At 28.5% G+C, this 57,671-nt stretch carries 50 protein-coding genes (1 of these 50 running past the window's edge); 11 read left to right on the forward strand and 39 right to left on the reverse strand.

Annotated elements, in window-relative coordinates; genetic code table 11:
• The 7 genes from AVBRAN12647_RS00990 to AVBRAN12647_RS01020 form a co-directional block, all read right to left on the reverse strand.
• Nucleotides 1-384: AAA family ATPase (locus AVBRAN12647_RS00990; RefSeq protein WP_336614551.1), on the reverse strand; the 384-nt coding region annotated here is incomplete at its 3' end.
• Nucleotides 385-386: 2 nt separating this feature from the next.
• Nucleotides 387-923, reverse strand: a complete 537-nt coding sequence (gene hslV / locus AVBRAN12647_RS00995) for an ATP-dependent protease subunit HslV (protein WP_214115754.1) — start codon at nucleotides 921-923, stop codon at nucleotides 387-389.
• The gene (rplI, locus tag AVBRAN12647_RS01000; RefSeq protein WP_214120108.1) at nucleotides 923-1,366 is read right to left on the reverse strand and encodes a 50S ribosomal protein L9; all 444 of its coding nucleotides are present in this window, start codon (nucleotides 1,364-1,366) and stop codon (nucleotides 923-925) included. The genes hslV and rplI overlap by 1 nt, the downstream gene beginning before the upstream one ends.
• Nucleotides 1,367-1,465: 99 nt before the next feature.
• Nucleotides 1,466-2,182: a tetratricopeptide repeat protein gene (locus AVBRAN12647_RS01005; protein WP_336614552.1), complete on the reverse strand. Its 717-nt coding sequence runs from the start codon at nucleotides 2,180-2,182 to the stop codon at nucleotides 1,466-1,468.
• 2 nt (nucleotides 2,183-2,184) lie between these two features.
• The gene (locus AVBRAN12647_RS01010) at nucleotides 2,185-2,667 is read right to left on the reverse strand and encodes a DUF3972 domain-containing protein (RefSeq protein WP_214115757.1); all 483 of its coding nucleotides are present in this window, start codon (nucleotides 2,665-2,667) and stop codon (nucleotides 2,185-2,187) included.
• Nucleotides 2,668-2,675: 8 nt separating this feature from the next.
• Nucleotides 2,676-3,923, reverse strand: a complete 1,248-nt coding sequence (locus AVBRAN12647_RS01015) for a peptidase U32 family protein (protein ID WP_267525142.1) — start codon at nucleotides 3,921-3,923, stop codon at nucleotides 2,676-2,678.
• Nucleotides 3,923-4,639, reverse strand: a complete 717-nt coding sequence (locus tag AVBRAN12647_RS01020; RefSeq protein ID WP_214115759.1) for a chemotaxis protein — start codon at nucleotides 4,637-4,639, stop codon at nucleotides 3,923-3,925. Before AVBRAN12647_RS01020 ends, AVBRAN12647_RS01015 begins: the two co-directional genes overlap by 1 nt.
• Before the next feature lie 83 nt (nucleotides 4,640-4,722).
• On the opposite strand from AVBRAN12647_RS01020, the gene glnA reads away from it, so the two are divergent.
• Complete coding sequence (gene glnA, locus AVBRAN12647_RS01025) at nucleotides 4,723-6,153, forward strand: type I glutamate--ammonia ligase (protein ID WP_214115760.1); 1,431 nt, start codon at nucleotides 4,723-4,725, stop codon at nucleotides 6,151-6,153.
• A 30-nt stretch (nucleotides 6,154-6,183) separates the two neighbouring features.
• Here glnA and AVBRAN12647_RS01030 read toward each other — a convergent pair whose 3' ends face one another.
• The 8 genes from AVBRAN12647_RS01030 to AVBRAN12647_RS01065 form a co-directional block, all read right to left on the reverse strand.
• Entirely contained in the window at nucleotides 6,184-6,531 is a 348-nt protein-coding gene (locus AVBRAN12647_RS01030; protein ID WP_336609575.1) for a cupin domain-containing protein, read from the reverse strand.
• Between the two features lie 61 nt (nucleotides 6,532-6,592).
• On the reverse strand, nucleotides 6,593-7,474 hold the full coding sequence (locus AVBRAN12647_RS01035; RefSeq protein WP_336614553.1) for a glycosyltransferase family 9 protein: 882 nt from the start codon (nucleotides 7,472-7,474) through the stop codon (nucleotides 6,593-6,595).
• A complete protein-coding gene (locus tag AVBRAN12647_RS01040; RefSeq protein ID WP_336614554.1) occupies nucleotides 7,471-8,346 on the reverse strand; it encodes a lipid A biosynthesis lauroyl acyltransferase in 876 nt (291 codons plus the stop codon). Before AVBRAN12647_RS01040 ends, AVBRAN12647_RS01035 begins: the two co-directional genes overlap by 4 nt.
• Complete coding sequence (locus AVBRAN12647_RS01045; RefSeq protein WP_336614555.1) at nucleotides 8,343-9,290, reverse strand: glycosyltransferase family 9 protein; 948 nt, start codon at nucleotides 9,288-9,290, stop codon at nucleotides 8,343-8,345. Before AVBRAN12647_RS01045 ends, AVBRAN12647_RS01040 begins: the two co-directional genes overlap by 4 nt.
• Entirely contained in the window at nucleotides 9,271-10,260 is a 990-nt protein-coding gene (locus AVBRAN12647_RS01050; protein WP_214120115.1) for an OmpA family protein, read from the reverse strand. The genes AVBRAN12647_RS01045 and AVBRAN12647_RS01050 overlap by 20 nt, the downstream gene beginning before the upstream one ends.
• Nucleotides 10,253-11,332 (reverse strand): MotA/TolQ/ExbB proton channel family protein, encoded by a 1,080-nt coding sequence (locus AVBRAN12647_RS01055; RefSeq protein WP_214115766.1) that lies wholly within the window; start codon nucleotides 11,330-11,332, stop codon nucleotides 10,253-10,255. Before AVBRAN12647_RS01055 ends, AVBRAN12647_RS01050 begins: the two co-directional genes overlap by 8 nt.
• Nucleotides 11,333-11,334: 2 nt before the next feature.
• Nucleotides 11,335-12,384: a class II fructose-bisphosphate aldolase gene (gene fbaA / locus AVBRAN12647_RS01060; protein WP_336614556.1), complete on the reverse strand. Its 1,050-nt coding sequence runs from the start codon at nucleotides 12,382-12,384 to the stop codon at nucleotides 11,335-11,337.
• Nucleotides 12,385-12,393: 9 nt separating this feature from the next.
• Nucleotides 12,394-13,203 (reverse strand): peptidylprolyl isomerase, encoded by an 810-nt coding sequence (locus tag AVBRAN12647_RS01065; RefSeq protein ID WP_214120118.1) that lies wholly within the window; start codon nucleotides 13,201-13,203, stop codon nucleotides 12,394-12,396.
• Between the two features lie 74 nt (nucleotides 13,204-13,277).
• Here AVBRAN12647_RS01065 and nth point away from each other — a divergent pair, with 74 nt between their 5' ends.
• Nucleotides 13,278-13,919, forward strand: a complete 642-nt coding sequence (nth, locus tag AVBRAN12647_RS01070) for an endonuclease III (RefSeq protein ID WP_214115769.1) — start codon at nucleotides 13,278-13,280, stop codon at nucleotides 13,917-13,919.
• Entirely contained in the window at nucleotides 13,882-15,120 is a 1,239-nt protein-coding gene (locus AVBRAN12647_RS01075; protein WP_336614557.1) for a ComEC/Rec2 family competence protein, read from the forward strand. The genes nth and AVBRAN12647_RS01075 overlap by 38 nt, the downstream gene beginning before the upstream one ends.
• A gap of 33 nt (nucleotides 15,121-15,153) precedes the next feature.
• Here the strand turns inward: AVBRAN12647_RS01075 and AVBRAN12647_RS01080 are convergent, their stop codons facing one another.
• The gene (locus AVBRAN12647_RS01080; protein WP_336614558.1) at nucleotides 15,154-16,197 is read right to left on the reverse strand and encodes a hypothetical protein; all 1,044 of its coding nucleotides are present in this window, start codon (nucleotides 16,195-16,197) and stop codon (nucleotides 15,154-15,156) included.
• 198 nt (nucleotides 16,198-16,395) lie between these two features.
• On the opposite strand from AVBRAN12647_RS01080, the gene AVBRAN12647_RS01085 reads away from it, so the two are divergent.
• The 3 genes from AVBRAN12647_RS01085 to AVBRAN12647_RS01095 all read left to right on the forward strand — a co-directional run bounded on the left by AVBRAN12647_RS01085 (nucleotide 16,396) and on the right by AVBRAN12647_RS01095 (nucleotide 19,116).
• Entirely contained in the window at nucleotides 16,396-17,196 is an 801-nt protein-coding gene (locus AVBRAN12647_RS01085; protein ID WP_214120121.1) for a YihY family inner membrane protein, read from the forward strand.
• A gap of 212 nt (nucleotides 17,197-17,408) precedes the next feature.
• Nucleotides 17,409-17,597: a hypothetical protein gene (locus tag AVBRAN12647_RS01090; protein WP_214115772.1), complete on the forward strand. Its 189-nt coding sequence runs from the start codon at nucleotides 17,409-17,411 to the stop codon at nucleotides 17,595-17,597.
• A 178-nt stretch (nucleotides 17,598-17,775) separates the two neighbouring features.
• Nucleotides 17,776-19,116, forward strand: a complete 1,341-nt coding sequence (locus AVBRAN12647_RS01095) for a sodium/glutamate symporter (protein ID WP_336614559.1) — start codon at nucleotides 17,776-17,778, stop codon at nucleotides 19,114-19,116.
• Nucleotides 19,117-19,128: 12 nt separating this feature from the next.
• Here the strand turns inward: AVBRAN12647_RS01095 and AVBRAN12647_RS01100 are convergent, their stop codons facing one another.
• From AVBRAN12647_RS01100 to AVBRAN12647_RS01120, 5 genes are all read right to left on the reverse strand, one after another.
• Complete coding sequence (locus AVBRAN12647_RS01100; protein WP_214115774.1) at nucleotides 19,129-19,434, reverse strand: ArsR/SmtB family transcription factor; 306 nt, start codon at nucleotides 19,432-19,434, stop codon at nucleotides 19,129-19,131.
• Between the two features lie 8 nt (nucleotides 19,435-19,442).
• Nucleotides 19,443-20,318: a permease gene (locus AVBRAN12647_RS01105; protein ID WP_267524669.1), complete on the reverse strand. Its 876-nt coding sequence runs from the start codon at nucleotides 20,316-20,318 to the stop codon at nucleotides 19,443-19,445.
• Between the two features lie 156 nt (nucleotides 20,319-20,474).
• Nucleotides 20,475-20,741, reverse strand: a complete 267-nt coding sequence (locus AVBRAN12647_RS01110) for a competence protein TfoX (protein ID WP_336614560.1) — start codon at nucleotides 20,739-20,741, stop codon at nucleotides 20,475-20,477.
• A 475-nt stretch (nucleotides 20,742-21,216) separates the two neighbouring features.
• Nucleotides 21,217-22,764, reverse strand: a complete 1,548-nt coding sequence (locus tag AVBRAN12647_RS01115) for a flagellar hook-basal body complex protein (protein ID WP_336614561.1) — start codon at nucleotides 22,762-22,764, stop codon at nucleotides 21,217-21,219.
• Nucleotides 22,761-23,576, reverse strand: coding sequence for a flagellar hook capping FlgD N-terminal domain-containing protein (locus AVBRAN12647_RS01120; RefSeq protein WP_336614562.1), 816 nt, complete (start codon nucleotides 23,574-23,576; stop codon nucleotides 22,761-22,763). Before AVBRAN12647_RS01120 ends, AVBRAN12647_RS01115 begins: the two co-directional genes overlap by 4 nt.
• Before the next feature lie 94 nt (nucleotides 23,577-23,670).
• Between AVBRAN12647_RS01120 and ciaB the strand changes: the two genes are divergently transcribed.
• Both ciaB and topA read left to right on the forward strand, forming a co-directional pair.
• Complete coding sequence (ciaB, locus tag AVBRAN12647_RS01125) at nucleotides 23,671-25,413, forward strand: invasion protein CiaB (RefSeq protein WP_214149754.1); 1,743 nt, start codon at nucleotides 23,671-23,673, stop codon at nucleotides 25,411-25,413.
• Nucleotides 25,410-27,497 carry a type I DNA topoisomerase gene (topA, locus tag AVBRAN12647_RS01130; RefSeq protein WP_214115779.1) on the forward strand — a complete coding sequence of 696 codons (2,088 nt, stop codon included), beginning with the start codon at nucleotides 25,410-25,412 and terminating at the stop codon, nucleotides 27,495-27,497. Before ciaB ends, topA begins: the two co-directional genes overlap by 4 nt.
• Before the next feature lie 44 nt (nucleotides 27,498-27,541).
• Here the strand turns inward: topA and AVBRAN12647_RS01135 are convergent, their stop codons facing one another.
• Together AVBRAN12647_RS01135 and AVBRAN12647_RS01140 are read right to left on the reverse strand one after the other, a co-directional pair.
• The gene (locus tag AVBRAN12647_RS01135) at nucleotides 27,542-28,123 is read right to left on the reverse strand and encodes a hypothetical protein (RefSeq protein ID WP_336612187.1); all 582 of its coding nucleotides are present in this window, start codon (nucleotides 28,121-28,123) and stop codon (nucleotides 27,542-27,544) included.
• Nucleotide 28,124: 1 nt separating this feature from the next.
• Nucleotides 28,125-30,518: a molybdopterin-dependent oxidoreductase gene (locus AVBRAN12647_RS01140; protein ID WP_336614563.1), complete on the reverse strand. Its 2,394-nt coding sequence runs from the start codon at nucleotides 30,516-30,518 to the stop codon at nucleotides 28,125-28,127.
• Between the two features lie 436 nt (nucleotides 30,519-30,954).
• Here AVBRAN12647_RS01140 and AVBRAN12647_RS01145 point away from each other — a divergent pair, with 436 nt between their 5' ends.
• Entirely contained in the window at nucleotides 30,955-39,093 is an 8,139-nt protein-coding gene (locus AVBRAN12647_RS01145; protein ID WP_336614564.1) for a hypothetical protein, read from the forward strand.
• Nucleotides 39,094-39,375: 282 nt separating this feature from the next.
• Here the strand turns inward: AVBRAN12647_RS01145 and ychF are convergent, their stop codons facing one another.
• Genes ychF through AVBRAN12647_RS01185 form a run of 8 tightly spaced genes read right to left on the reverse strand, consistent with a single transcriptional unit; the run spans nucleotide 39,376 to nucleotide 45,224 of the window.
• Nucleotides 39,376-40,479 (reverse strand): redox-regulated ATPase YchF, encoded by a 1,104-nt coding sequence (gene ychF / locus AVBRAN12647_RS01150; RefSeq protein ID WP_214119875.1) that lies wholly within the window; start codon nucleotides 40,477-40,479, stop codon nucleotides 39,376-39,378.
• On the reverse strand, nucleotides 40,476-41,888 hold the full coding sequence (locus tag AVBRAN12647_RS01155) for a leucyl aminopeptidase (RefSeq protein WP_336614565.1): 1,413 nt from the start codon (nucleotides 41,886-41,888) through the stop codon (nucleotides 40,476-40,478). Before AVBRAN12647_RS01155 ends, ychF begins: the two co-directional genes overlap by 4 nt.
• On the reverse strand, nucleotides 41,872-42,522 hold the full coding sequence (locus tag AVBRAN12647_RS01160; RefSeq protein ID WP_250325095.1) for a DedA family protein: 651 nt from the start codon (nucleotides 42,520-42,522) through the stop codon (nucleotides 41,872-41,874). Before AVBRAN12647_RS01160 ends, AVBRAN12647_RS01155 begins: the two co-directional genes overlap by 17 nt.
• Before the next feature lie 2 nt (nucleotides 42,523-42,524).
• Complete coding sequence (gene apt, locus AVBRAN12647_RS01165; RefSeq protein WP_336606797.1) at nucleotides 42,525-43,058, reverse strand: adenine phosphoribosyltransferase; 534 nt, start codon at nucleotides 43,056-43,058, stop codon at nucleotides 42,525-42,527.
• An 8-nt stretch (nucleotides 43,059-43,066) separates the two neighbouring features.
• A complete protein-coding gene (locus AVBRAN12647_RS01170) occupies nucleotides 43,067-43,399 on the reverse strand; it encodes a hypothetical protein (RefSeq protein ID WP_214115786.1) in 333 nt (110 codons plus the stop codon).
• Nucleotides 43,400-43,840 carry an RpiB/LacA/LacB family sugar-phosphate isomerase gene (locus AVBRAN12647_RS01175; protein WP_336614595.1) on the reverse strand — a complete coding sequence of 147 codons (441 nt, stop codon included), beginning with the start codon at nucleotides 43,838-43,840 and terminating at the stop codon, nucleotides 43,400-43,402. It abuts the gene before it with no gap.
• A gap of 32 nt (nucleotides 43,841-43,872) precedes the next feature.
• The gene (smpB, locus tag AVBRAN12647_RS01180) at nucleotides 43,873-44,310 is read right to left on the reverse strand and encodes an SsrA-binding protein SmpB (protein WP_336614566.1); all 438 of its coding nucleotides are present in this window, start codon (nucleotides 44,308-44,310) and stop codon (nucleotides 43,873-43,875) included.
• Between the two features lie 8 nt (nucleotides 44,311-44,318).
• Nucleotides 44,319-45,224, reverse strand: coding sequence for a lipoprotein N-acyltransferase Lnb domain-containing protein (locus AVBRAN12647_RS01185; RefSeq protein WP_214149759.1), 906 nt, complete (start codon nucleotides 45,222-45,224; stop codon nucleotides 44,319-44,321).
• Between the two features lie 51 nt (nucleotides 45,225-45,275).
• On the opposite strand from AVBRAN12647_RS01185, the gene AVBRAN12647_RS01190 reads away from it, so the two are divergent.
• Complete coding sequence (locus AVBRAN12647_RS01190; RefSeq protein WP_336614567.1) at nucleotides 45,276-46,355, forward strand: Mrp/NBP35 family ATP-binding protein; 1,080 nt, start codon at nucleotides 45,276-45,278, stop codon at nucleotides 46,353-46,355.
• Nucleotides 46,356-46,387: 32 nt separating this feature from the next.
• On the opposite strand, the gene AVBRAN12647_RS01195 is transcribed toward AVBRAN12647_RS01190, so the two are convergent.
• Nucleotides 46,388-50,506: a hypothetical protein gene (locus tag AVBRAN12647_RS01195; protein ID WP_336614568.1), complete on the reverse strand. Its 4,119-nt coding sequence runs from the start codon at nucleotides 50,504-50,506 to the stop codon at nucleotides 46,388-46,390.
• A gap of 95 nt (nucleotides 50,507-50,601) precedes the next feature.
• On the opposite strand from AVBRAN12647_RS01195, the gene AVBRAN12647_RS01200 reads away from it, so the two are divergent.
• Nucleotides 50,602-51,372 carry a DUF5718 family protein gene (locus AVBRAN12647_RS01200; protein WP_336614569.1) on the forward strand — a complete coding sequence of 257 codons (771 nt, stop codon included), beginning with the start codon at nucleotides 50,602-50,604 and terminating at the stop codon, nucleotides 51,370-51,372.
• Nucleotides 51,373-51,376: 4 nt separating this feature from the next.
• On the opposite strand, the gene AVBRAN12647_RS01205 is transcribed toward AVBRAN12647_RS01200, so the two are convergent.
• The 7 genes in view from AVBRAN12647_RS01205 to fliG are tightly spaced (each overlapping or abutting the next) and all read right to left on the reverse strand, a layout consistent with a single transcriptional unit that may run on beyond the window.
• On the reverse strand, nucleotides 51,377-51,751 hold the full coding sequence (locus AVBRAN12647_RS01205; protein WP_214115792.1) for a hypothetical protein: 375 nt from the start codon (nucleotides 51,749-51,751) through the stop codon (nucleotides 51,377-51,379).
• Entirely contained in the window at nucleotides 51,751-52,608 is an 858-nt protein-coding gene (locus tag AVBRAN12647_RS01210) for a helix-turn-helix transcriptional regulator (RefSeq protein ID WP_214115793.1), read from the reverse strand. The genes AVBRAN12647_RS01205 and AVBRAN12647_RS01210 overlap by 1 nt, the downstream gene beginning before the upstream one ends.
• Entirely contained in the window at nucleotides 52,589-53,653 is a 1,065-nt protein-coding gene (gene rlmN / locus AVBRAN12647_RS01215) for a 23S rRNA (adenine(2503)-C(2))-methyltransferase RlmN (protein WP_214115794.1), read from the reverse strand. The genes AVBRAN12647_RS01210 and rlmN overlap by 20 nt, the downstream gene beginning before the upstream one ends.
• Nucleotides 53,650-54,159 (reverse strand): phosphorylase family protein, encoded by a 510-nt coding sequence (locus AVBRAN12647_RS01220; protein ID WP_214119880.1) that lies wholly within the window; start codon nucleotides 54,157-54,159, stop codon nucleotides 53,650-53,652. Before AVBRAN12647_RS01220 ends, rlmN begins: the two co-directional genes overlap by 4 nt.
• Complete coding sequence (gene dxs / locus AVBRAN12647_RS01225) at nucleotides 54,156-55,961, reverse strand: 1-deoxy-D-xylulose-5-phosphate synthase (protein ID WP_214115796.1); 1,806 nt, start codon at nucleotides 55,959-55,961, stop codon at nucleotides 54,156-54,158. The genes AVBRAN12647_RS01220 and dxs overlap by 4 nt, the downstream gene beginning before the upstream one ends.
• Complete coding sequence (locus AVBRAN12647_RS01230) at nucleotides 55,951-56,736, reverse strand: FliH/SctL family protein (protein WP_336614570.1); 786 nt, start codon at nucleotides 56,734-56,736, stop codon at nucleotides 55,951-55,953. The genes dxs and AVBRAN12647_RS01230 overlap by 11 nt, the downstream gene beginning before the upstream one ends.
• On the reverse strand, nucleotides 56,733-57,671 hold the 3' portion of the coding sequence (gene fliG, locus AVBRAN12647_RS01235; RefSeq protein WP_214115798.1) for a flagellar motor switch protein FliG. Its footprint extends 90 nt past the window's final position; the window shows 939 of its 1,029 coding nt (coding positions 91-1,029); the start codon falls outside the window, past its right edge; its stop codon occupies nucleotides 56,733-56,735. The genes AVBRAN12647_RS01230 and fliG overlap by 4 nt, the downstream gene beginning before the upstream one ends.

The following is a 57,671-nucleotide window of genomic DNA, read 5'->3' on the forward strand; positions in this document are numbered from 1 at the left end:
ATTTTCTATTAGTTCGGCTAATCTTGATTTGTTTTTTTCTAAATGTTCATTTTTTACTAAAGTTAAAGCCGCATTTGCTAAATCTCTTACCATACTTTCTACATCACGACCAACAAAACCAACTTCAGTATATTTACTAGCTTCTACTTTAATAAAAGGCAAGCCCATTAATTTAGCAATTCTTCTTGCAATTTCTGTTTTACCCACACCTGTGCTTCCTATCATTAAAATATTTTTAGGAACAACATCATCTTGCATACTTTCTTCAAGCTTTAATCTTCTATATCTATTTCTTAAAGCAATAGCAATTACCTTTTTAGCTTTTTCTTGACCTATTACATATTCATCTAAAAATTCAACAATTTCTTTAGGTAACATCTGCATTCTTAATCCCTTAATTCATAAGTAGTTATATTTGTGTTTGTATAAATACAAATCTCTCCTGCAATTTTAAGACTTTCTTTAACTAAAGTTAATTCATCTAAATTCGCATGATTATGCAATGCTCTTGCAGCACTAAGTGCGTATGCTCCACCACTTCCAATAGCACAAATGCACTCATCTTGTGGCACAACTACATCGCCTGTCCCGCTTAATAAAAAGATTTGTTTTCTATTTAAAACTATCATCATAGCTTCAAGTTTTCTTAAGTATTTATCTTTTCTCCACTCTTTTGAAAACTCAATAACAGCTCTTTCTAAATCTCCTTTTTTACTCTCAAGCATTTTTTCAAACATATCAAATAAAGTAAAAGCATCAGCAGTGCTTCCTGCAAAACCTGCTAATACTTTTCCTTCATAAAGCTTTCTAAGTTTTACTGCATTACCCTTTAAAACCGTATTTCCAAAAGTAACTTGCCCGTCACCACCAATTACTGAAGCGTCTTTTCCTTTATAAGCTAAAATCGTAGTAGCGTGAAACATTAAGCACCTTTTACCACTACTACAAATTCAGCAACAATGCCATGACCTAATTTTGCACTCACTTTATACTCACCTTCTGCTTTAATAGCATAATCTTGAATACTTTTTTTATCAAGTTCAAGGTTAAATTGCTCTTTAATAGCGTGTGAAATTTCATCTTTTGTAACTCCACCAAATAATGCTCCATTAGCACCTAATTGTTTTTTAATAATAACTTTTTTATCAGCTAAACTATCTTTTAATTTATTCATTAATTCAAGCTCATATCTGTCTTGCTCTTCTTTTTTCTTTAAATCACTTGCGTGTTTTCTAAGCACTTCTGTGCTAGCAACTTTTGCAAAACCTTTACCGATTAAGAAATTTTGACCATAACCATCTTTTACTTCCTTAACTTCTCCGGCTTTACCTAAGCCTTTTACATCTTTAATTAATAAAACTTTCATAATTTCTCCTTTTTGTAATATTATTGATTGTAATAAAAAAAAGTATATTTTACGCAAATTATTATGTGGAATTTAAATCTATAATGAATGATTTAAATTCTAATACTTTATTTGATTAAGTATGTCGTAATTATAACAACCCATCTGCTCGCCTAAATCACAAGCTTTTTTACTTAATTTAAGCGCTTTATTATAGTCTTCTTTTACACCTTCGCCATTAAAATAAGCAAGAGCTAAATTATTGCAAGCCATAGGATATTCTCCATCGCAAGCTTTTTCATATAATTTAATTGCTTTATTGTAATCTTGTTCTACGCCTTTTCCTTCGCTATACGAAACGCCAGCATTATAACAAGCATTAAAAACTTCTCCATCACAAGCTTTTTCATACAACTTGATTGATTTACTATAATCTTGCTTTACACCTTGTCCAATATAATAAGAATTACCTAAATTATAACACGCTTCAAAAACATCTGCATTACAAGCTTTTTCATATAAGTTATTTGCTTTTTTGTCATCTTGTTTTATACTTTTTCCATTTTTATATATCCAACCTAAACCAAAACAAGCACCAAACTCATTTGCATCACAAGCTTTTTTAAATAGCTTAATTACTTTTGAATAATCTTGCTTTACATATTTTTCTTGACTATAAATATAACCTAAAAAACTGCAAGACTTAAAATTATCTTTAGCACATTCTTTTTCCCAAATTTTAGCAGCTTTTTCGTATTCTTTATTTTTATAATACTCTAAACCTTGATTAGCAAAACAAAACACGCTAATAAATACAAATAATAAGATTTTTCTCATTTTTATTCTTTAATATCTTTTTGATAATTTTCTACAGCTTTATTCCACATTAGTTTATATTTGCGTTTAAGATATTCAATTTCTTCTCTAGCTAATTCTAATTCTTTATTTAGAGTATCTATTACTTTTCTATCTTCATCATAAAGCTCTTGCATAGAATAAAGTGCTTCTTTTAAAAAGGCATTTTCACCCCTTAAAACTTCTAAAGTTTCATCTTTTGCATCTAAGACTTTCTCGTGAAGATTAAGAATAGTTCCTATTGTCTTTTCTATAAAATTACCTGCAGGGGTATTTGCAATATCTTGAACTTCTATGTTTTTATCTTTTACAGGAACGATTGCAAAAGTCCCTGCATTTGCTTCTATTAAAAGCTTTTCATTTTCATATTTGTGTTTTAATGAACCACTTTTAATCATAGCCATTACAACTTCTTCATTCAAATGAACTAATTTGCAAAATTCACTAAGTTCAAGATATGTTTGCATAAAAACTCCTATGCTCTTAAAAAGCTAAATTCTGGCAATAAAGATGGGCTTAAAATCTCATTTATATTGCCACTATGTAATTCGCCAAATTCTTTGTTATTCTCATTTATAAGCTTTTTAAATTTGCAAAAATATTTATCATCACGCTTATAAATTTCGCCTATTTCATTATTCACTAATTCAATATTTGCATTTAATGGAGCAAATATTTCGTATTCATAATCTTTTTTAATAATTCCCTTACTAGCTATGCTTTTACCATTTTCACTAAACCCATGCACTTGCATTGTGCCTTGCATTATTGAAGTTTCGTGATTTTGAGTATCATCTTTTTCATAAGGTCTAGCCATTAAATACCCATCAGTAAATCCACGAGATTTTAAAGTATTTAACTCATCATCATATTTTTTCGCATCAAATTGATTGTTTAAAGTATCAATTACAGCTTGTTTGTAAGTTCTAGTTGCACAAGCTACATAATATTCACTCTTAGTTCTTCCTTCTATTTTAAAGGCATTTATGGCATTTTTTTCCATAATTTTGTCTATATAATTAGCAAGCTTTAAATCTTTAGAATTAAAAATATGTGTTCCTAAATCATCTTCCACTATTCTAAATAAAGCATTATTTTCTGGATTTTTCGCATATAATTCATAAGGAAATCTACAATCATTAGCACATGCACCAAGATTTGAGCGTCTTCCACTCTGAACTGCTGATATTAAACACCTTCCACTATAAGCAAAACACATTGAGCCATGCACAAATGCTTCTATTTCAATATCTGCATTTTTTGCTATATCACAAGCATCTTTTAAGCCTAATTCTCTAGCAATTACAACTCTTTTTGCACCTAAATCCTTATAAACTAAAGCATCTTCATAATTTAAAATATTTGCTTGAGTGCTAACATGGATAGGAATATTAGGAGCTATTTGTTTTGCTAATCTCATAGCACCTATACTAGCGATTATTAACGCATCAGGTTTTAGCTCGGCAAGTAAGGCTAAATGTCTTTTAAGACCTTCTAGTTGAGCACTCACATGAAAACCATTAACCGTTGCATAAACTTGCACACCTTTGCTATGAGCATATTTTATACCTTCTGCAAAGCTAGTTTCATCAAATTCTTTAGCAGCACGAGAGCGTAAAGAAAACGATGAAAGTCCTGCATAAACAGCATCAGCACCATAATTTACAGCAATTTTTAATTTTTTTAAATTACCTGCTGGAGCAATTATTTGTGGAGTTAGCATTATTTTTTACCTAATGACGCAATTAATGCTTCAATATCATCATTTGTAACCAAATCAGCTGTGCTATCTCCTTCAATATGAACAGCACTACTAACTCTTTTTTCATCATCAATTCTGCCTTCAAACAAGCTATTCATATACTTAGATAATGCTCTCATTACATTAATTACACGCTCAATTTTTTGTCTATGAATATCTTGATATTGCATAGCATCCATTGCCATCATAGCTTCATCTTGTCCCATAGCTAGATTATCTAATGCTTCATCAATTTTTGCTAATTGTTCTTTGCATTCAGCTAAACATTCACTAAATTTATTAACATTAGGAAATTTCTCATTTAAAGTTGTAAATAACTCAACTTGATTTTGAACTGATTTTTTAAAGGTTTTTATAATCTTTTCAGCAGTTGCAAAATAATCCATCATTGTTTCAATTTTTTCAAGTAATTCAGTAGCTTTAACTTCACTATCACGAGTTACATCATCTAATTGATTTACAACTTTATGATCTTCTGTTGGTGGTGGTGGTGGCCAAGATTTCCTTGAATCTGGTCTATATGATTTATATTCTTCTTCTAAACTCAATTCTTCATCTTCTAAATCTTCAATTGCTTCACTAGGCTCTACAACTTCTTCTTTTATATCATTAACAATTTCATCTTCAAAATCATCAAGCCCACCAGCCATTAAAGCATCTAATTCTTCTTGCGTCATTATTTTTCTTCCTTAAAATAATACTTAATTAAAAAATATTAGCTAAAATCATAGCTAATCAAATCTAACTTAAGGTTAAAAAAATGGCTAAATTTGTAAATAATGTTACCGAATTCTTTGATTTTTGCATAAGCAATGAAATAAAGTTTGTAGATTTTAGATTTACTTCTCTTGATGGCACTTGGAATCATCATACATACACTATGAAAAGTGTAACAAAAGATACACTTACTAATGGAATTCCTTTTGATGCAAGCTCATATAAGGGCTGGCAACCAATTGAAAAAAGTGATATGATATTAATCCCTGATGTTACAACAACTTTTATTGACCCATTTACAAGCGACAATACCGTTATTGTAATCTGTGATATTTTTGATGTTTATAAAAATGATTTTTATGAAAAATGCCCAAGAACAATAGCAAAAAGAACTCTTAAAATGCTAGAAAGTAGTGATATTGCTGATACTGCGTATTTTGGTGCTGAAAATGAATTTTTCATCTTTGATGATATTAAAATCGTAGATACAATGAATTATGCTATGTATCAAATAGACACAGAAGAAGGTGAATGGAATGATGGTAAGCATTATGAAGACGCTTATAACACCGGTCATCGCCCAAGAAGAAAAGGTGGTTATACTCCAGTTCCTCCTGTTGATAGTATGCAAGATTTAAGAGCTGAAATGGTTCAAGTTTTAGAGCGTGTTGGTATTGAATGCTTTGTTCATCACCACGAAAACGCACAAGGTCAAGGAGAAATCGGGGTTAAGTTTAATACTTTAGTAGAAGCTGCTGATAATGTTCAAATATATAAATATGTAGTAAAAATGGTAGCTCATCTAAATGGTAAAACTGCTACATTTATGCCAAAACCACTTCATCTTGATAATGGTAGCGGAATGCACGTTCATATGAGCTTATTTAAAAATGGTAAAAACCTATTCTATGATAAAAGTGGCTATGCAGGACTTAGCAAGACTGCAATTCATTATATAGGTGGGGTTTTAAGACACGCAAGAAGTGTAACAGCATTTACAAATCCAACTACTAATTCTTATAAAAGATTAATCCCAGGGTTTGAAGCTCCATCAATTCTAACTTACTCTTGTCAAAATCGTTCGGCTAGTTGTAGAGTGCCTTATGGAATTAACGAAAAAAGTGCTAGAGTTGAAATGCGTTTTCCTGATAGTTCTAGTAATGTGTATTTGGCATTTTCATCTATGCTTTTAGCAGGACTTGATGGAATTAAAAATGAGCTTACTGCAGCTGGACCTATGGATGAGAATTTATTTAAATTAAGCCTTGATGAAATTAGAGAAAAAGGAATAGAACAATTACCACATACTCTAAGGGGTGCTTTAGAGAGCTTAATCCGTGATAATGCTTATTTAAAACCTGCATTTACTGATGTTTGCATACAAGATTATCAACATATGAAGTTTAAAAATCAAGTTTGGCCAGTAGAACAACGCCCAACTGCATACGAATTTAAAACTACATATTCTTGCTAATTATTTAGAGGTTGAAAAACCTCTAAAGTATTAATCAATTTGAACGCTTTTTACCCTACTAAAATTATCATTTTTTGCAAGACTTAGTCTAATTATACTATCTTCATTAGCAATTAAACTATGATTAATATTAGCAGCTACTTTTATACTCATCAAATCTTTTAGATTTATACTTTTATTATCAATTATAAACTCAATATCCCCTTTTAAAACTTGAACTACAATCACTCCTGGAGCTTTATGCTCTTGCATAATTTTACCTTTTGGTAAAATAATTTGGATTTCTTTGTTTGCTTCATCATCATAAATTGGAGTTATTTTTAACTCACTTGAATTACCTTGCCATTCTTTTACTTCATAAATTACATTAAATTTCATAAAATCTCCTTTGAATAATTTTAGGAGTATTTTACTCTTTAAAGAAATAAAAAGACTTGATTTATCTCATTTGTTCTAATACAAATTCAGGTGTCATTTGTTTCATACAATTGTGATGCTTTAAAGGGCATACTTTTTTAGCACAAGGAGAACAAGACAAAAACAATGAAAATAACTTACCATTATTACAAAAAGGATATGTTTGTTTTGTATTCGTAGGTCCGAAAAATGCTAGAACTTTTATATTAAAACTAGCACCTAAATGCATAATTCCACTATCATTTGCCAATAAATAATCAAGACTAGAAACTGCTAAAGCCAATCTTTTAATATTAGTTCTACCGCACAAATTAATGGCTTTTATATCGTATTTTTTAAGCTCATCTTCAATAAAATTACAAATTCCAGCTTCATTCTTAGTCCCAAAAAGTATTATTTTATGCTCTTTAAAAGTGCTAGCAATTTTTGCAAAATAACTAGGCTCATAGCATTTAGCAGCACCATAATTAGCACCAGCTGCTATTCCTATTAGTTTTCTTGTTTTAAGCTTTTTAAAAGGTAAAGCTGTGTTTAATTGCTCGTCTAATCCAAGTGGCTTTATTAGATTAAAATATTTTAAAACTTGATGAGTATTATCACTTTTGTTTGCTTTAAAATAAAATTTTTTCTTAGCATTTAATATAAATAACAAAAACTTAGATGACAAACTTGCTTTAAATGAAATTCCTAAATCAAATTCTTCTTTTAAAGCCTTAATTTGCTTTAATCTTTGTTTTTTTATCTCTACTACAACTTCACCTAAATCCTTATAAAGCTCACAAGCTACAAAACTTCCATAAAAAGTAATTTTTGCATTAGGATATTTTTTAATTAAAGCATTAATAGCACCAGCAGCCATAATAGCATCGCCTAGCCAATTAGGTAAATATATAAAAATTTTCAATACTCATCCTTATAAAATGTCTTAAATCTTTTGTGAAACCAAAAATACTCGCTAGGATTTTTTTCCCACATTTTTTTCGTGCATTCTAATTGATAAAAGCTAAGTTCTTCTATTGTTTTTTCATTAGCCTTTAATGGCTTAAAAAACTCTATACAATAACCATCGCTAATTTCATAAATATAAACAGGCAATAAATAAGCATCACACCTTTTAGCTATAAGACTTGCTGCATTGCTTTGAGTAACTTTTCTACCATATAAAATAAACTCGCTACTTTCTTTAATATGTGCGTCTTGATCGCTTACAATTCCTACTAATTCATTATTGTTTAAAGCCTTAATCATAGGTCTTAAAGCATTTGTTTTTTCTATTAGTTTTACTCCGAAATTTTCTCTATATTTAGTAAGTATGGCATTAATTTTTGCACTCTCTAAAGCTCTTCCAATTATATTAATTTTACAATTATACTTAATAGCAACAGCAGATGGCAAAATCTCCCAATATCCATAATGTGCTGTTGTAAAAACTATTTTTGCATTAGCACTTAATAAATCTTGTAAATATTCTTCGTTTTTGAATAATTTTATTTGTTGTAATAATTTTTCTTGGCTTATATTTTGATTTTTTACCATTGATAATATATAAAAGGCAAATTTTTTATAAACTTGTTTGGTAATTTCTATACTTTTTGGAGCTTGTGTGAGTTTGCAAAAATGCTCTAAGTTTTTTAAGATTATATTTTTATGTTTTTTATTAATTCTAAATGCTAGGCTACCGATTAAATTAGCAAAGAATTTTAAAATCTTATTGGGAATTAATTTTAGTAAAAAATTAAAAAAATAAAAAATAAAAATATATAAATAATCTCTCATTTGTTAAAAACCTTACTAATAATATCTAAAACTTTTTCTTTATTTACATCGCTAAATTTATAAAAATAATGTTGTAAATTAGATGGACTTATTAATCTTTTTGCAGGTTTTTTATCACATTCGTTTAAAAAAGTTATATTAGGACGATTTAAAACCACAGCAATATGAGTAGTCCCGCTATCATTTCCTATGATTAATTTTGCTAATTTGCTTAAAAACACTAATTCATTTAATGAAATTTTAGGCAAGACTTTAGCATTTTTACATTCTTTTGCAATCTCATTTGCTCTATCAAGTTCTATTTGAGAACCCCAACTAAGCAATATTTTATAATCACAATTTTTACAAATATCAATCAATTTTTCTAAAGGAAGCATTTTATTTATTTTACTTGAGCCATTATGTAATAATATAAATTCATCTTCTATTAAAGGCTTTATTTTATTCATAATATTTTGAGTTTTTATCTCATCATAAATTAATACATCGCTAGTTACTAACTCATCATTTTTAAATTCTTTTAAAGCAAAGCGAGTTAATTCAAGGCTTCTTTTATACACATTTTCTAAATAATCACAATTGCAATGGTTTTTATAAAAATAATAAGCTAACTTTTCTCTTAAGCCATTTTTAGAATATCCATAAGAATTTGCGCTCAAATAATTTGCTAAAAAACCTGATTTTATTCTTCCTTGATAATCAATACTAATATCATATGATTTTTTTAAATGTTTTATCTCTTTTAATGCTTTTATTGGGTGTTTTTTAAGTGGTAATGAATAAATATTATCAAACCAAACAAGCCCATCAAGTAAAAAATAAAACCTAGAATCTACAAAAAAATCAATCCTAGCTTTAGGATATGCAGCTCTTATATAATTAATATGCCATAGCATATGAAAAATATCGCCCATTGCACTAAGTCTAATTATTGCTATTTTCACTTAAATCCTTTGAAATTACGCTTTCAAATTCCTTGATTGCTTGTTCATTTGAAAATTGTAATTTTATTTCTATTCTTCTGCTTGCTTGTTTATCTTCAACGCCATCTTTAAATTTTAAATCATTATAGCTTTTGCCAACTGCTACAAGTAGTTTTTCTAATCTTTTATCATTATAAAACGAATTAATAAATTTCATAATCTCCAAAGCTCTTTTTTGAGATAACTCAAGATTATAAGTAAATCCACCAACACTATCAGTATGTCCTTCAATCACTATACTATCAATATTAGCTAGAATTTCAGGTGAGCTAAGCAAGGCATCAAAATACTTAATTAGAGTTTTTTTAAGCTCTTCTTTTGCACTATCTTTAATCAAATACTCCGCACTATCAAACAAAATACTAGCATTTAAGCTAATACTGCCTGAATTAAGATTGATTAAAATATCATTTGATAATTTATTTTGTAAAGCTTGAATTAATTTTGTTTTATTATTTTTAAGCTTTTCGTATTCAACCTTAAACCCACTCAATTGCTTTGCTAATTCGTCTATTTTATCATCTTTATTTTTTATTTTTATTTCAGTATCTTCAAGATTTTTAAGTAGTATTAAAATCTGTGCGTCTTTTTTGTCAATATTGCTTAATAATTCTTCCTTATTTTTTGCATTTTCATCTAAATTAAGAAGCAATTTTTTAATATAATCATTTGCATCTTTATTTTTATTTAGCTCATCGTTTAATGAAATATTGAGTTTTTCAAGCTCTTCATTTAACGAGCTCAAAAGCTCATCTTTGCTAATTATTAAAGCTTTTGATTCATCTAAATGTTTTTGTTCATTTTTTAGCTCATTTTGTGTAAAAATATATTTTAAAACAATAGCACTAAGAACTAAAATAAATACAAACAACAATCCAGCCATCAAATCAGCATAAACTATCCAAAAATTATTATTATCTTTATTACGCATTATTTATTTTATTTAATACCTGATTTGCTTCTTTACTAAGGTTTTCAATATCAGCTTTTAATTCATCAACTATTCTAAATTCGTGTTTTTCATCTTCATAAATATTTTTAAAATCTAATAATTTAGCTTCTAAATCTTCTTTTAATTTAGCAAATTCTTTCAAGCTATTTTCAATTCTTAATGAAAATTCATCTATCTTTTCTTGCATTTGCTTAGTATTTTTATTGCTTAATTCTAAAGATTTTTGAGCTAAATTTGTATGAACTATCGCAATTTTTTCATAAGATTTAAATAATTCTTTAAAACCCGTAAATTTATCTTGATGAAGTTTTGATATTTCATTAAAAAACTCATTATCATAAAGCTTTGATAATAATAAATTTGTATTAGAAAATAACTCACTATTTTTTCTAAGAGAAATTCTTTCTAATTCTTCTTTACTCCAAAAATATTTTTTACTATTAATTCTATAATTTTCTTTAAAATTATTAATTTTAGCAATACCAAGTCTTGAATAAAACATCCACCAAATAGTAAGAAAAATCCCATAAATTGAAACATAAAAAGCAGTTGAAATTCCGCTAAGCAATAAGCTAATTTCTCCTTCAAGCGCAGCTGAACTACCTACTTTAAAATCAGGCATAGATATTGCAATACTTATAAATGTTCCTAAAATTCCAATCATTGGAAAAACAGCACTAGCAATATATCCAAATGAAAGTGGCTTTAGCTTATGTAAATAATTATCAAAAAATTCATCAAAACTCACATTAGCCTTACTAATTTCATCAATTCTTAAAGAATTATCTTTAATAAAATCTTTTAAATCATTTTCAAAAATTGACGAATTCTTTTTAATTTTTGCATATACACAATATTCATTTTGCGGTGCAAAAAACATAGCAAATACTAAGAGCACAGCACACATTATAATAGTATGTAATGGCATAATAAGTTTTATAATATTTAAATAAGCTAAAATCGCTAACACGAAGACTAATAAAGGTAAAAAGATTAAAAATAAAAAAGAAGAAAATACACTTTTCTTCTTTTTAATAATTATTGTTTGCAAGATTAATTCCTATTCATACAATTTAACTCGCTAAACGCTTGTAAAAGGCGTTTTTGCATAGATTTTTCTCCAGCAACTAACCACATTCTTGGGTCATAATATTTCTTATTAGGCTTATCATCACCTTCAGGATTTCCGATTTGTCCTTGTAAATATCCGTGATTTTTTACTTCATATTCACGAACACCATCCCAAAATGCCCATTGAGTATCAGTATCTATATTCATTTTAATTACGCCGTAATTGATTGCTTCAGTGATTTTTTTTGCTTCACTACCACTTCCGCCGTGGAATACAAAATTAAGTGGTTTTGCACCCTTTTGTAAATATTCTTGACAATTATGCAAAATTACTGGCTCAAGTCTTACATTTCCTGGTTTATAAACCCCATGAACATTACCAAAACTTGCTGCGATTGTATAATTTGTCCCAATTTTGCTTAATTCTTTATGAGCTAGTGCTACATCGCTTGGTTGAGTGTATAATTTAGCATTGTCAATATTTGTATTATCAACTCCATCTTCTTCTCCACCAGTGCAACCTAATTCAATTTCTATACCGATTTCTAATGCGTTAAATTTCTTAAAATATTCGCAAGAAATTTCAATATTTTCGTTTAAACTTTCTTCGCTTAAATCAAGCATATGAGAACTAAATAAAGGTTTTTTATGAATTGCATAAAATTCTTCATTTGCCTTAATTAAATCATCTATCCAAGGTAAAAGTTTTTTTGCTGCGTGATCGGTATGTAAAATAGCAACTACTCCATAAGCAGCTGCTACTTCATGCACATACTTTGCACCTGCAATTGCCCCAATTACTGCTGAATTAGGACAATCTTTTCCTGCAAAAAAACTTGCTCCGCCATTACTAAATTGAATAATAATAGGCGAATTTGCTTCACGAGCAGCTTTTAATGCGGCGTTTATAGAATTTGTTCCTACAACATTTACTGCTGGAATTGCAAATTTATTTTCTTTTGCGTAAGCATAAACACGCTCTAAATCTTTACCATAAATAACACCTGGTTTTACTAATTCTAAAACACCCATTATAAATCCTTATTTAACTTGTAAGCCTGAATTTTTAATCAAATTCTCAACTTCGTTTTTAATTAATTCTTTATGTTTTTCATTTTTTAAACCATTTTCAATAAATGGAGTTGCTTCTTGTAAGCTTCCTTGTCTGCTAGCTCTAAAATCTTCTCCTAAGATTACATGAAAACCAAATTGAGATTTTACAGGTTCTGACACTTCATCTTTTTTAAGTTTTTTAGCTGCATTGAAAAACTCAGGAACTAATTCATTTGCACTCATATAAGGTAAATCGCCACCCATTGCTCCTGAACCTTTATCAAGTGATTTTGATTTAGCAAGTTCGCTAAATTTAGCTACTAATTTATCTCCTTTAAGACCTTTTAATTGTTTTAATATTTCTTTAGCATCAGCTTCGCTAGCAACTAAAATATGTTTAGTTTTTACAGCTTCAGGAACTTTAAAATCATTTAAATGTTCATCATAATATTTTTTAATTTCAGCATCACTTACCTTGATACCTTCAAATTTTTTCAATAAATATTGTTGAGCAAGTAATAATTCTTTTGCACTATTTAAAGCTGATTGAAATTTCGCATCTTTATCTAATTTCATCTTTTCAGCTTCTTTAGCAAAAAGTCTTTTTGATAATACATCTCTTATTAAACCATCTTTAACTTCTTTTGGAAGCGCACTTACATCGCTTATTTGAAATTGAGCTAAATAAGGTGCTAAATCATCGCTTGTAATTTCTCCACCTTTATAAGTTGCAACCACAGCTGCATTTAAGCTTACACCACATAAAAGTCCTGCTAGAACTAATGAAATTTTTTTCATAATATCTTCCTTTTTCAATTGATTTGATATATCATTTTACAAATATTGTGTAAAAAAATAGTAAGATAGTAATTATGAGAAGAAGAGAAAAAGAAATTAAAAATAGATTTTTAAATAATTATAAAAACGCAAAAAGCGAATTAATTTTTAATAATGATTATGAACTTTTAGTTTGTGTTATGCTATCAGCTCAATGCCTTGATAGTAGGGTTAATCTAATAACACCAAGTTTATTTGCAAACTATCCTGATATAAATTCTTTAGCAAATGCAAATTTAATGAATATAAAAGAACTAATTAAAAGTTGTAATTTTTATCAAAATAAAGCAATTAATCTTATCAAAATGGCAAAAAGTGTTGTGGAATTTCATTCAGGAATTATACCTATGAGATTTGATGATTTAATAAACCTTGCAGGGGTTGGAGAAAAGACTGCTAATGTGGTTTTATGCGAGAGTTTGGGTGCAAATGTAATGGCTGTAGATACTCATATTTTTAGAGTTAGCAAAAGATTAAAAATATCAAATGCAAAAACTCCCAATGATTGTGCTAAAGAGCTTACAAAACTATTTAAAACCGACCTTGATAAATTGCATAAAGGAATGGTTTTGTTTGGAAGATATATTTGCAAGGCTAAAAAACCTGATTGTAATAATTGTTTTTTAAACGATTTATGTGATGAATATAAAGAGCAAAAGAACTCTAATAATCAATAAAAAACATTATTTTATAATATTTATTGTTTTAATTGCTATATTTTGTTTGCAAGTGCATTTGAAATTCTTAGATTTTTGCGAGTTTTTAGAACAAGATAGTTATGAGTTAAAAATAAGCAATAATTATTTAAAAACTAAAAATAATAAAAGTTATTATGTTCTAGCACTTGCATATAAAGATGTTTTAATATACACAACTACTAAAAAAGAAATTAAATCCAATCAAATCAGCTTAAAATTCGCAGCTAAAAATAAGCTTAATTTTTATGAATACTTACAAGCTAGATTTTATTTGCCAAGCTATGCTTTAGAAGAATTAGAAGAGATTAAAGAGAACGCATTTGTAAGTTATTTTATAAATCAGCACGAGAATTTAACTATGAAGCAATTTTTTGGAGCTTTATTTTTTGCAAAAAGCATTAGCAAGGATTTAAGGGATAGCGTAAATTACTATGGAATTGCACATTTACTAGCAATATCAGGCTATCATTTAGGGCTTATTTATTCCATATTTTTCTTTATATTTTCAATTATTTATAAGTATTTTCAAAAAAGATTTTTCCCATATAGGTCAATTCATTTTGATTTAGGAATAATTATTTTCATAATCTTAGCCTTATATTTTTATGAAATTGGTCTAGTTGCAAGCTATTTTCGCTCATTTATAATGGCTATTTTGGGATTTTATTTTATAATTAGAGCAATTAAAATTCTTAGTTTTTCGCATTTATTTTTAGCATTTTTTATTTGCATTGCTATTAATCCTAGTTTTTTATTTAATGTGGGATTTTTCTTCTCTTGCCTTGGGGTCTTTTATATATTTTTGTTTATTTATCATTTTAATGCTAATTCGCTTACAAAACTAATCTGCCTTGAACTTAGCACCTTTTTTGCAATGGTTGCACCTGTTTTATACTTTTTTCCATTGCTTAGTTTTCAACAATTATTAGGGATTATTTTAACTCCTATTTTTGTGATTTTTTATCCTTTAGTTTTGTTTTTACATATTATTAATTTAGGAGATTTATTGGATAAATACTTATTAATATTTTTAGATTTTAAAATGTTTGCAATTAATTTTAAATTGGAATTTAAATATTTTTTCATTTATTTAATACTTAGTTTTTTATCAATTTTTCATAGGTATTTAGCAATTTTTGTTATAAGTTTGAACTTAATATTTTTTATTTATTTATTATAAAATTCAAACTAAAGCAAATGAATTAATCATTTGCTAAAATTTATAAGTTGCATTACCTTTATCAGTTGTAATTTCTACTTCTAATATCTCCGAACAATTTTTTACATTAAAACTTGCTTTATTTCCATATTTTAACTCAACATAATAATCATAATAAAGCTGTTTTTCTAGTTTTTTAATAGTATTAATTTCTTCTTGATTTAATTTATAATTTTCTATCAATATAGTATAAGGCTTAAATCTATTATAAGCTTTATTTTGCAACCAAGCTTCTTCCATCTGATCAGTATAATATATTCTTATAATCCCATCATAAACACTGTGTAAATTTAATGCTTTAACATTATCTTGCTGAATAAACTCAAATAACTCGTGAAATTCTTTATTTATAGTAAAGTATCTATCAACTAAATCTTTATCTTTTTTGTCTAATTCATAAGTTTCTCCAAGATAATAAGCATGATAAGGTTCTACATCAACACAAAAATCATCTATACAATTTTTTTCATTATTTTTCCAATTTTTCCATATTTGCTCAATTTTTACAATTTGATCATAATCTCTATAATTTAAATGATCCCTAATAAACCAAACTTTTTTTACTTCACTTTTAATTTTGCTTGCTTCTTCGTTTAAACTTAACATCTTTTTAAATGCTTTTGTTGCTGCATAAAAATCTTCTTGCTGCTTTTTAGTGTATGGTATATTTTTGTAATCTACCCTTAAAGTAGAAAGTTTATTTAAATAATATTCTAACCCGCTACAAGAATATACTTTTGTACTGCTAATCATTGATGAAATTGTTTTTCTTATATCACTATAACAAAATTTTGGACTTTCTTTACCTGATACTAAAGTATTTTCATTTTTAAAATTATCTATTTTATAATTATTATCATAAATTTTACAATTTCCACGATTTGCTGTTACTTTTAGTATTTTTCCCATTCCTTCGCCTTGATATAAAACATTAATCCTACTATTACCAAATTTTTCTACTTGATAACTTTCTCCCACATCACCACAAGCAACAAACATAGCGCCAATAAAACAAGTACTTAAAATGACTTTTTGCATTTTTACTCCTAAAATTAAAATTAAAATTAAAATTAAAATTAAATTGTAGCACCCCCCCCCATAAAATAAAACTTAAATTTAACAATTTAAATTTTAAATTCTTTTTTAATTTAATCTAATTTGAAGTATTTTTCATAGGTATTTAGCAATTTTTGTTATAAGTTTGAACTTAATATTTTTTATTTATCTAGGATTTTTATGAAAAAGATTTTACACATTTTAAAAACAATCATTAATGTAAGTGATAAAGGTATTTTACAACACGCTAGCTCGCTTTCTTTTTATAGTGTTTTAAATATTATTCCGATTTTATCTTTAAGTTTTTTTGTATTCGCTCATATGCCAAGTTTTAAAGAACAAAGCAGCCAATTAAATAATTTTATATTTAGCTTAATTTTGCCAAACCAAGAAGCAAATTCTGTAAATTACATAGAGCAATTTTTACAAAATAGCACAAAACTTGATGTAGCAGGAATTATCGCTATGGTTTTTGCTTTATTTATGTTTTTTAATGCTTATGAAAATACCATCTCACACATTAGCAATACTCCTAAAAAGGGCTTTTTTTCATCACTTAGCACATATTGGTCGCTAATTACTCTAGCACCTTTAGGATTATTAACTAGCTTTTATTTAAGTTACAAAATTCAAAAATATATAGATGCAATAGGACTTAAGTTTAATTTCTTAGGAATTTTACCTTTTTTAATCATTTGGGCTTTGTTTTTTGTATGTTTTCATATATCAATTAATAAACATTTAAATCCTAAAATCATAGCTCTAGTAAGCTTTTTAGTAGCTTTAGTTTGGAGCATTTTTAAAAGTCTTTTTGTATTTTATATATCACTAAATAAAGTATATGCTAGCATTTATGGTAGTTTTTCTGCTGTTTTATTTTTCTTTATATGGCTTTATTTTTCTTGGATAATTTATCTTAATGGAGTAAGAATTAGTTCTTTACTAAACACAGATAATGCAAAAACAAAATCAATAAAATAGGAACTAAATTCCTATTTTAAAATCCATAATTATTTAATTTAAATTATATAAATATATTTAATAATTTTATAAATATTTTGCTAATTTAAAATCGCTAATTTGACTATATATTAGGAATTTCAGAATATTTTTTCAAAATTTATTTTTTTTAAGTAAAGTTTAAGATTGTAGGAGTAGAATGCCGGCGCATTTTAATTAAAAAGGAAGAAAAAATGAAAAAGTTATTAGTTTTAACAGCTATCTTAGGTGCATTTAGTGCAGGTTTATTCGCAGAAGAAAATACAGACGCTACAAAAGTTCAACCAGTAGAACAAACTCAATCAGTAGAAAATGCTGATGCAAACGCACAAGCAGTTGCAGTTGAGCCAGAAGCAGAAAAAAAAGACGCTGAAAGCAAATAATTTCTAAGCTACCTTTTGGGTAGCTCTTCTTTATATATCAATCAAAACTTTATTAAATAAAATCTCAAAATTATTACAAAATTACTCACTTTTTTAAAAAAACAAAATTAATTGCTTATATTTGTAACAAATTAAATATTTTAAGACAAAATAAAGCGATTTAATAAAAGGAGTTTTAATGGAAAAAATCAATCTCGGTATTGCAACTTTGCTTAGCAATGATAATGGCACTAGTGTGCTTGAACTTAATTTTTATAGCACATTTATTTGTATTATGCTTGTCTTAATTTTGGGTAGAATAATTACTAAATATTCTAGCTTTTTAAGAAATTACGATATTCCAGAGCCTGTAACTGGTGGTATCATAGTAGCATTTATTTTATTCTTATCTAGTTATTATGCAAATTTTACAATCAAATTCGCAGAAGATATAAAAACCCCACTTTTATTAGCATTTTATGCAACGGTTGGGCTTAGTGCTGATTTTGATAGTATCAAAAAGGGCGGGAAATTACTAATTACTTTCTCAATTGCTGTTTTCGTCTTATTAGTGGTTCAAAACGCAATTGGTGTTGGAGTAATGAGTGCTATGGGTGAAAATCCATTAATAGGCTTACTTGGTGGCTCAATTACACTTAGTGGTGGACACGGAACTGGGGCTGCTTGGGGAGCTACATTTCAAGAAGCACCTTATAATTTCGCACAAGCAACTGATATAGCAATGGCGTGTGCTACTTATGGACTTATTGCAGGTGGTTTAATTGGTGGTCCTATGGCTAATTACTTAGTAAAGAAATTTAATCTAAAAAGCGATGAAGTAGAAAGTAGTGAACAATCAAGCGATGAAGCATTTACAAGTCCGCAAAAAGTAAGATTAATTACAAGTGATAGTTTTATTACAAGCTTAAGTTTAATTGCACTTGCTTTGGTAGCAGGAAACGTTATTGATTATTTATGTAATTTTTTAAATATAATCACTATACATGAAGTAACCGATCCAGTAACTGGTGTAGTAACCAAGGAATCAAATAGAATATTAAGCTTCTTTGATAGCATACCTACTTTCGTTTGGTGTTTGTTTTCAGGTATTATTATTAGAAATGGCTTTAGCTCACTAAATATTCATAAAGTATTTGATAGAGAAGTAGGTGTGATAGGAAATGTGGCTTTATCATTATTCCTTGCTATGTCAATTATGACTTTAAATATCGTTGAACTTATAAAATTAGCTGTTCCAATCAGCGTTTTATTAATAATTCAAACAATAGCGATTATTATTTATGTAAGATATGTAACCTTTGTTATTTGTGGCAAAAACTACGCAGCAGCTTGCCTTGTAGCAGGACATTGTGGCTTTGGTATGGGTGCAACTCCAACTGCGATTGCAAATCTTCAAACAGTAACAAATCACTTCGGACCTTGCAAAATAGCATTTATTATCGTTCCTATTATGGGTGGATTTTTAGTAGATATTGTAAATGCTCTTATTGTTAATGGCTTTGTTGGATTTTTATTTTAATTCCTAGATTTTCTAGGAATTACATTCTTTTGGGGTTTTTAAATCAGGTAAAGTAAAATTGGCCTTTTTTAAAAGCTCTAAAATCTCTTTAGTATTTTCATAATTTATCTCATAATAAATAAACGCCCCATCTCTACTAGCTATTAATAAATCAGCATCTTTTAATATCTTTAAATGCCTTGAAATCCTAGATTGAAGCATTTCAAAACTCTCACATATCTCACATACGCAACATTTTTTATGAATATCTAAAAAAGCTAAAATTTTAAGCCTAGTTTCATCATTTATAGCTGCTGTATAATTTAATAAATTCTTCATTTTAATCCTTAGTAAAATAAATAAAGTAAAATTCCAAAAATATTTGCCATTGATAAAATACTAAGTATAAATATTATCATCATACGAATTTTAAACATTGACTTAAGTAAAATTAATTCAGGCAAAGAACAACCCCCACCAGCTATTAAAAAACTAAAAAATATACCGATAGGAAACCCAACATTTATTAAAGTTACTCCCAATGGAATAATCAAGCAAGTTTGTATATAAAGCAACAAACCAACAAAACTAGCCAAAAATATACCATAAATTCCAAAACTAGATAAATAATCTTTAATAAATTCAACAGGCATAAAATTATGCAAAAAAGCACCTATTAACATACCAAATAATACATAATAAAAAATATCCTTATATGATTTTAAAGACTTATATAAACATTCATACAAATTAAGCTTGGTATTTTGATTAAATTGAAATTCTTTAGTTACAATATCTTTTAATAGCAATCTTGCAGGTATTAAACCTATTAAATAGCTTATAATAAATACAAATATAACTATATAAATAATGTAATAAAAAGTTATGCTAAAACCAAATGCACTAAGTAGCATAGTAATTAGCATAGGATTAATTAATGGCGAAGTTAGTAAAAAAGCACTAGCTACTCCGTGATTAATATTGTTTTTAATTAAAGAATTAAAAACAGGTATAGTTGAACAAGAACAAAAAGTAGTAATTGAGCCTAAAAATATTGCTATAAAATATGAAAAAACATTATTTTTTAAATATTTATTAAAGCTATATCTTGAATTAATATAAAACATAATCATATTGATAAAAATAAATAAAAAGCTTATTTCAGCAGTTAAAAACAAAAACTCATAAAAAGTTTCTAATAATTTCTCACTTGTAAATTCCATAAAAATCCTTTTTCAAAATAAAATAATTTTGAAAATTTATTATAGTATTCTAAATATCAAGTTATCTTGATATATTATAAATATATTAAATACTTTTCACAAGATTTCAATCAAACTAGCTATGAGAATTTAAAATTAAGAATTTTTATAAATATTTTAATTACTAATACAATTTATATTATTTTTAAGCTTCTTTTTAGGATTTGGCAATTCATCAACCATTGCTATTACAATCATACTCAAAAGCTCTTTATCTTCTTTATCAAACAAAACCATCTCATTTTTTGCACCCTTAAAAGGCAATAAAAAAGTAGGTTCATTTAAGTATTTCAACACTGATTTTGTAGGTTTTAATAGTAATTGATTATCAAAAATACCACCTATAACCTTATCTTTATAATACAGCATATATTCACTAAACATATATTTATATCTTATATTCAATCCATCAAACAAGTCTAAAACATACTTTAAATAATCCTTAATTTTAGCTATAAATTAATCTTTCTTAAAAATAGCAATAAGTAAAATTAAAAATTATGTTTAGTCTAATTACTATATGATTATGTATAAGTTAAATTGATATAAAGTTAAATTATAAGTAAAATAAATTGTATAAATAATAAAACTTTGTAAAGTCACAAAATCAAAACATATTAAAAATTACCATAAAATATTGTTCTTATAAATCAAAAATAATTCCAAAATACTAATTAAGTAAAACTAATAATTTATCTCTTAAAAATAAAGCATTTATATCTAATATTTAGTAGAAAATATTTTAAAAATAGTATTAAACACACAATTTTTAAATATTTTTATACTAAATAATTTATTTAAAATATATTTTAAATTATATTTAACACGAAAAATTGTGCTAAATATAATTTATTTTGTATTATTTTTTCATCTCTATTGCGCGTTTTAGCATTTGATCGGCTGTTGTGATACTCTTAGCGTTTGCTTCATAAGCCTTTTGAAAAATAATCACTTGAGTAAGCTCCGTGCCTAAATCCACATTGCTTTGCTCTAAATAATTTGATTTGATTTTATATGAGTTTATTACATTACCATTTGCATCGGTAAAAAATATAGGATTTCCACTATCAGGAGTAGTGCTGAACTCATTTTCTCCATTTTTATGTAAGCCTTGCTCATTTACGAAATTAAACACTGCAAACTTAGCTACAGCTTGAGATTTACCATTGGTAAAATTAGCTAATATATTGCCCCTTTCATCAATAGCGTAATCTTTTAAAACTCCTGCTGGATAGCCGTTTGCTTCTACATAACGCTCTATTTTTGCATTATCAATACAAGTTAATCCATCATATCCACCCTTGCCATCAACTCTTGGGCTTCCTAGATTTAGATTTATTCCATCTATTTGATTTAATTCATTTGTATTTAATGAACCATCAGTATTAAAAATAATATTCCCACTAGCTTCACTAATAGTATTTCCTTGAGTATCTTTTAAAATAGCAGTAGCTTTAAAATTAAGCTTATCAGTAGCTTGTATTTGCAAATCAATTTTTCTAATATTTCCATTCGCATCATAAGTTGCTATATCAAATTTATTATTAGCACCTACATTAATAGTCTTTACTTGCCTTGCACTAAAGCTATTTACATTCCCGCTAATTGTCTTTTCTAAATTCCCAAACTCATCAGCAAATGCTTCTATAGTATCGCTTCCATCTCCCCTATCAACTTCTAATAAAATTCTAGCATTAGGCTCAAGATTACTTGCTTTAAAAGTGCTTTTATTATTATCAATTTCTAATTCAATATTATCAAGATTTATATACTTATCTTCTTCGTGAAAAGCATTACTAAGATTTGCTTTAATATTTACATTTGTAGTTGCTACTGCATTCATAAAAAGTGTTCTTGGCAATGTTATAGGAGTTTGCGCGTTTGGTGCGTTTAGTTTAATATCTAAATCATTATTAGATATTGTAAAACCAGCATTTGAACTAACTTTTCCAAACATTTCTTTAATATTTTCACTCATAGCACTCGCATTAAATCCAGCATTCATAGTCCCTAGCACAAATCTTCCAAAACTATCAACTAAATTAAAATCGCTATCAATATTAAAAGCCCCATTTCTAGTATAATAAGTATTACCATCGTAATCTTTTATGCCATAAAATCCCTTGCCTTCAAGTGCTACATCAAAGGTATTTTGACTAGAAACTAAAGCTCCTTGTTTTTGAGAAAAAGTTGAGCTTAAACCACTTGCAGCAAGTCCAACTTGATTTGCCCCAAAATTATTTAAGCCACCAACATCATTGCCTGTTTGATAAAATATGTCTTTAAATTCAGGCATAGCAGCCTTGTAGCCAACGGTGTTTATATTTGAAATGTTATTAGCTAATAAATCCATTCCAAAACTATGAGTTTTTACTCCACTAACCCCGTTATAAAATGAACGCATCATAGTTTTTCATCCTGAAATTGTGCTATATCATCAAAGCTGATTTTAATACCAGAAGCGTTTAAATAAGCTTTACCATCTTCAAAAGTAACCCCATCAACCTTAAAATACCCGCTAGGAATTTGAACTATATTTCCGTGTTCATCTTCATATTGAGCTACGAATTTAAAATCGCCTTTCTCTCTAATAGTTCCATCTTCATATCTAGTATCCCAAATAAAATTATTATTACCTTTTTGAATAATGTCTTTATCAACTTTAATTGCGTCAATTTGCTCTTTATTTGAGTTAAATACACCTATTACTACATCATTTGGAGCACCATTTGGAAAGTATAAGTTAAACGGCAAATCAACGGCCTTACCATCGTGAGTAAAGGCATCTTTTTTAAGCACAGCCATTTTACCAACTGCATTAATCATACCAATTCCTACACTATTACTAAGTAATTCCATTCTCTTAGCTAATTCATCCATAGTTTTATTAGTTTTTTCTTGAGTTTCAAGAGCTGCTAGTTGGCTTGTTTGAGTTAGCATTTTATCACTATCCATTGGACTTGTTGGGTCTTGATGCTTTAATTCTTCAAGCAATAATCTCATAAAAGCTTCTTGAGAAATCTTAGAATTTGGATTAGTCCCATCAGCTTCTTTTAAGGCTTTTGCATCTGCTTCTTGCTTTTTTACATCACTTGTATGAATGGTATTATCAAGACTAAAGCCCTCTGATTTTTGTTTATCAGAAAGCGTATTAGCATTTTGTGCAGCGATACTTGTATTAACACTCATAGCAGTATTATTCATAGGTGAAATTGCCATTTTCTATCCTTGTTTAAAAATATTTTTACTTACTATAGCAAAGTGTGTTCCATATTTAAATATTTTTTGGCAAAATGCGAAAAAAGGAGCAAAAATGTTAGGAAAAATCATAAAAGAGCACGAAGAAGAATTATTCTCATTATACAAATTAAACTCATCAAGCAATCACGATTTAGCAAGACTTATAAATAATGATTTAAAAGAACTTGGCTTAGAAATAAATGATATGAATTTCAATTCATATTTATTAAGAATTATTGAGCTAAATACTACAAATTATGAAAATACTTGCAAAAAAAATAATATAAACTTAGCAAAAGCAAAAGATTTAGCATATAAAAGAGTAAAAGAATTTTACGAGCAAAGACATATAAAAATCATTGAAAAATTAAGCCCTTGTTTAGATAAATTTTATGTAGATTTATTAAATCTAGTGCATAAAATCGGTCTTGTTTTTAATAGTATTCAGCCTAAATGGGATAAGGCAATTGAAAAAAATAATGAATTTTTTAAAAGTTTAGAAAATCCTTATGAGTTTATAAAAAATAATAAGCTTTATTATCTTGATGAAAATGATGAAATAGCTACTAGGATTTATGCAATAGCAATTAATTTGGATACTAAACCAGAGCTTTTACCATATTCTTTATATTTTGAAGAAGAATTTAAAAAGATTGATGAATACTTTAATGAGTTTTTTAAATTAAATCATAAAAATGAAGCATATATAAAATATCTTAAAGCCTTGCAAAATGCTTTAATGAGTAAAGAGCTTAGCCTAAAGCCTTGGCAAAATGCTGAAATAGCTTGGATGGGGGCAAAAGACTTCATTCAAGTTGGGCATTTTTTAGAATATTACGAAGACGCTTTTACTCATTCAGTAGCACTTGAGTGGGATATTAGAATTGATGATAATTATGATTTTAATAGTGAAAGTTTTGTTAATAAGATGAAAAATAGCTTAAATAAAGCTTATAAAAACGCTAATATAACTAATCAAAACGCATTAAATCTAAGCTTAGCTAATTTAGACAAAATTGAACTTCATATTAGCAAACCTATACTTTATTATGGAGCAGAATTAAATGGCTTATTTTCAGCTCAAGTTGTGCCAAATGATGAATTTGTATCGGCAAATTATGGCAAAAAAATATTTGCATTTTTAGATTTTGTCTATAAAAAAACAAAATCAAAACCAAGAACAATGCTAAATCAAAAGGTATTTGATAAAGCCTTTAACGACTACAATAAAAGCGTATTAAATGATGAGTTTTTATGGAAAAAGATTTATGAGATTAGCACCATTGGACACGAAGCAGGACATATTTTCTTTATAGGTAGCGATACAGAAAGCTTAATGAATACTAATGGGGTATTTAAAAATATTGAAGAATTTAAAGCAAGTGCTGGTGGGATATATGATTTTTGCAATCATTTTGATGAAAAATACAAAAAGGCCTTATTAGCAAATATAACAAGTAGAGCAGTATCTTTAATGGCTTATAAAAGCACTAAAGAAATAGAGCCTTATTATTGTGAAGGTTTGATATTTTTAGCAATATTATTTAAAAGCAAGGTTTTAAGCTTTTCAAATGATACTTTATTAAGCGTTGATTTAGAAAAATTTGAAGATTTTCAAAAGGAATTTTTAAATGTATATAACGAACTTGCAAAAACTTATCTTAAAAAAGAAAATGCAAATAATTTTTTAAAAGATTATGCAGTGTTAAAGGATTTAGAATACATTAGCACAAATAAAGATTTAGTAAAACTTGGCGATGAATATAGAAAATTATATGATGAATTTGCCAATGTTTTAATCAAGGAGAATGAATGAGTAATACCCTAATAATAGTAGAATCACCAAGCAAAGCTAAAACAATTTCAAGATTTGTAGGTAGTGAATATAGCGTAATTGCATCTAAAGGTCATATTAGGGATTTGCCTAAAAATAAATTAGGAATTGATATAGAAGACGGACATTTTAAACCTAATTATGAAATCAGTAAAACTCACTCAAGCATAGTAAAAGAATTAAAAAGCCTTAGCAAAGGTGCTAAAGTCTTACTAGCAACCGATGAAGATAGAGAAGGAGAAGCAATTGCATATCATCTAGCAAATATCTTAGGCGGAGATGTTTTAGGCTATGATAGAATAGTTTTTCACGAAATTACAAAAGACGCTATTTTAAACGCTATTAAACACCCAAGAAAAATAGATTTAAATAGCGTAAATGCTCAACAAGCTAGGCGTATGCTAGATAGAATTGTGGGTTTTAAATTAAGTGGCTTATTATCAAGCAAGGTAGCAAGCAAGCTTAGTGCTGGTAGGGTTCAAAGTGCGGCTTTAAGATTAATTATCTTAAAAGAGCGAGAAATAAGAAATTTCGTAAGCATTGAGTATTATGAACTTGATACTAAGTTTAAAACAGATTTAGAAGTAGAATTAATAGAATTTGATAACAAGAAATTATCAAAAACAAGCATTACTGAAAAAGCCTTAGCCGAAGAAATCCTAAAACATATTAAAAGCTCGGATTTTATCGTAGATGAAATCAGTATAAAAGAGCGTAAAGATAGTCCAAAGCCACCTTTTATGACTTCTACTTTACAACAAGCTGCTAGTTCTAAATTAGGTTTTTCTCCTAAAAAAACTATGATGTTAGCACAGACTTTATATGAAGGCGTTCAAACTCACGCAGGATTTATGGGTGCAATTACTTATATGAGAACTGATAGCTTAAACTTAAGCGAAGAAGCAATAAAATCAGCAAGAGAGCAAATCGCAAAAGACTATGGCAAAGAATATTTACCGACTAAAGCAAGAGTTTATGAGACTAAAAGCAAAGGCGCTCAAGAAGCTCACGAAGCTATTCGTGTAACTAATGTTAGCTTTACTCCTGAAATTGCTAAAGAGTATTTAAAGGCTGATGAATATAAATTGTATAAATTAATTTATGATAGATTTTTAATGACCCAAATGGCTGATGCGAAGATAGAAAACAATACAATTTATATCACAAGTAATAAGGCGAAGTTTAAACTAAGTGGAAGAAGAGTGCTTTTTGATGGGCATTTAAGATTGAATGATGATGCTAGTGGAGATAAGATTTTACCTGCTTTAAATAAAGGCGATAAAATGACTTTACAAAGCTCAAAAATAAAGACCTTACACACAGAGCCACCTGCAAGATACAACGAAGCAAGTCTTATTAAACAACTTGAAGAATTAGGCATAGGTCGTCCTAGCACTTACGCACCTACAACAAGCCTTTTAATTGATAGAGATTATGTGAAGTTAGAGAAAAAACAACTAATCCCTACAGAAAAAGGCGAAAAAATCATAGAATTTTTAGAAGAACATTTTATGCAAATAGTAGATGCGAAATTTACTAGCAATATGGAAGAGCGTTTAGATGAGATTGCAACTCATGGGCGTGATTTAGATGAGGTTTTAAATGAATTTTATGAGCCATTCATTACTAAAATCAACGATGGGAAAACAAGTATTCAAAGTCAAAAACAAGTAGAAAAACTAGGAGAAAATTGCCCTGATTGTGGTAAAGAATTGCTAATTCGTGAAGGCAAATTCGGTAAATTCGTAGCTTGTAGTGGTTATCCAAAATGCAAATATTCAAGGAATTTAAATGATACAAAAACCGAAAACAAAGAAGAAAAACCTAAAAAAGAATTAGTAAAACTAGATGTCCCTTGCCCTAAATGTGGTAGCGATTTGGTGCAAAGATTTTCTAAAAGGGGTGCATTTTATGGATGCAGTTCTTATCCTAAATGTAATTTCATTAGCTCATACCCACTAGCTAAAGAAAAATGCGCTAATTGTGGCGGAATAATGATTATAAAAGAACTTAAAAAAGGCACATTTATAGAGTGCTTAGATTGTAAAACAAAAATAGAAAAATAATAAAAGAATTTGTAATTAATCCTAATTACAAATTCTATTTTAATTTACTTAAAAGCTCCATTGCTAGAATGTGCTTGCATATAGCGTAATATTCTATCCTTTTGCTCGTCAGTAATTTTTGCATTCATTTGCATTGCTCCTAAATAAGCGTCCCATTCATCAATTGCGTGTTCGCTTGGAGCGTGTGCTGCGTGACAACTCGTGCAAGAATCATAATAAAACACCTCAACACCTTCAAAAGCAGCGTCTTTATCAGTAGTTAAAGAGCTTGATTTTACCCAAAAGCTCATTTCAGGCTTAGCGTCTTTACTCTCTAAATAGACAAATTCCGCATTTTTATTAAATGCTAATTTATCTCCTACAACTTCTCCACTAATGCTAACCTTAGCTAAATCTCCCTTAGTTTCAATTAGCTTTACCATAGTTCCTTCATAAATCGTTCCGATTTGCTTTTGATTTTCATCTAGCATTGTCGCTTTTTCATCTAAGATAAATCTAATATCTTTAGCAAATTCTTGCTTTTTTATCTCAACTTTTGCAGGAGTTGGTAAAAATATTTGCTGATAATCAGGCTTATATGCAAAAGCACTTAAAGTAATTAATGATAATCCTATAATTTTTCTCATTTTACGCTCCTATAATTGTTGGTGGTGTTGTGTTTTTATATGGTTTAACAGCTTCGTTTTTACCTAGCTTTCTAATCGCTACTAAGCAAGTATTTACGCTTGTTGCTTGTGCCATTTGAGAAGTTGGGCGAGATGAAGTAAGCACATTTACATGACCTTGATTGCATCTTGCATTGTCTTTATCATCTTCAGGGTCATACCAAGCACCTTCTTGAATAGCTACAACGCCACTTCTAATATCATCACTTACAAATGCACCAGCTAATAATCTACCACGATTATTATATACTTCTACCACTTCACCGTGCTTAATACCAAGCTTTTTAGCATCTTCAGTATTAATTACTACAGGCTCACGACCTTGGATTTTGTAAAGCTCTCTTACCCAAGTATTATCAAGTTGAGAATGAATTCTATATCTTGGGTGTGGGCTTAATAAATGGAATGGATATTTTTTGCTTAATTCTTGATTTCCTAAATATTCAGCCGGTTCAAACCAAGTTATATGACCTTTAAAATCAGGTAAATTATAATCAGCAAATTTTTGTGAATAGATTTGGAATTTTCCACTTTCTGTTGCTAATTTATTATTCACTGGGTCTTTTCTAAAATCAGCGTGGCGAACAAATTCATAAGCTTCTTTTGGAATTTCAAAATGAAGTGAGCCTTTCTCCCAAAACTCATCAAATTCCATTTCATTTATACAATCACTCTTCTCATAAAAACTTCTTATCCATTCTAAATGGTCTTTCTTGCCACCGCTAAACTTAGCTAATTCTCTTTCGCCAAATCTTTTTGCTAATTCATAGAAAACATCGTAATCATTGCGGCTTTCATACACAGGCTCGATTACTTTTTTCATAGCATATACCCAATCTTGCGAATATGAACCACCAAAACTTATATCATCACGCTCAAGTGTTGTTGTAGCTGGGATTACTATATCAGCCATTTTTGCCATCGGCGTCCACCAAGGCTCATGAACAACTATTGTTTCAAGTTGTCTTAAAGCATGAATTAATTCATTAGTATTTGGATGATGACCTAAAACACTAGCACCTGCTACATAAAACATTTTAATCTCTGGATATGTAAAGGTTTTGCCTTTAAAATTAATAGTTTTATTTGGATTTAGGATAGCTTCGCTTACACGACTTGCAGGGATATTTATATTTACGCTATTTTTTCCTTGTGGTAATCCAACAGGAAGTAACGCTCCACTAAACGCTCCACCAGCCGAGCAATAATGCATAGAAAAGCCAAATCCACCACCAGGAAGTCCAACTTGACCAATCATACAAGCTAAAGTTATGATAGCCCAGTCAGCTTGTTCGCCGTGATGCGCTCTTTGATTTGCCCAGTTACCTGCTAAAAATGTCCTTTTACTAACAAATAAATCGCATAATTCTTTAATCTTAGTCGCATTAATTCCACAAATCTTAGCTGCCCATTCAGGAGTTTTTTCTACTCCATCAGTTTTACCTAGTAAATATGGTAAAAACTTATCAAATCCATCTGTATATTTAACTATAAATTCTTTATCGTATTTTCCACTTGTATATAAATAATGGCACATTCCAAGTATCATTGCAACATCGGTATTTGGGACGATTTTTATCCATTCAGCCTTTGTAATTTCTGCTGCTTTTGTGTATTGTGGGTCAATGTTAATAAACTTTATATTACTAGCTGCGTATTTTTTAAGCCAACTATCATTCTCACGATTAGCTACCTTAAAATCTATTTGATTATCCTTGTAAATATCACAACCCCACATTACATAAACTTCGCAGTTTTTAATCATTTGCTCGTAATTTGTTTGCAAACTATAAACTTCTAAATCCCCTGCTATAGCAGTATTTACTTTACCCGCTGCTCCGTTACTATACTCTCCATCAGTGCCTATTGCTCCACCTAAAACGGTGTTAAAAAATCTACCTGCAACTGCGTTACAATTATGAAGTAAGCCAACATGACCCCATCCACCATAACTTGCGTTAAAGATATTTTCTGGTTTTGTAGCTTTAAGCTTTTTATATAATAAATCAAGCACTACATCCCAACTAACACGAACGAAAGGCTCACGACCCCTTAAATCAGGGCGATTTTTACCTTCTAAAAAACTTTTTCTAACACTTGGATATTTTACCCTTGTATCTGAATATGTTCTATCTATGATAGCTTTAGTGATTACGCTTGGGTTTTTATCACTTTCGTGTGGGATAAGATTGATTATTTTTCCTTCGCTATTTACTTCGGCTGTAAATGCACCAAAATGTGTAGCGTGTGGGATTTGCTTGATATCATAAAAATTTGTATCAGCACTCAAAGGACAAGTAATCGCACTAGCTGTAATTGCTGAACCTTTAAGGAATGTTCTTCTTGAAATTGCCATAATTTCTCCTTTTTAAAATATAAAAGAACATTTTATATAGTAAGTATTATCATAAAGTTATAAGGTATTTTTAGTCTTCTTTGAATAATTAGAATTTGAAAATGAAATTCTTAAGAAAAATTATAAAATATATATTTTTATATTTACTAATAAAAATTAATTTATATTTAAGATTTTAAATATTTAATAATAAATATTAAATTTTTATAAATTAATATTTTATCTACTACAACAATATATAAAGCATTATAAATACAACTAAATTACTATTAGAAAACTTGTAATATTTAAGTATTTTATTGCGAAAAATTTAGCAAAAATTGTTGCAAAATTATCATTTTTTAAGCTTTGTTTTTTCAATTTATAAATATAATACCTTGATTTATATCAATTTTTTAGCATTAATAAAAATCAAGCAACTTTTTAAGGATTTCATATGAATAAGACCATAAGAATGTCATTACTAGCATTTACGATAATTAGTTCAGTTCAAGCAGCAAGTTTTAATAATGGAACTTTGACTATTGATAAGTTAAACGACGAATATAATAATATTAAAGAAACAAACATAAGCAAAATTTCTTTTACCAATGGAACAAATGCTGAAACCACTAACTTTACTATGAGCGGTGGTGGGGACTTTCATCCTTTAGATAGTTTTAACGGAAGTTTTTATAACTTTACTATAAATAGTCAAGGATATTCATCTACAATGTTTAACAAAGAACAAAGAAGCACTTTGTGGATGAATTATAAAAGCTCCATGACAGTAAAAAATGATTTAACCGTAAATGGGGATTTAAATAACCCTTCAAATACTGAAGAAAAAGATTTAGGAAGTAAAGATGGCATTTATATGGAAAATCTAAATGCAACACTACTTGTAGAAGGCAATCTAATAGGTAATAACACTTATCTAGTAAATGACAAAGGAGCAAAATTTACAGTAAAAGGTAATACGAAATTAGAAAATACATTTTTACAAAACAAATGGGGAGAAATGACATTAAATACCTTAGAAGGTAATGGCTCTTCTACTTCTAAGCTAGAAAATAAAGCCGGTAATCTAAACGCTGACACTATTTCATCTACAACTATTAATAGCAAAGGCGGAACTCTAACTTCTAAAAATATCAATAATAATTCTATCATCAATAGCGAAACTGGTGGAACTATTAATGTTACAAATGAAATTAATGGCTCAACAATCAATGGTAATGGTGGGAATTTAACTGCGGGAAATATCACAAATAAATCTACTATCAATAGTAAAGGTGCGACTATTAAAGTAAATAGCAATATTGACAATTCAACAATTGAAGGCGATAGTGGAACTTTAACTGCGGGAAATATCACAAATAAATCTACAATTAATAGTAAAGGTGCAAATATAACTGCTGATAATATTACTGCTAATTCAATTATAAATAGTGAAAGTGGTGGGAATTTAAGTGTTACAAATAATATTGACAATTCAACTATTAAAAATAATGGTGGGACTATTAATGTTACAAATAATATAGTAGGTTCTACAATTGATGGAACTAGCGGGACTTTAAAGGTAACAAACAATATAGATAGCTCAACTATCAATAGCAATGGTGCTAAAATTGAAGTTACTAAAAATGTTACAAATAACTCAATTATTAATAGTAATACAGATGGTAATTTAACTATATCAGGCGATGTTCTAGGCTCAACTATTAATAGTAATGCTAATGGAAAATTAAGCGTTAATAATGTTAAAGATAACTCAACCATAAATAGCAATAGTGGTGGAACATTAGAAGTTAAAAATCAAATTGATAAATCAACCATAAATAATAAAGGTGGGACTTTAACTACAAAAGAAGTTAGTAATTCAACTATTACAAGTGATAGTGGGACTTTAAATATTAATGGCAATACAAGTGGCAATACTATTACTCATAATGGTGGGAGTGTAATATTAGGTAGTGATAGTGCTGATAGTCTAGGCACTAATAATACAATTAATATCAATTCAGCTGGCTTTAATATAAATTCTAATTTACTAAATGGCACGATAAATACAAAAGATAATAATGCTGCTACTTTTACTAGAGATAATACAACCATAACAGGCACTACAATCGTTGGAACTAGCAAAAACGCTGTTAATATAATAGGTGGTAAAGATAAAACTCTAAACCTTGTAAATGTTACTGCGAATAATTCTGATATAGGACAAGAAAAAGGCAGCACAAAAGGTGGGATTAATATCAAAGGTGGTAAATATACTGATGTTAATATAGGAACAACGGGTGGCACTTCAACACACGCTATACAAAAACTAACTATCACAGATAATGCAAATATAAGTGGGGATAGAATAAACGCTGATAATCTTACAATAGAGAAAAGCTCTGTAACTACTAGCGGAAGAATAAGCACAAATAGTAATGTTAAGATAGATAATTCTAATGTTAATTTTGAGCATATAGTTGTAGGTAAAGCAAATTCAACTATTGATATTACTAATTCAAATCTTACTTCAAACAACACTAAAGATGGTGGTATTTGGTCTACTCAAAGTGGAAATAAAATAAATATAACTAATTCTAAGCTAGATTTAGTAACCTTAAAAAGTGGTAGCGATATAACAATTAAGGATAATAAAACCGATAAAGCCTTAATGTCAAAAACAGAAGTAACATCAACTCAAGGCGGTGTAACTTTAGATAATACAGATAGTAATGCAAAGAACATAAATGGTAAAAATATCAATATTACTAACAATTCAAATATACTTTCTGGAACACTTAAAGCTAATGAAAATGTAAATATTAACAATAACTCAAATATCAAATCAGGCACAATCACAGCTGAGAGCGGAAACATTACGCTAGATAGTTCAAATACAAGCGAAAACGCTACTTTAGAAAGTAAGTTTAATAATGTTACTTATAAAGGCAAGTCTAATATACAAGGCAATACCATAGCAGGAAATGATATCATCATTGAAAATGGTGCAAATGTAAGCAAAGGAACTCACACAGCTACTAATATTAAATTAAATCAAAACGGAAATATAAGTGGCTCATCAGAGCTAAACGCTACAAATCAAGCTGATATTAGTGGCAATGTAAGTGGTGGTAAAATCACTGCAAATAACACTATAAACATTAATTCTGGTGGTAATGTAAGTAGTGGAGAATTAAATGCAAATGATATATATGTTAAATCAGGTAGCAATGTAAATGGTGGAGTATTTGCTGGCACAAATTCTATTAATATTGGAGAATTAGGTAAAGACAAAACTAATGTTAGTGGTGGAGAATTTACAAGTAATTATTTTAAATCTACTAATGCAAGTGTTAGTGGTGCAAATATCACTACAGACGGAGCTTATTTTCAAAACTCAACTTATAATGGAAATAGCTTCAAATCAACTGGCGATGTAATTATAGATAACAATAGCGAAATTAATTCAGCCCTTGATATAGGTGGTGATGCAACAATTAGTAGTGCAAGTAAAATTAATGCAGATATTACAAATGTTAAAGACATTACTATTAGCGACAAAGATACAATAATCAATGCCAATATAAATGCAAGTGGACTTGTAGATATGTCAAGTGATGCTACCTTGAATGCAGATAAAACAATCAAGGCAAATAAAGCTGCTGTAAGAAGTGCAAATGTAAAAGGTATTTTAGATATAGATGATAGTGTAAATTTATTCAATGCCAATGTAGAAAAAACTGCAAAAATTACAGCTAATAATAAAATCCAAGCATATATGTTTGGAAATATAAACGGAGAATTAGAATCTAAAAATAGTGATATACTCTTAGGATATGGAGCTAAATCAGATGAAAATGCTAAGTTTATAACAAATAGTGGAAGTGTTATTTTAAGTAATAAAATGTTAGATAGCAAATACCCTGCACCTGGCACTCAAGAAACCGATATAAAAGGGACAATTAATGCTAATAAATTGCTTGTAAAAGATGGTGCTACATTAAATGCTAATTCTACAATAACTACTACAGCAGAATTTGAAAGCAAAGCTATTTTAGGAGAAAGTGGTGTTGTAAATGCTAATAGCGTTACTTTAAACGATAGTAGCACTAAAACAAACTCACAAATTAATGCTAATGATATAAAAGTAAATAATGGCTCAACTATACAAGGTGGCTTAAAAGCTAAAGATATAACGATTGATAATTCAACAACAGAAAATGCTACCATAAATGCTAATACAATAACCTTACAAAACAAAAGCGTAATCAACGAAGGCACAAAGCTTAGCACAAATACTAATGGTGGTAAAATCATAATAGATGGAAAAGATACAAAAGTATTAGCGTCAATTGAAAATACTGATAATTTAGAAGTAAGAAATCAAGCTACACTTAGTGGTAATGTAAATATCAAAAGCACTACTACTATAAAAGACGCTAATTTATCGGGAAATCTAACTTCTAATGAAGTTAATTTCATTAATTCTAAATTAGACAATTCAAAAGAAACTACAATCAAAGCTAATAAAACATTATTACAATTAGCTCAAGATATGCTTTTAGAAAAATTAAACATTCAAAATAAAGATGCTAATAAAAATAATGATGTTAGAATTGATGGGAATTTAAAAATTGCTAATTCTAAGATTAGTTATTCTAATATAAATGCAGCAAGTGTAGATGATACATTAAATCTTAAAAATGTAGATTTAGCTAATGCAAATATAGGTAATGATACTAGCAAACGCTTAAATGATTTAACTTTAGATGATGTTAAATTTACTGGAGATACTATCAGTGCTAAAAATACTAATATCTTAAATACACAAGAAACTAAAGGAATTAATGCTAATTTAATTAAAGCTGATGAGAAATTAAGCATTACAAATTCTAAAAATATAAAAACAAATACTCTAAATGCAAAAAATACTGATATAAGTTCATCTAGCGTAACTTTAACAAATGGTAATTCTAGTGATTTTTCAGCTACTAAACAATCAGTTGTAAATGTTTTAGGAGAATTATTTACAAATAAAGCCTTAATAGATTGTTCTACTACTAATAATGGTTTAATTAAAGGAACTAATTTAGTTACCGTGCAAAATGGCTCTATTGTTAATTCAAATATTAATAGTAGCGGTAGAGTAGATATAATAGGTGGTGGCTCTTGTGCTAATAACACAACTACTACAATTAATAAAGCAATAGAAACTAATGAATTAGTAGCTAGAAGAGGTGCATTGATTAATGCAGATAGTAATTTTAACAATGCTACAATTGATAACGCTACTATAAAAGGAAATTTAACTAGCAAAAATCCTAGTGGAACGCTACTAATTGCAAATGGGGCTGAAGTTACTGGCGGAAATATTGATGTAGCAGGTAATATAATCTTAAGCAATGACGCTCAAAATCTAGGAGTGCATGATGGAATTAGTCCAGAACCACCTGCAGCTAATAAGAAAACTACCATTAACTCTACTATAAAAAATGCTAATGATATTACTTTAGGAAAAGATACAACGATAAATGCAGATATTAATAAAGCTAATAATATTACAGCTACAAATGCTACATTGAACTCAAGTAATGTAAATGCTAATAATCTTAATGCTAATAATTCTCAAATAGGTAAAGATGATAAGAGTTCTAATATTATCTTGCAAGGAATGGCAAATATAGCAAATAGCGTAATTGATGCGACAATTAATGCTATAAAAGATATTGTTGTAACTTCAGATGATAAGAATAATCCAAGCAAGATTAATTCTAAACTAACTTCAAAAGAAAATATCACAATCAAAGGAAGCGAGCCTACGCAAGTTAATGCTGATTTAAAAGCAGATAAAAATATCAATGTAACTAATGCAACTATAAAAGATAATACGAATTTAAATGCAAATAATGATATTAATTTAAACAACACTAAATCAAATAATATTAAAGCTACTTCAAATTCTGGGAATATTACTATTAGTGGTGGGGAGTTTAAAGGAAAAGACGCAATAATCACTGCAAATAATGGAAAAACCACATTAACTAATAATGCTAAAGTTTGCTCTAGCATTGATACTAAGGATTTGGATTTAAATAGTGGGGCTAGTATTTGTAGCGATGATACAACTCCTGTTACAATCACTAGCACAGGCTTAAGCAATATTGATGGTAAAAATGGTGTTAATATAGGAAAAGATGTTACATTTAATGCAAATAATTTGGATATTAAAAATATTGATGATAAGTCTAAATTAGACGCTAAATTAAATGCTAGTGGGGAATTTAAAGTAAGTAATTCAACTTTAAAAAATGATATAAGCGTTAAAGGAAATAAAGCTTGTTTTAAACCAGATAGCACGACAACTCTTAAAGGAAAAGTAGAAGTAGATTGCCTAGATTCTAATCAAACTACATTTGATGGCGAAGTTATAGCTAAGAATGTAAAAGATAATGGCTCACAATTTAACAATAAAACTACAATAGATGGTGGGACAAATGATTTAAATAATTCAACATTTAATAATGATTTAACACTAAAAGGCGAAGGCAATACTAAATTAAGCAATGCTTCTATGAAAGATTTAGTAAATGAAGCTATTAAAGTGGTATTAGATAATATTAAATCATTTAATAATATTACAAATCAAAATGGCGGAGATTTAAGCATTAATAATACTGATAAAATCGCTGGAACAAGTATTAAAAATAATGGAAATAAATCTAAATTAGACTTTAATAATATAGGCGAATTAGCAACCAAAATTACAAATGATGATGGCGGTATTTTAAGTCTTACAAATGTTAAAAATGTAAGCGAAGATATTACAAATAATTCAGAATTGAATGTAAATAATTCTATTATTAATGCTGCTATTAAATATGACAATAATAAGTGTGGGACATTAAACACTAGCAATGGAATTTATAATAACAATGTAGAACAATGCAATATAAATGCGAACTTAAATAATACCTTTAATAAAGATATTTTAGTGCATAATAATTCAGATATTTCAGGTAATTTCACTGCAAACACATTTAAAACAAATACGCTAAATGCTGATAATGCCTTTATAGAAATTACAGGAACTAAACCTATATCAAGCATTGATGATTTGGCTACAAATACTTATGATAAGACAAGCGATTTAAAAAATAGCACTTATACAATCAAAAATTCAACAATAAGAGCTACTAATACAAATAGCAATGGTATAGGTGGAATTAGAGCTGATAATTTAATAGTGGATAATTCACACATTCAAGCACAAGTTGTAACTAATACTCTAAATGCTAATAATTCTAAGTTTTATATTTATGGTGGTGGAATTGATACTAGTTTAGAAGATAAATTCAGTGGTCCTATCATAGTAAATAAAGAAGCTTTAGGAGAAAATAACGAAATCGTTTTATACAATACGAACTTAAGTAAGCTAGTAAATACAAGAGTTCCTATTGCTATTGTAAATGGTAAAAAAGAAGATAATGAAAAAGATAAAGCTTACTTTAAAGTAACTTATAAAACCGTTTTAGCTACTTATAATACTAAGGTTTTAAGCTTTGATGAAATAGGTAAAGATGGAGTATGGAGTTTAGGTTTAACAGATAAAGAACCAATAATTAATAAAGATAGCATTAGGTCTAATTTAGAAATAGATAAAGAAGCTTTAAAAGGTTTTGGTAAGGTTAGTGCTGATGATAAGGATTTATTGACTTTAGAATATCTTGACCCAGCTGTTACAAGTGCGATTAAAAACATAATGTATACACCATATTATGTTGCTAGATATTATATTGATGATAATGACTTAAGATTTAATTACTTAAGAAATGATGATAAAAATAAAGGTTTTTGGATAAATTCTGATTATGGTTATTTTGAAACAGATTCAAATAATTTAAAAGGTAGCAGAGTTAATGTAGGAGTAGATAATAAAGTATCTTTAAAAAATCTTGATGTAGCTTATGGTATAAAAGCTTCTAAAGCAAAACTAAAAGCTAATAAAGCATTAAGCACTGATGTTGGAATAACTGGCATTGGACTTTATGCTAGCACGAATTTTAATTCGGGATTTTTCGTTGATTATGACTTAAATTTACTAACTTTAAAGGGTAATTATAAGAGTGATTTAGCGATGATAAATACTACAAGATATGATAATTTATGGCAAGCAAAAGTTAAAGTAGGACAAAGATTTGGCTCTGATTATTATGTAGAACCTAATGTTAAATTAATAGCTACTCGCTATCCAAAAGTAAATATTGATGGAGCAGTATTAGGAATTCAAACAGAACAAGCAGCTCAATATACTGCAAAAGCAGGTATTAAAGCTGGTGCTAAAATCAATGATAAAGTAGGTTTAAATACTGAATTTGCTTATATTAAAGACTTAAACGAAAGTCCAAGTAATAGTGCTAATGATGGTATGACTTATTATTTTGAAAGGGTTCAAGATAGAGGATTTGAAATCAAATTCGGAGCTGATTATAAACCTAGTATTAATACTAACATTAATTTAGATTTTGCTAAGAGCATTACAAATCACTTTAATAATAACTACAATATAAACTTAGGATTTTCTTATAATTTCTAATCTAAAATCAAGCAAGGCTTTCTAAGTCTTGTTTGATTTATTTTCAATCAACAATGCTTTTAATATTTTTAACTTATAAAGATTTTTAGTTTGTCTAAATTCTATAAATAAAAAAGGATTTTTAAAAGATTAGCAAGGCTTTTTTAGGTCTTGTTTGATTTATTTTCAATCAACAATGCTTTTAATATTTTTAACTTATAAAGATTTTTAGTTTTTCTAAATTCTATAAATAAAAAGGATTTTTAAAAGATTAGCAAGACTTTTAAGCCTTGCTAATAAGGTTTATACATTAAATCTAAAGTGCATTATATCGCCGTCAATTACTTCGTAATCTTTACCTTCTAAGCGTAATTTACCTGCTTCTTTAGCTTTTGCTTCGCCACCACAATTTACGAAATCATCATAGCTAATTACTTCAGCCTTGATAAAGCCTTTTTCAAAATCATTATGAATTACACTTGCAGCCTTAGGAGCTTTATAACCTTTATGAATAGTCCAAGACCTAACTTCTTTAACCCCGCAAGTAAAATAAGAAATCAAATTAAGCTTAGCAAAACTTGTCCTAATAATAGCTGCTAAACCGCTTTCATTTACGCCTAATTCTTTTAAAAACTCATTAGCTTCAGCTTCGTCCATTCCAACCAAATCTTCTTCAAGCTTAGCACATAATTTTAAAACACTATGATTTGATTTGGCTGCATATTCACGCACCTTTTTTACATAATCATTATCATCTAATAATTCATCTTCGCTTACATTAACGCCATAAATTACTTCTTTAGCACTAAGTAATCTTAATTCTTTATTTAAAGTTATAAAAGCTTCGCTATCACGATTTGCATATTCACTAGCTAATTTGCCATCTTCAAGGTGTTTTAATAAATCCTGTGCTAATTCAAGGCATTCTTTAGCACCTTTAAGATTTGCTCTTGCTTCTTTGCTAAGTCTATCAAGCTTTTTATTAAGTTGTTCAATATCAGCTAAGATTAATTCAAGATTTATGATTTCTATATCTCTTAACGGGTCAACCCCACCTTCAACATGAGTGATATTCTCATCATCAAAACATCTTACTATATGTAAAATCAAATCAGTTTCACGAATATTTGCTAAGAATTTATTACCTAAACCTTCGCCTTTGCTAGCACCCTTTACAAGACCTGCAATATCTACAAATTCTATCATTGAGTGCATTATTCTTTCAGGATTTACTATATTTGCTAAGACTTTTAATCTCTCATCAGGCACTTCAACAATAGCTTTATTTGGCTCAATGGTGCAAAATGGATAATTTGCTGCTTGAGCGTTTGCTGCCTTTGTTAAAGCATTAAAAGTCGTGCTTTTACCAACATTAGGAAGTCCAACAATACCTACGCTAAGGCTCATTTTGCACTCCTTGCCATTCTAAGTAAGTTTATAATATTCATTCTAACTCCAGCTGCACTTGCTCCATAAGCATTCTCGCCCCACACTTTTTCTACATAAGCAGGTCCAGCTATATCTAAATGCAACCATTTGTCTTTATATTCTTTTCTAATAAACTCGCCTAAGAACATTCCTGCACTAATTGCCCCACCATATCTTGAGCTACCTGTATTGCTAACATCAGCTATTTTACTTTTAATAAGCTCTTTAATGTGTGGGTTAAAGTGTAAAACGCAAGTGTATTCGCCACTTCTTTTTGAATTGTTATAAAACTCGTTTTGCAAGTCTTCATTATATCCCATAATACCACTTGTATATTCGCTAAGCCCAACCACACAAGCACCTGTTAAAGTAGCTAAATCTATTAATAAATCAGGCTTTAAATCTTGAGCAAAACTCAAGCAATCTGCTAAAACCAATCTTCCTTCAGCATCAGTATTTCTTACTTCTATACTTACACCTTCTCTTGAAATCAATACATCATCAGGCATATATGATTTTTCGCTTATGCAGTTTTGTGCTGCACCTATAATTCCGTGTATTTCATAAGGTAGTTTTAACATACTAGCTGCTTTTAAAATACCTAAAACAGCAGCCGCACCACTCTTATCAGCTTTCATAGTTAGCATATAATCAGCTGGTTTAAGACTTAGCCCACCTGTATCATATACAAGCCCTTTTCCTACATAAACTATTTTTTTAATAGCGTTTTGTGGTTTATAAGCTAAGTGGATTAATTTTGCAGGATAACTACTTGCACGATTTACTGCTAAAAATGCGTTCATTCCTTCTTTTTGTAAATAATCATCGCTATAAACATTGCATTCTAAATCAAATTCTTTAGCTAATTTTAAAGCGTCTTTTTCAAAACTAAGTTGATTATAAGTGCTTGGAATTTCATTTACTATATTTTTTACATCTTCACAAGCATTTGCTAATACTTTACCTAGCTCAACGCCTTGTTGAATATCATCGTTTTGTTGTGTTTCAAGGCTTATTAATTCTATTTTAGAATTCTTAGGCTCTTTATGATATTTGTTAAACTCATATAAAGATGAAATAACAGCATAAATATGAGCATAAGCACTATAAAACTCACAACCAAGATTAATAAATTCAAGGCTAATGCTTTTTATATTTAAATTCCTAATGCTCTTAATCGCACTACCTAAACTAGCTATAAAACTAGCATAAGTTAATTCATCGTTTAAGCCAACATAAAGCGTTCTTTTAGCTAGGTTGCAAATCGCTCCAACTCCTTTATAATCATTTATTTCAAAAAATTCTTTATCATCAAATCTACTTAAATCTTTGTTTTGTATCAAACAAACTTTAAAATCAGTATTTTTTTCATTAAATACTACTTTCATTTTTTTTACCTTTCTTACTTAATAATTTATTTTCTAAACTTTTAAAAGCATATAAAATTAAGCATAAAAATCCTACAACTAAAATTCCTGCCAAATACCAATGGTCTTTCGCCCAATTAATAATCTCCCATATATGCTCACCAAAAATATACACTATAAAAATAGTAATAGCAGCCCATACTTGAGCTGAAATAAAATTAATTATTGCAAATTTCTTTGCACTATAATTAGTAAGCCCTATACTCATAGGAATAACGGTTCTAAAGCCATACATATAGCGTTGGATAAATATTATAGGCCAGCCGTATTTTTGAAGTAAAATCTGTGCTACTGCAAATTTTCGCCTTTGTGTTTTTAGCTTTTTTCTAATATAGCTTTTTGAGTATCTTCCTATATAAAAATATATCTGATCTCCCAAAAATCCCCCACAACCTGCTATAAATGTGATAAGTCCTATATGAATATGCTCTCCGTGAGCTGCAAGTCCTGCTAGTATTAATGCAGTTTCACCTTCTAGTGTGCACCATAAAAATATAATAATACTAGCAATTACGATTTTATCTCTAAATAAAGAAGTTAAAACCCCTTCAGGGTCAGCAAAAAAGGAATTTATAAAATTAATTATCATATCCATTGCTAATCCTTTAAAATACAATAAATATCATCACAATACTCTTTTAAAGCTTTATATCCACCGATATTTATATCTATTAAAAAACAACTCTTAATCTCTTTAGCACCTGCTAATTTTAATAATTTCATACAAGCAATGCTAGTGCCACCAGTTGCTAATAAATCATCCATAAAAAGAACTTTTACATCTTTTTTGCCTAAAAATGCGTCCTTTTTCATCTCTATTTTATCTTTGCCGTATTCTAAATCATATTCAATACTTAATAGCTCTCCTGGGAGTTTGTTTTTCTTTCTAATTGGAACAAAAGGGATATTTAAAATAGCTCCTAATGCAGCTGCAAAAATAAAGCCACGACTTTCAGCTCCTACTAAAAAATCAAATTCTTCATCTTTATATTTATCTTTTAAGTGATTTATTAAAACTTGCCAACCTTCTTTATCTGCTAAAAGTGTGGTAATATCTGCAAATACAATTCCTTCTTTTGGGTAGTTTGGATATCTTTTTATCTTCTCATTTAATAATTTTTCTATATTCATATTAATCCTTATAATAAGCTTTCAATTTTTGCTTCTAATTCTTTGATTTTTGTATTTAATTTATTATTTTCTAAGCGATATTGAGAATTTCTTGTCCTAAGGCTTGTTAATTCACTTTTTACCTTATCTAATTCTTCATTTAATACATCTATATTTCCTAAAGAGCGTTGAAGTTGTGTTTGTAGCTTTCTCATAACCACTTCTGTATCATCAAAATTAGTTTTTAAAAACTCTTTTGAGGCTCTTTCTTTATTAAGTAATGATTTATAATAATAAGTCATCACTAAAAAATAAATACATATACAAACTAAAGCAGTAATAACCATCCAAATAAATAACATTTATTGCCCTAATTTTTTTACTCTATTTTCGTGTCTTCCACCAAGAAATGGGGTATTTATAAAGGTTATGATTAATTTTTTTGCAAGTTCAAAATCAACAAATCTAGCGCCTAAAGATATAACATTAGCGTCATTATGTTCTCTTGCTAATCTTGCATAATCTTCGCAATGACAAAGTGCTGCACGAATATGTTTATGGCGATTTGCCGCTATGCTAATTCCTATACCACTTCCGCAAATAATAACACCTATTGCATTTGTATCGTTTTTAAACTCATTTGCTAATTTATTAGCATAATCAGGATAATCCACGCTATCATCACTATCACAACCAAGATTTATACATTCGTATTCTTTACTAAAGTATTCAATCAAACTAAACTTTAACTTAGTTGCTGCGTGGTCGTTTGCAAAATAAATTCTCATATTTTTCCTTAATATAAAATAATTTTAGTTTAATATTTAAGAGTTAATTAATAATACGCTCTTACTTCTCGTTTTAAATCTCTTTCTTTGATTGCTTGACGCTTGTCGTGAAGATTTTTTCCTTTTGCTAAAGCTAGAGTTCCTTTCAAAATCCCACGCTTAAAATAACAATTTAGTATTACTAAAGTAAATCCATCTGTGCTGATTTTACCTATTAATTTATCAATTTCTGCACGATGAAGCAATAATTTCCTAGCTCTTCTATCTTCGTGAGTGAAGTATTTATTCGCCGTATTCATATGACCTATGTGGCTATCAAGTAGCCAAGCTTCACCTTTGATTATCCTTACAAAAGAATCTTTTAAATTGATTTTGCCGTGTCTTACAGCTACAACTTCGCTACCTAATAAGGCAAAACCACATTCATAAGTATCAATTATGCTATATTCAAATCTTGCTTTTTTATTCTCTGCAACGCTTTTCATTATTATCCTTAAAATGAGTATATAAGACCGATTTTAGCGTAATTTTGATTAGCAATTAAACTTAAACGATAATTTTTATAATCAAAATAAGTATTAAGATTTATATGTTTTTTATCAGCACTAATTTTTATACCAAAATTATCAAAATCCTTTAAATAACCTATATTTAAGCCGTAATTATTAGCCCCTATAAAAAAACCTTCATAATAATACCCTAAGAAAAAATTAGCAAACACCCTAGCCTTTTTATATCTAATTCCTAATTCAAATTCATAGCTAATCTTTTCGTATTCGCTAATTTTTATAGGGCTTATATAATTTTTATTAAAGTTTAATATATTTAAACTATGAGATAATTTATCATTTAGACTAAGAATACTTATCTCAAAATCAAGGCTATTTTTTTTATCATATTCATAAAACAATCCTACTTTATGAAAGTTCTTTTTATAATCAGTATTAAGCGATACAAAACGAATTGGAATTAGGCTTGATTTAAGATTAACACCATAGTTTTTGGCATACATACTTAAAGCCGATGAGCAATTTTTATGCAAAAATGTATAAGTATCATAAATCTCATCTTCGTAAAATAAAGCTGATAGATTGGCTTCTTGGCTATCATCTAAATTAAGCGGATAGCATTTTACTTGTCTTTCATCATCTTCATAAAACTTAATTAATTTATCCTTAGGCAAAATTTGCATAATGCCTTCTACTCCAAAAAGTGCTGATAAATTATCTTTAATATTTAAATTACTATTTAGATTAAAACTAGCCGCTTTATTGTTATAAGCTAAAAATATATGCCCAAACATAGTATCAAGTCGCTTGTAGCTATCACTTACATAACAAACACTAATATCACTTGCTCTTAAAAAAATACTAATAATTAATAAAAATACAAATTTCATCTTATTATTTTACTTTTTTTGTTAGCATAAAAGGTAAAAAAAGGAGAAAAAATGGAAATAATTGAACTATTCAAAAATGTCAAATATCCTAATTTTCAAAAGGATATTGTAAGTTTTGGTTTTGTAAAAAGGTGCGAATTAGCAGGAGATATTATCCTAATGGATATTGAAATTCCAGCTGCAAGTGAGCAAATAGCAAATGCTATTAGAAATGAATGTGAAGCAATAGCTAGAAATAATCATTATAAACTTGAGCTTAAAATCATTCAACCAAAATTAGAAGAGCCAGAAGTAAAAAGACCAAAAATCAAAAATCTAGCTCCACAAATTAAGCATTTTGTGATGATTAGTAGTGGAAAAGGTGGAGTTGGCAAAAGTACAACTACTCTAAATCTAGCATTATCACTTGCAAAACTTGGTAAAAAAGTAGGAGTGCTAGATGCTGATATATATGGTCCTAATATGCCAAGAATGCTTGGTGCTGAAAACGAAAAACCTGTAGTAGTAGGCAATAAAATCCGTCCTGTTAAAGCTTATGGAATTGAGTTTATGAGTATGGGAATTTTAATTGAAGAAGGACAAGGATTAATGTGGAGAGGCTCTATGGTAATGAAAGCGATTGAGCAACTTTTATGCGATGTGTTATGGAGTGAGCTTGATGTATTATTACTTGATATGCCTCCAGGAACAGGTGATGCACAAATTACTCTAGCTCAAAGTGTGCCTGTTAGTGCGGGAGTTTGCGTTAGCACCCCACAAGCAGTAAGCCTTGATGATAGTAAAAGAGCTTTAGATATGTTTAACAAATTAAATATACCTGTAGCTGGTGTAATTGAGAATATGAGTGGTTTTATTTGTCCTAATTGCGATGTTGAGCATGAGATTTTTGGTAAAGGTGGAGCACTTAATTTAGCTCATGAATATGATTGCTCTGTTTTAGCTTGTATTCCTATTGATTTATCAATTAGAAGTGGTGGAGATAGTGGTAAGCCTATTTCTATGTGTGAGCCAAATTCAATAGTAGCAAAAAGATATGAAGAAGCTGCATTTAAATTAATTGAGTTTTTAAACACTACTAAAGCTGATAATTCTAGTATTCAACCAACGACAAACACTCCAGCTTGTCATTAATAAAAAGAAGGGTTTAAAAACCCTTCTTAAAATTACTTAGTATTTGTAAATTCTAAACTGAACTTACCACCATGTAAATCATTTGTATTATTCAAATCAATTACTTCTTTAATGTATTGCTTTTTAGCATTATCAGGTGATAGCGTAATAGTTACTTCGCCTGTTTTTGGATTTTTAAAAAAGCTTGAACCATATTCAGCATTAAATGATAATTCATTAATAATAGCACTAGCGTCTTTATCATATAAAGAACTCTTTAAAGGTATTTTTGTTCTTTCGTTTTTCTTATTTAAATAATAAAGCTCTAAATCTGTTGTAGGATTTAAAGTAATTTTGTCAGTATTTGTTACTTTATTATCTTTATAAGTAACATTAGTAAAGATAAATGAGTATTCATTAGCTAAATTAGTGCTAGCTCCATCTAAAGAAACTTTTGATGATTTTAATAATGAAAACTCAGCAACACTTGGCTTAGCTAAACTTGCATTAGTATCTATTGTTTTATTATCTGGAGTTTTTTTGTATTTAGTGTAAGCTAATTCTAAATCTACAGATATTTTATCTTTTGGTGCAGCAAATCCAGCTATAACAGCATTAATGTTATTTGTCTTTGTATCATTATATAAATCTTCTAATTTTTTATCAAAATCTTTATTTAACTTATCTTTTGTAATGATAACTCTATCTACTAGAATTTGATTTGCACCATTAATTGTGGTATTAAAGCTTTTATCCGTATAATTTTCATCAATATTTACTAAATATCTATCTTTAGCTTGTTTATCAGTATTATCAAAATTTAATTCATACTCAAGATTATGGTCTTTGCTAAATTTATGATATACATAATTTAAGCTATTTGTATCCTTAGCACCTAAATTATTAAATACATAATAAATCTTTAAGCTATTATTATCGCCTACTTCACTCTTAAAGAATGTTTTTTCATCTGTAAAGGCATTGTTTATTATAGGAGTTCTTAAAACATATTCCTTAGTGCTAGCAAAATTAATACTTATAGCACTTTTACTATCAATTAAACAACCTACTTTTCCATATTCATCTACTTTATTATTGATAGCATTTACATTACATAAACCTTTAATACTATCTGGTTTTGTGAATTTACCTTCGTATAATTTAAGTTTTGCATCAGTTGATAATGGGAAATTTACAACTGCGTCATTGATTTTATAGGTATTATTATTGTCTTTTACAAACGCAACTTCATTGCTATCAGATATAGTATTTTTATTAGTTGCATTTAAACTAAAATCATAATTTTTACCTTGACTATCTTCTACACTTAAAGTAGTTTTTGTTAAAGCAAATTCTTCATTTGTTACTATTAGCTTATCTTTAGCATCTTTTAATCCCGCATTAAATACTGCTACTTTTCCACCCGCAAGAGCATTTTCTCCAGCTGTAAATGTAGTGCTTGTAGTGTATTCAACTAAAGCAGGTCTTAAACTAAAATCATTAGTGCAATTTCTAGCTTTTACAGGCACTTCAATTAGGCTTTTAGCGTCTTTATTGTTATTGTTTTTATTGATTTCTTCTTGAACTTGAGATTTAGAATATATTGTATAGCATACTTTATATCTACCTACTTTTAAATCATCAATCTTTACAACGCCATTATAAAACGGATAAGCACCACTAAATCCTGTTTGAGTAAATATTGGATTACCTACTAAATAATCATTTTCGTGACTAATATTAACTTTACTTGTTCCATTATCATAATAAGTAAGGTCAGCTGATTTAATTATTTTATTAGTATTTGCGTCTATTACATCAAAAGTTACAAAATTATCAATATTATTTAATTTATTTGATGATTTTGCACTTTTTATACCTAAATAAACAGGTTCTCCAGCTATTCTAGTATTTGCAGTTGTAGGATTAAAACCTGTGCTAGTGCTGTTTAATACAGGCATTTTATCAGGGTCTTGTTTATTCCAAATAGAACCAAAATCTACATTACTAGCATTAAAATTAATATCGCTAATAATTACATAAAACTTACCTGATGATTTAGCATTAATGATAGTATTTGAATCGGTTTCAAAAAATGGTCTATTATCAGCATAAAAACCTTTATCAAGTGTAAGTTCTAATAGTATTGATTCACCAGATTTATATTTAATTGCATCTAATAACCCTTCATCAACTCTTAATGCCATAACATCAGTTGTGTATTCACTTGAAAAATAGCCATTCTTTTCACTATCTTCACTAATTACTTTAAAGCCACCATCAGTTTTGCTTAATTTATAAGTTTTGTATTTGAAATCTTTAAATTTAAATTTCATATTAGAGCAGTTTTTACCACTACTTATATCGCATTCTTGTTTATTTTCAAAGCCTAATCTATTAGGGTCTAAATCAACGCCTTCGTATGTAAATGATAATTGAGCATTATTATTTACTCCGTATTTAAGCTCTGTTACAACATAAAATTCTTTATCATTAAAGCTACTTGGTAAATTTTCAACTTTTGCTTTTCTAGGAACTAAATTTTTATCAATTTCAGTAGTTTTAGCTCCATCAGCGTCAGGATAAAAATGTAAATAATATCTAGCACCAATTTTGCCATTTGAAGAATTGCCGTATTTTTTCGCATCATCATATCTAAAACTTGTAGGTCTAGTATTTAAAGTAAATATATGCTCTTCACCAGAAGTTGCTCTAGTATAAATATTGCTTCTATCTATTGAGTAATTAGCGATTGCATATTTACCATCTAAACTACTTATATAGTTTTGTAAAAACTCATTAGCTGGTTTATTCCATAATAATTTGCTAGATTGCATAGCTTCAAACTTTGCATAACCATTTTGATTTTTACTTCCATAATATTGTAAATTAATAAAATAGCATTTTCCTATCTTATTATTATTACCAAAAGCATTAGAATTATTGCTACCTTGATCTAAATTCTTATTAAAAAAAGGAAACACATTATCTTTATTATTAAACTCATTAGTTCCGTATAAGCTTATATTTTTTAAAGTAATTGCTTCGGTTATTTTTCTTAGATTATAAGTTTTATAATACATATCTTTATAATAACCATCTGGATAATGTCTAACATAGGTATCATCCCCTCTAAATTCTGCAGAACCATAAAGGTCTCCACTAATTCCAAAAGGAACTACTTGACCATATTCATTTTTTATCCCACCATATTGAGCCATACCTGTTCTCATATCGTAAACATGGTCACTAGCAGTAGAAGCTCTAAATTGATAGCCTAAACCCCATAAAGAATGGAAAAATCTAACATATTTTCCATGAGCGCTTAAACTATTCCAATCACTAGAACCACAACCTTTACCATTTTTAAAATCACGATTATCCCAGTTATAAATCTGATTACACCAAGGACCTCTATCATTACCACCTGATATTGTTCTTTGAGCTAAAAGAGCCCAACTTTGATACATATTAGAGCGTTTTGAACCTGTTCCTGGTATCATTTGTCCATTTTGTATACCTAGATTTTGATTTACGAAGTTTTTAAAATCATTAGGAAAAGAGCCAAGATTAATATTATCGCTTAGATAAAAACTAAATGGATTGTATTCTTTTTGATTGTTAGCAACTACTAATAATCTACCTGTAGTATTTACGCCAAAATCTTTATATGATTCTTGATAATTTCCTAAGTTGTATTGATATATAGTAGTATCATATTTAATACTTGGGCTTATCTTATCTTTTGAAACATATAATCCTTTATCAAGATTAGCTTTATTAATATTTGCAATAAACTCACTAGCATTTGGAATTTTATTTGTTCCTAAATCACTACTACCATCAACCATACAATACACATTATCTCTATAATTTGCATTATCTGCTTCAGGATTTCCGCTACCATCTTTATAACTATAAACTTGCATTAAAGAAGCACAATCATAATAAGCCCAAGCATCACTACCAGGTCTTCCGTGAAGACAACCAATGATTGCATTATCACGACCATAATTATAAAAGTCTTGTATTAATTCAAGTTTAGTACGTGCAGCACCATACGCATTATCAACATTTCCAATAAAAATACCTTTAATTTTATTTTCTGTTGTTACCATACTCCCGTGCAATACACTTATCGCACATAGGGATAGAAATATCGTTTTTTTCATATTTTCTCCTAAAATAAAAAAAGTATATTTATTTTACATAAAACTTATCAATTAATGCTATAAATTATAAAAATATTTCAATTTAAGGAAAAATAATGTTTAAAGACTATTTATGCTTAGGTGTGATAGGAAATGTTCCTAATCATTTAAATCAAGCTAACGAAGCTAAAGATTTTACTGAATTACATACAAGTGATTTTGCACCTAAAGGTGTGTTTCCATTCTACTCTAAAGATAGTAATAAAGAATATTTAAAGAGATTTTGTATTAGTGAAAATGAGCTTATTTTAGATGGAGATTTTGTTCAAATTGAGCCTGAATTATGTGTAATTTTTAAAGCTTTTTATGAAAATGATAAACTAAGTGATTTAAAACCACAATTTTATGCAGCGTTTAATGACGCTAGTAAAAGAGTAAATGAAAATAAAATATCTTCTAAAAAGAACTTCTCAACTGCTAGTAAAGGTATTGGGAATTTAGTTCCTTTAAATAATCTTGATGAATTAAATGATTATAAAATCCACTGCTATTTAAAAAGAGATAATGAGATAATAAAATACGCAAACGAAGATTATATAAAAAATTATTTTTATTATTCAAATACATTAATCACTTGGCTAATTGATACTATAAATAATCAAATAGACATAGCAACCCTTGAAGATATAAGACCTTTAATAGCTAGTAAGCCTGCAAATTTATTGATATGTTTAGGTGCTTTATCTTATACTCCTTTTGGAGAAAAACACTATTTAAAAAATAATGATGAAATCTTTGTAGCTATTTCTAAAAATGATGAATTTATAAATGTTAAAGATGGCTCTTGCCTTCATCAAATAGTAAAAAGCAATAATTCTAGTAAATAATTTACTAGAATTTATCTTCTAACTTATCGTAACTTTCTTTTAATTGCAACATTATTAAGCATTTTTCAAGGTCTTTAAAATGCGTTGTATCATCTAAGAGCAAAAAGCATTTTTTTAATAATTCTTTATGTTCTTCATAATCATCGCTTACTAATTTTGCAGCTATACTAAAAGCATTTATTAAACTATTTTTAGTGTTAATTTCTAATAAAATATAAGCAAAATCAATATATCTTAAATCATTATAAGAAATCTTATTTGAGCTTTTTAGGCAAAAAATCTCTTCGTTTATTATGCTAAATCCTTCAATATTTACTATACTAATTTGCTTTTCTTTGCACTCATTACAAATTATTTCAAATATCTTTTGCTTTTGCATTATATATTCTTTAAATATTCTTTAATTCTAGCCTTGCACTCATTTGCTAAGCTTTTTGGCTCAAGAATTTTAATATGTGGAATCCACTTAAAAACCAGCCTAATAATCTCATCTTCATAGCTTGTTTCTGTTTCTATTATGATTTTATCTAAATGGCTTGAGATTATTCTTTGATTTTTTAATATTGCTCTTTTTAAAAAATATTCTTTAGCAACACAATCTAATTCTAAAATAACATTTGTAATATTATTTGATATAAAACTACTTGAATTATTGTTAATCAGCTCTTGTGTGCTTTCATTTGGGATAAATTCTTCTTGTGTGATTAATAAATTTTTGATTTTATATAAAGTAAAGCTTTTAAGTTCAGCTTCTTCACAAGCTAATAAATACCAAATATCTTGATGATTTACTAATTTATAAGGCATTAGAATTCTTTCTTTTGCATTATAAGTTATTTTAATTTTTACCTTATTTAAAATCGCATTAGTTAAGCTCTCATAAACACTACTAATATCATCAATTTCGTTATTTTTAATATTAGTAATTGGTAGTTCTTTTTGAGTAAAAAGATTGTTTAAAAACTCATCGCTAAGCCTTGTTGGAAGCATAGTAATATCAAATATTTTTATAAGTTTTCTAATCTCTTCGTGATTGCTTTTGATATAAGCTTTATCTAAACTATAATCCCCATTTCTTCTAGCAATTATTGGTAATTTTGATAATCTTTCATTAATATCACGCTGAATAGTCTTAGCATTTACTCCAAATTCTTCAGCTAAATCGTGCTTATTTAATATCTCTTCATTATAAAGTCTTACTAATATTTGAGCTATTCTATATGATGGTTTTTGCATTTTCATCCTCGTTATTTCTTAATTGCCCGCACGCTGCACTAATATCAAGCCCTTTGCTTTGTCTAATGGTAGCGTTTTGTCCGTGTGCTTGTAAATAATCTCTAAAAGCAATTACTTTTTCTTCACTTGGGCGTTTATAGATACTGCCTTCGTGTGGGTTAAAATAAATTAAATTTATCTTAGCTTTTATTCCGTGTAGTAATTTTACTAAAGCCTTTGCGTGGCTTAAATCATCATTAATCCCACCTAAACATAAATATTCAAATAACACTCTTTTTCTAGCATCTATTGGGAAATTTCTTACCGCATTTAAAACGCTTTCAATATTATAAGCCTTATTAATAGGCATTAATTCATCTCTTAAAGTATCATTTACAGCGTGAAGCGAAATTGCAAGTAATACACCTAAATTCATCTTGCCTAATTCTTCAATTTGCTTTGCAAGACCGCTTGTTGAGATTGTTTGACGGCGTGGAGATATTGCTAGAGTATCGTTATGAGAAAAGATTTTAATAGCCTTGCTAACTGCTTTTAAATTATCAAGTGGCTCTCCCATACCCATAAAAACTATATTAATACCTTGCTCATAAGGGATTTTTGCGTATTTTTTGATAAATAATACTTGAGCTACTATTTCAGCTGTGCTAAGATTTCTAATAAGCCCACTTTTACCCGTTAAACAAAAGGCACAACCACTTTTGCAACCTACTTGGCTACTTATACAAATAGTGTATTTTGCACTTTTTTTCACACCATTTTCTATTCTTTCTTTTTTCATAGGTAGCAAAACGCTTTCTATTGTGTGATTATCGTGCAAGGAAAATAAGAATTTAATACTCCCATCAATGCTTGTTTGAGCTATTTTTAAGCTAAGTGGCATAATGTTAAATTCATTTTTTAATTGTTCTCTTAGAGCTTTTGATAAACTTGTAGCTTCGCTAAAATCATTTATATATTTTTGATATACAAATTTTGCTAATTCATTATTTAGATATTTTGGACTAAGGTTATATTCTTCTGGTAAAAAATCTAATAATTCTTTCATAAAAGTCCTTTGTTTTCTAAGTAATTTTCTAGTATTTCATTAGCTTTTGCTATGTTTTTTATATATTCTTCGTGTGCGAATTCATCACAATAATTAGTCGCTACTAAAATTGCACTAGCTGGAATTTTATAATAATTAGCAGTCGCAAAAAAACTAAAACATTCCATATTTTCGCCTAATATCCCGTATTTTTCATTCATTTTCTTAGCGTATTCGTAATTTTTACAAATATAATTAGAAGAATTTAAATTAGAAACTTCATTAGTTTTCATAGGGGTATAAACTAAATCATCTAACATAGCTAATTCAATATTTACAGCACTTTTAAACTCATTTACGCTAAAAAGCTCAATTTCTTTAGTATAAAGCCCCATTGAACCTATAAAAATCAATCTTTTTGGCTGCTTTTTAAGTATTAATTCGCTAAGTTTTATAGAACAATTACTGCCTAATCCAATAGGCTCTGCGTAATCATAAATCTCACTTATTCCTGCACTAACTATCATTTATTGCCTTTAATTTTATTTATAATACTTTTTGCATCAAGCCCTAAGCTTTGCATAACTTCATTTGTATTTCCGTGAGTTATAAACTCATCTTCATATTCATAAGATATTAATTTAATGTCTAAATCATATTCTTTTAAAAAGCTAGAAATTATAGAATTTAATCCGCCTATTTTTGCACTTTCGCTAAAAATATGCCATTCTTTTGAACTCTTAGCAAGATTTAATAAAAACTCTTTATCAAGTGGTTTAGCAAATACTAAATCAATTACATTTGCATTGATTTCTTCACTAACTGCTAAAGCTTTTGCAACGCCTTCTCCAAAACCTAAAAAGCTTATATTAGAATTTACATTTTTAATAAAATGAGTTTTTAAACTTGGCTCATAGCTCTCATCTAAAGCAAAACTTCCCCTTGGATAGCGAATAGCAATTAACCCAACTTTACTTGTAGCGTATTCAAGCAATAATTTAAAACTTTTAGCATTCGTTGGAGCACAAATTTTAAAATTAGGTATGCAAGATATATATGAAATATCAAAAGCTCCTTGATGAGTTTTGCCATCATTTCCTACAATCCCTGCACGATCAAGTGCAAAAACCATATTAAGATTAAGTATTGCACAATCGTGAATTAAACTATCATAAGCTCTTTGCAAAAAAGTTGAATAAATAGCTACAACAGGCATAAAACCACATTTACTCATAGCAGCCATTGAAGTTACTGCGTGAGCTTCTGCTATTCCTACATCATAAAATCTATTAGGATATTTTGCTATTAATTTATCAATTCCTGTGCCACTTGGCATAGCTGCACTAAGACCTACTATTTTTTCATTTTTACTTGCTAGTTCATCTAAAATATCACTAAAAATTGCCGTTGCACTAGGTTTTTTTGAGCTACTTAAACTCTTACCTGTTTTTATATCAAAAGCTCCAACTCCGTGCCAACTACCCTCATCATTTAAAGAATACTCATAACCATAGCCTTTGATTGTTTGAATATGCAATAATACAGGCTTTTTAAGACTTTTTGCTAGATTTAATGCAGTTATTAAATCAGCAATATTATGCCCATCAATTGGGCCAATATATTCAAGTCCTAATTCTTCAAAAAACATTCCAGCAGGAGTGATTAATTTAAATCCATCTTCAAATCTTTTTGCAGTATATCTAGCACCTTCAGGCAAGTATTCAAGCATTGCTTCAACGCCTTTTTTAAATTTTTGATAAATTGGACTTGATAAACTTTTTGATAAAAATCTTGAAACCGCACCAATAGGCTTACTAATACTCATTTTATTATCATTTAAGATAATAATACTTGGATATTTTCTATCTCCTAATTCATTTAAAGCCTCATAGGCTAATCCACAGCCCATCGCCCCATCACCAATAATAGCAATTGGAATTGCATCTTTTTTATTAAGACTAAAAGCCTTTGCAACCCCCGTTGCAAGAGATATTGAAGTAGATGAATGCCCTGCTATAAAAAAATCATACTCGCTCTCATTTGGCTCGGTATAACCACTAATTCCATTAAATTGTCTTAGATTTTCTAAATTCCTATTTGTTAATATTTTATGTGCGTAGCATTGATGAGATACATCAAAAATTAAAGGATTTTCCTTTATATCAAATAAATGATGAAGAACAACGCTTAGTTCAACCACGCCTAAATTAGACGATAAATGACCGCCGTTTTTGCTAACTTGCTCAATGATTGTAGCTCTTATATCACTACATAATTCTTTTAATTCGTTTTCATTAAGGCTTTTGATATTTTCAATTTTACGCTTCATCTAATATCATACTCCTTGCTTGTGCTAATCTTTCTTTTAAGTTAATTTGAGTATTTAATGTATCTGAATTAATAATCAAACAACCCTTATTAATAGCATCATCAGCTAAGATTTCAATCCTATTTGAACTTAATTCTTTATTTAAATAATCAAAATCCTTAGGATTTACGCTGATTTTAATCTTAATGCTTTTATCAATTCCTTGCATTATCGTATTTGCATAAGCTAGAGCAATTTTTGCTGAACTTGTTTCTAGCTCTTTATTTACTACTTCTTTAGCTATTAAATAAGCAGCTTCGTTTAAATCGCTTTTTGTTTTTTCACAAAAATCACTTAATTCTTGGCATTTATTTTCAAGCTTTTTAATACTATTTGATACATTTATACTAAGCTCGTTTATTTTATCTTCATTTTGAGATTTACCTGCGTTTAAACCTTCTTCATAAGCGTTTTTTTTAGCTATTTCAATCTCATTTAAAAGTCTTTTTTCAAATTCTTCTTCTTGTTTTTCAAGTTTCATTTGAAGTTTTACTACATTATCGCTTAAAGTTTCCATTTTTTTAAGCATTTCTTCATTGATTGGATTTGGTGGCGGTGATGGTGGCGGAGTAATTTCTTTAATTATTACAGGCTCTTCTTTTATTTCTTGTGGAGTTTCAATAACTTCACTAAGCTGCTCTTCACTTGCATCAGTGTCAAATGAGCTTAAAATTTTAAATTTATAATTTTGAATATGATGCTCTTTGGCTTTATTATCAATAATAGTTTTCATCATTCTATCATCTCATCACTTTCGCCTAATTGTATTACTCCACTTTCATTAAGCTTTTGAACAACTTCAACGATTTTTCTTTGTGCTTCTTCTACATCTTTTACCCTAACAGCACCTAAAAATCCCATTTCTTCATTAAAACTCTCTGCTGCTCTTTGGCTCATATTAGATAAAAACATACCTTTTAAATCTTCCGTGCTTCCTTTTAAAGCTATCATTAAATCTTTTTTATCAGCTACTTTTAATATCTCTCTAATTGCTGTTGTGCCTAATTTAGTAATATCATCAAAAGTAAACATCATATCTTTAATAGTAGTTGCAAGTTTTTCATCAGTTTGCTCTAAATATGCAATAGTTGATTTGCTTGATTTTTGACCTAGACGATTAAGCACTTCAGCAACTGCTCTAGTCCCTCCAACTTCAACTTTATAAGATGTAAGAGATTGTAATTTACTCTCTAAAACGGTTGAAACTCTTTTAATAATACTTGGGCTAATATCACCTAAAGTAGCAATTCTATGGATTACTTCACTTCTTAAATTATCTTCAAAAAACTCTAAAGTCTCAGCTGCTCTAGTAGGCTCCATATGTGCAATAATTAAAGCTATTGTTTGTGGATATTCATTTACGATAAAGTCAGCTAATTGTTGAGGTTTAATATTGCTAAGATAAGAAAATGCTTGATTTCCATCTAAAGTTTTTGCTAATTTTGATAAGATTTTTTCAGCTTCTTCAATCCCATAAGTATTGTATAAAATCTCTTTAGCAAATTCCAAACCACCATTTTTAATATACTGATTTGACTTAAGTAAAGCGTGAAATTCTTCTAATACAGCAGTAGCTACTGCTCTATCGACTTGCTTTGCACTTGCAATATATTTTGTGATTTCAATTACCATATCTGTATCAAGATTTGAAAATATTAGTGTGCTTGGCTC

This window comes from Campylobacter sp. RM12647, assembly GCF_020138135.1.
Classification (GTDB): Bacteria; Campylobacterota; Campylobacteria; order Campylobacterales; family Campylobacteraceae; genus Campylobacter_E.

Bases quoted from the DNA above. Each gene is read 5' to 3' on its own strand.
- hslV (WP_214115754.1), bottom strand. From the start codon at position 923: ATGTTTCACGCTACTACGATTTTAGCTTATAAAGGAAAAGACGCTTCA.
- rplI (WP_214120108.1), bottom strand. From the start codon at position 1,366: ATGAAAGTTTTATTAATTAAAGATGTAAAAGGCTTAGGTAAAGCCGGA.
- AVBRAN12647_RS01005 (WP_336614552.1), bottom strand. From the start codon at position 2,182: ATGAGAAAAATCTTATTATTTGTATTTATTAGCGTGTTTTGTTTTGCT.
- AVBRAN12647_RS01010 (WP_214115757.1), bottom strand. From the start codon at position 2,667: ATGCAAACATATCTTGAACTTAGTGAATTTTGCAAATTAGTTCATTTG.
- AVBRAN12647_RS01015 (WP_267525142.1), bottom strand. From the start codon at position 3,923: ATGCTAACTCCACAAATAATTGCTCCAGCAGGTAATTTAAAAAAATTA.
- AVBRAN12647_RS01020 (WP_214115759.1), bottom strand. From the start codon at position 4,639: ATGACGCAAGAAGAATTAGATGCTTTAATGGCTGGTGGGCTTGATGAT.
- glnA (WP_214115760.1), top strand. From the start codon at position 4,723: ATGGCTAAATTTGTAAATAATGTTACCGAATTCTTTGATTTTTGCATA.
- AVBRAN12647_RS01030 (WP_336609575.1), bottom strand. From the start codon at position 6,531: ATGAAATTTAATGTAATTTATGAAGTAAAAGAATGGCAAGGTAATTCA.
- AVBRAN12647_RS01040 (WP_336614554.1), bottom strand. From the start codon at position 8,346: ATGAGAGATTATTTATATATTTTTATTTTTTATTTTTTTAATTTTTTA.
- AVBRAN12647_RS01050 (WP_214120115.1), bottom strand. From the start codon at position 10,260: ATGCGTAATAAAGATAATAATAATTTTTGGATAGTTTATGCTGATTTG.
- fbaA (WP_336614556.1), bottom strand. From the start codon at position 12,384: ATGGGTGTTTTAGAATTAGTAAAACCAGGTGTTATTTATGGTAAAGAT.
- AVBRAN12647_RS01065 (WP_214120118.1), bottom strand. From the start codon at position 13,203: ATGAAAAAAATTTCATTAGTTCTAGCAGGACTTTTATGTGGTGTAAGC.
- nth (WP_214115769.1), top strand. From the start codon at position 13,278: ATGAGAAGAAGAGAAAAAGAAATTAAAAATAGATTTTTAAATAATTAT.
- AVBRAN12647_RS01075 (WP_336614557.1), top strand. From the start codon at position 13,882: ATGAATATAAAGAGCAAAAGAACTCTAATAATCAATAAAAAACATTAT.
- AVBRAN12647_RS01080 (WP_336614558.1), bottom strand. From the start codon at position 16,197: ATGCAAAAAGTCATTTTAAGTACTTGTTTTATTGGCGCTATGTTTGTT.
- AVBRAN12647_RS01085 (WP_214120121.1), top strand. From the start codon at position 16,396: ATGAAAAAGATTTTACACATTTTAAAAACAATCATTAATGTAAGTGAT.
- AVBRAN12647_RS01090 (WP_214115772.1), top strand. From the start codon at position 17,409: ATGAAAAAGTTATTAGTTTTAACAGCTATCTTAGGTGCATTTAGTGCA.
- AVBRAN12647_RS01095 (WP_336614559.1), top strand. From the start codon at position 17,776: ATGGAAAAAATCAATCTCGGTATTGCAACTTTGCTTAGCAATGATAAT.
- AVBRAN12647_RS01100 (WP_214115774.1), bottom strand. From the start codon at position 19,434: ATGAAGAATTTATTAAATTATACAGCAGCTATAAATGATGAAACTAGG.
- AVBRAN12647_RS01105 (WP_267524669.1), bottom strand. From the start codon at position 20,318: ATGGAATTTACAAGTGAGAAATTATTAGAAACTTTTTATGAGTTTTTG.
- AVBRAN12647_RS01110 (WP_336614560.1), bottom strand. From the start codon at position 20,741: ATGTTTAGTGAATATATGCTGTATTATAAAGATAAGGTTATAGGTGGT.
- AVBRAN12647_RS01115 (WP_336614561.1), bottom strand. From the start codon at position 22,764: ATGATGCGTTCATTTTATAACGGGGTTAGTGGAGTAAAAACTCATAGT.
- AVBRAN12647_RS01120 (WP_336614562.1), bottom strand. From the start codon at position 23,576: ATGGCAATTTCACCTATGAATAATACTGCTATGAGTGTTAATACAAGT.
- ciaB (WP_214149754.1), top strand. From the start codon at position 23,671: ATGTTAGGAAAAATCATAAAAGAGCACGAAGAAGAATTATTCTCATTA.
- topA (WP_214115779.1), top strand. From the start codon at position 25,410: ATGAGTAATACCCTAATAATAGTAGAATCACCAAGCAAAGCTAAAACA.
- AVBRAN12647_RS01135 (WP_336612187.1), bottom strand. From the start codon at position 28,123: ATGAGAAAAATTATAGGATTATCATTAATTACTTTAAGTGCTTTTGCA.
- AVBRAN12647_RS01140 (WP_336614563.1), bottom strand. From the start codon at position 30,518: ATGGCAATTTCAAGAAGAACATTCCTTAAAGGTTCAGCAATTACAGCT.
- AVBRAN12647_RS01145 (WP_336614564.1), top strand. From the start codon at position 30,955: ATGAATAAGACCATAAGAATGTCATTACTAGCATTTACGATAATTAGT.
- ychF (WP_214119875.1), bottom strand. From the start codon at position 40,479: ATGAGCCTTAGCGTAGGTATTGTTGGACTTCCTAATGTTGGTAAAAGC.
- AVBRAN12647_RS01155 (WP_336614565.1), bottom strand. From the start codon at position 41,888: ATGAAAGTAGTATTTAATGAAAAAAATACTGATTTTAAAGTTTGTTTG.
- AVBRAN12647_RS01160 (WP_250325095.1), bottom strand. From the start codon at position 42,522: ATGGATATGATAATTAATTTTATAAATTCCTTTTTTGCTGACCCTGAA.
- apt (WP_336606797.1), bottom strand. From the start codon at position 43,058: ATGAATATAGAAAAATTATTAAATGAGAAGATAAAAAGATATCCAAAC.
- AVBRAN12647_RS01170 (WP_214115786.1), bottom strand. From the start codon at position 43,399: ATGTTATTTATTTGGATGGTTATTACTGCTTTAGTTTGTATATGTATT.
- smpB (WP_336614566.1), bottom strand. From the start codon at position 44,310: ATGAAAAGCGTTGCAGAGAATAAAAAAGCAAGATTTGAATATAGCATA.
- AVBRAN12647_RS01185 (WP_214149759.1), bottom strand. From the start codon at position 45,224: ATGAAATTTGTATTTTTATTAATTATTAGTATTTTTTTAAGAGCAAGT.
- AVBRAN12647_RS01190 (WP_336614567.1), top strand. From the start codon at position 45,276: ATGGAAATAATTGAACTATTCAAAAATGTCAAATATCCTAATTTTCAA.
- AVBRAN12647_RS01195 (WP_336614568.1), bottom strand. From the start codon at position 50,506: ATGAAAAAAACGATATTTCTATCCCTATGTGCGATAAGTGTATTGCAC.
- AVBRAN12647_RS01200 (WP_336614569.1), top strand. From the start codon at position 50,602: ATGTTTAAAGACTATTTATGCTTAGGTGTGATAGGAAATGTTCCTAAT.
- AVBRAN12647_RS01205 (WP_214115792.1), bottom strand. From the start codon at position 51,751: ATGCAAAAGCAAAAGATATTTGAAATAATTTGTAATGAGTGCAAAGAA.
- AVBRAN12647_RS01210 (WP_214115793.1), bottom strand. From the start codon at position 52,608: ATGCAAAAACCATCATATAGAATAGCTCAAATATTAGTAAGACTTTAT.
- rlmN (WP_214115794.1), bottom strand. From the start codon at position 53,653: ATGAAAGAATTATTAGATTTTTTACCAGAAGAATATAACCTTAGTCCA.
- AVBRAN12647_RS01220 (WP_214119880.1), bottom strand. From the start codon at position 54,159: ATGATAGTTAGTGCAGGAATAAGTGAGATTTATGATTACGCAGAGCCT.
- dxs (WP_214115796.1), bottom strand. From the start codon at position 55,961: ATGAAGCGTAAAATTGAAAATATCAAAAGCCTTAATGAAAACGAATTA.
- AVBRAN12647_RS01230 (WP_336614570.1), bottom strand. From the start codon at position 56,736: ATGATGAAAACTATTATTGATAATAAAGCCAAAGAGCATCATATTCAA.